The 57,671-nt window shown below is 71.4% G+C and carries 47 protein-coding genes and 1 tRNA gene (1 of these 48 cut by a window edge); 17 read left to right on the top strand and 31 right to left on the bottom strand.

Annotated elements, in window-relative coordinates:
- The 9 genes from polA to QSK31_RS03940 all read right to left on the bottom strand — a co-directional run.
- Window positions 1-228, bottom strand: the beginning of a protein-coding gene (gene polA, locus QSK31_RS03980; RefSeq protein ID WP_285680986.1) for a DNA polymerase I. 2,466 nt of this gene lie to the left of the window's left edge; only the first 228 of its 2,694 coding nucleotides appear in the window; it begins with the start codon at window positions 226-228; its stop codon lies off the left edge, out of view.
- 85 nt (window positions 229-313) lie between these two features.
- Entirely contained in the window at window positions 314-1,024 is a 711-nt protein-coding gene (locus tag QSK31_RS03975) for an ABC transporter ATP-binding protein (RefSeq protein ID WP_285680985.1), read from the bottom strand.
- Window positions 1,014-1,910 carry an ABC transporter ATP-binding protein gene (locus QSK31_RS03970; RefSeq protein WP_285680982.1) on the bottom strand — a complete coding sequence of 299 codons (897 nt, stop codon included), beginning with the start codon at window positions 1,908-1,910 and terminating at the stop codon, window positions 1,014-1,016. The genes QSK31_RS03975 and QSK31_RS03970 overlap by 11 nt, the downstream gene beginning before the upstream one ends.
- Entirely contained in the window at window positions 1,903-3,054 is a 1,152-nt protein-coding gene (locus QSK31_RS03965) for a branched-chain amino acid ABC transporter permease (protein ID WP_285680980.1), read from the bottom strand. The genes QSK31_RS03970 and QSK31_RS03965 overlap by 8 nt, the downstream gene beginning before the upstream one ends.
- Window positions 3,051-3,992, bottom strand: coding sequence for a branched-chain amino acid ABC transporter permease (locus QSK31_RS03960; protein ID WP_285680978.1), 942 nt, complete (start codon window positions 3,990-3,992; stop codon window positions 3,051-3,053). Before QSK31_RS03960 ends, QSK31_RS03965 begins: the two co-directional genes overlap by 4 nt.
- Window positions 3,993-4,062: 70 nt before the next feature.
- Entirely contained in the window at window positions 4,063-5,220 is a 1,158-nt protein-coding gene (locus QSK31_RS03955) for a branched-chain amino acid ABC transporter substrate-binding protein (RefSeq protein ID WP_285680976.1), read from the bottom strand.
- A 332-nt stretch (window positions 5,221-5,552) separates the two neighbouring features.
- Window positions 5,553-6,710, bottom strand: a complete 1,158-nt coding sequence (locus QSK31_RS03950) for a branched-chain amino acid ABC transporter substrate-binding protein (RefSeq protein WP_285680974.1) — start codon at window positions 6,708-6,710, stop codon at window positions 5,553-5,555.
- A gap of 139 nt (window positions 6,711-6,849) precedes the next feature.
- The gene (locus QSK31_RS03945) at window positions 6,850-8,007 is read right to left on the bottom strand and encodes a hypothetical protein (protein WP_285680972.1); all 1,158 of its coding nucleotides are present in this window, start codon (window positions 8,005-8,007) and stop codon (window positions 6,850-6,852) included.
- A complete protein-coding gene (locus QSK31_RS03940; RefSeq protein WP_285680970.1) occupies window positions 8,004-8,618 on the bottom strand; it encodes an ANTAR domain-containing response regulator in 615 nt (204 codons plus the stop codon). The genes QSK31_RS03945 and QSK31_RS03940 overlap by 4 nt, the downstream gene beginning before the upstream one ends.
- A gap of 126 nt (window positions 8,619-8,744) precedes the next feature.
- Here QSK31_RS03940 and QSK31_RS03935 point away from each other — a divergent pair.
- Window positions 8,745-8,818, top strand: a tRNA-Leu gene (locus QSK31_RS03935).
- Between the two features lie 67 nt (window positions 8,819-8,885).
- Window positions 8,886-10,061, top strand: a complete 1,176-nt coding sequence (locus QSK31_RS03930; protein WP_285680968.1) for an HdeD family acid-resistance protein — start codon at window positions 8,886-8,888, stop codon at window positions 10,059-10,061.
- 732 nt (window positions 10,062-10,793) lie between these two features.
- On the opposite strand, the gene QSK31_RS03925 is transcribed toward QSK31_RS03930, so the two are convergent.
- The 5 genes from QSK31_RS03925 to gltB all read right to left on the bottom strand — a co-directional run bounded on the left by QSK31_RS03925 (window position 10,794) and on the right by gltB (window position 23,285).
- Window positions 10,794-11,669 carry an acyl-CoA thioesterase gene (locus tag QSK31_RS03925; RefSeq protein ID WP_285680967.1) on the bottom strand — a complete coding sequence of 292 codons (876 nt, stop codon included), beginning with the start codon at window positions 11,667-11,669 and terminating at the stop codon, window positions 10,794-10,796.
- A gap of 2 nt (window positions 11,670-11,671) precedes the next feature.
- Window positions 11,672-13,108, bottom strand: coding sequence for a pyruvate kinase (gene pyk / locus QSK31_RS03920; RefSeq protein ID WP_285680966.1), 1,437 nt, complete (start codon window positions 13,106-13,108; stop codon window positions 11,672-11,674).
- A 97-nt stretch (window positions 13,109-13,205) separates the two neighbouring features.
- Window positions 13,206-17,204, bottom strand: coding sequence for a WD40 repeat domain-containing protein (locus tag QSK31_RS03915; RefSeq protein ID WP_285680964.1), 3,999 nt, complete (start codon window positions 17,202-17,204; stop codon window positions 13,206-13,208).
- A 41-nt stretch (window positions 17,205-17,245) separates the two neighbouring features.
- Window positions 17,246-18,736 carry a glutamate synthase subunit beta gene (locus tag QSK31_RS03910; RefSeq protein ID WP_285680962.1) on the bottom strand — a complete coding sequence of 497 codons (1,491 nt, stop codon included), beginning with the start codon at window positions 18,734-18,736 and terminating at the stop codon, window positions 17,246-17,248.
- Window positions 18,729-23,285 carry a glutamate synthase large subunit gene (gltB, locus tag QSK31_RS03905; protein WP_502872893.1) on the bottom strand — a complete coding sequence of 1,519 codons (4,557 nt, stop codon included), beginning with the start codon at window positions 23,283-23,285 and terminating at the stop codon, window positions 18,729-18,731. The genes QSK31_RS03910 and gltB overlap by 8 nt, the downstream gene beginning before the upstream one ends.
- 171 nt (window positions 23,286-23,456) lie before the next feature.
- On the opposite strand from gltB, the gene QSK31_RS03900 reads away from it, so the two are divergent.
- Window positions 23,457-24,335, top strand: coding sequence for a GNAT family N-acetyltransferase (locus QSK31_RS03900; RefSeq protein WP_285680958.1), 879 nt, complete (start codon window positions 23,457-23,459; stop codon window positions 24,333-24,335).
- A 77-nt stretch (window positions 24,336-24,412) separates the two neighbouring features.
- On the opposite strand, the gene QSK31_RS03895 is transcribed toward QSK31_RS03900, so the two are convergent.
- Genes QSK31_RS03895 through trpC form a run of 5 tightly spaced genes read right to left on the bottom strand, consistent with a single transcriptional unit; the run spans window position 24,413 to window position 29,671 of the window.
- Window positions 24,413-25,600: an FAD-dependent oxidoreductase gene (locus QSK31_RS03895; RefSeq protein WP_285680957.1), complete on the bottom strand. Its 1,188-nt coding sequence runs from the start codon at window positions 25,598-25,600 to the stop codon at window positions 24,413-24,415.
- Between the two features lie 42 nt (window positions 25,601-25,642).
- A complete protein-coding gene (lgt, locus tag QSK31_RS03890; protein ID WP_285680955.1) occupies window positions 25,643-26,800 on the bottom strand; it encodes a prolipoprotein diacylglyceryl transferase in 1,158 nt (385 codons plus the stop codon).
- A 38-nt stretch (window positions 26,801-26,838) separates the two neighbouring features.
- Window positions 26,839-27,639: a tryptophan synthase subunit alpha gene (trpA, locus tag QSK31_RS03885; RefSeq protein ID WP_285680953.1), complete on the bottom strand. Its 801-nt coding sequence runs from the start codon at window positions 27,637-27,639 to the stop codon at window positions 26,839-26,841.
- A complete protein-coding gene (trpB, locus tag QSK31_RS03880; RefSeq protein ID WP_285680952.1) occupies window positions 27,636-28,871 on the bottom strand; it encodes a tryptophan synthase subunit beta in 1,236 nt (411 codons plus the stop codon). Before trpB ends, trpA begins: the two co-directional genes overlap by 4 nt.
- Entirely contained in the window at window positions 28,868-29,671 is an 804-nt protein-coding gene (gene trpC, locus QSK31_RS03875; protein ID WP_285681413.1) for an indole-3-glycerol phosphate synthase TrpC, read from the bottom strand. Before trpC ends, trpB begins: the two co-directional genes overlap by 4 nt.
- Before the next feature lie 417 nt (window positions 29,672-30,088).
- Between trpC and QSK31_RS03870 the strand changes: the two genes are divergently transcribed.
- Entirely contained in the window at window positions 30,089-30,478 is a 390-nt protein-coding gene (locus QSK31_RS03870) for a hypothetical protein (protein ID WP_285680951.1), read from the top strand.
- A 144-nt stretch (window positions 30,479-30,622) separates the two neighbouring features.
- Here QSK31_RS03870 and QSK31_RS03865 read toward each other — a convergent pair whose 3' ends face one another.
- From QSK31_RS03865 to hisI, 3 genes are all read right to left on the bottom strand, one after another.
- Entirely contained in the window at window positions 30,623-31,246 is a 624-nt protein-coding gene (locus tag QSK31_RS03865) for a Trp biosynthesis-associated membrane protein (protein ID WP_285681411.1), read from the bottom strand.
- A 239-nt stretch (window positions 31,247-31,485) separates the two neighbouring features.
- A complete protein-coding gene (locus QSK31_RS03860) occupies window positions 31,486-33,009 on the bottom strand; it encodes an anthranilate synthase component I (RefSeq protein WP_285680949.1) in 1,524 nt (507 codons plus the stop codon).
- Between the two features lie 85 nt (window positions 33,010-33,094).
- The gene (gene hisI, locus QSK31_RS03855; RefSeq protein WP_285680947.1) at window positions 33,095-33,472 is read right to left on the bottom strand and encodes a phosphoribosyl-AMP cyclohydrolase; all 378 of its coding nucleotides are present in this window, start codon (window positions 33,470-33,472) and stop codon (window positions 33,095-33,097) included.
- A 171-nt stretch (window positions 33,473-33,643) separates the two neighbouring features.
- Here hisI and QSK31_RS03850 point away from each other — a divergent pair, with 171 nt between their 5' ends.
- From QSK31_RS03850 to QSK31_RS03835, 4 genes are all read left to right on the top strand, one after another.
- Window positions 33,644-35,248, top strand: a complete 1,605-nt coding sequence (locus tag QSK31_RS03850) for a hypothetical protein (RefSeq protein WP_285680945.1) — start codon at window positions 33,644-33,646, stop codon at window positions 35,246-35,248.
- A gap of 63 nt (window positions 35,249-35,311) precedes the next feature.
- Window positions 35,312-36,013, top strand: a complete 702-nt coding sequence (locus tag QSK31_RS03845) for an ABC transporter ATP-binding protein (protein ID WP_285680943.1) — start codon at window positions 35,312-35,314, stop codon at window positions 36,011-36,013.
- On the top strand, window positions 36,010-36,720 hold the full coding sequence (locus QSK31_RS03840) for an ABC transporter permease (RefSeq protein ID WP_285680942.1): 711 nt from the start codon (window positions 36,010-36,012) through the stop codon (window positions 36,718-36,720). The genes QSK31_RS03845 and QSK31_RS03840 overlap by 4 nt, the downstream gene beginning before the upstream one ends.
- Window positions 36,721-37,311, top strand: coding sequence for a TetR/AcrR family transcriptional regulator (locus tag QSK31_RS03835; protein WP_285680940.1), 591 nt, complete (start codon window positions 36,721-36,723; stop codon window positions 37,309-37,311).
- Here QSK31_RS03835 and QSK31_RS03830 read toward each other — a convergent pair.
- Window positions 37,287-38,033: a DUF2470 domain-containing protein gene (locus tag QSK31_RS03830; protein ID WP_285680939.1), complete on the bottom strand. Its 747-nt coding sequence runs from the start codon at window positions 38,031-38,033 to the stop codon at window positions 37,287-37,289. The two genes, QSK31_RS03835 and QSK31_RS03830, sit on opposite strands and share 25 nt — an antisense overlap.
- 106 nt (window positions 38,034-38,139) lie before the next feature.
- Here QSK31_RS03830 and rpsD point away from each other — a divergent pair, with 106 nt between their 5' ends.
- Complete coding sequence (gene rpsD / locus QSK31_RS03825) at window positions 38,140-38,748, top strand: 30S ribosomal protein S4 (protein WP_285680938.1); 609 nt, start codon at window positions 38,140-38,142, stop codon at window positions 38,746-38,748.
- 46 nt (window positions 38,749-38,794) lie between these two features.
- Here rpsD and QSK31_RS03820 read toward each other — a convergent pair whose 3' ends face one another.
- Complete coding sequence (locus QSK31_RS03820; RefSeq protein WP_285680936.1) at window positions 38,795-40,576, bottom strand: ABC transporter ATP-binding protein; 1,782 nt, start codon at window positions 40,574-40,576, stop codon at window positions 38,795-38,797.
- Complete coding sequence (locus QSK31_RS03815) at window positions 40,573-42,378, bottom strand: ABC transporter ATP-binding protein (protein ID WP_285680934.1); 1,806 nt, start codon at window positions 42,376-42,378, stop codon at window positions 40,573-40,575. Before QSK31_RS03815 ends, QSK31_RS03820 begins: the two co-directional genes overlap by 4 nt.
- 155 nt (window positions 42,379-42,533) lie before the next feature.
- Here QSK31_RS03815 and QSK31_RS03810 point away from each other — a divergent pair, with 155 nt between their 5' ends.
- Both QSK31_RS03810 and QSK31_RS03805 read left to right on the top strand, forming a co-directional pair.
- Entirely contained in the window at window positions 42,534-43,166 is a 633-nt protein-coding gene (locus QSK31_RS03810) for a TIGR03085 family metal-binding protein (protein ID WP_285680933.1), read from the top strand.
- Window positions 43,167-43,233: 67 nt separating this feature from the next.
- Complete coding sequence (locus QSK31_RS03805) at window positions 43,234-44,586, top strand: APC family permease (RefSeq protein WP_285680931.1); 1,353 nt, start codon at window positions 43,234-43,236, stop codon at window positions 44,584-44,586.
- Here QSK31_RS03805 and pdxR read toward each other — a convergent pair.
- Both pdxR and QSK31_RS03795 read right to left on the bottom strand, forming a co-directional pair.
- Window positions 44,472-45,875, bottom strand: a complete 1,404-nt coding sequence (gene pdxR, locus QSK31_RS03800) for a MocR-like pyridoxine biosynthesis transcription factor PdxR (RefSeq protein WP_285680930.1) — start codon at window positions 45,873-45,875, stop codon at window positions 44,472-44,474. The genes QSK31_RS03805 and pdxR overlap by 115 nt on opposite strands.
- Window positions 45,876-45,886: 11 nt before the next feature.
- A complete protein-coding gene (locus tag QSK31_RS03795) occupies window positions 45,887-46,354 on the bottom strand; it encodes a hypothetical protein (protein WP_285680929.1) in 468 nt (155 codons plus the stop codon).
- 102 nt (window positions 46,355-46,456) lie between these two features.
- Here QSK31_RS03795 and QSK31_RS03790 point away from each other — a divergent pair, with 102 nt between their 5' ends.
- Window positions 46,457-47,143, top strand: coding sequence for a response regulator transcription factor (locus QSK31_RS03790; RefSeq protein WP_285680927.1), 687 nt, complete (start codon window positions 46,457-46,459; stop codon window positions 47,141-47,143).
- Complete coding sequence (locus QSK31_RS03785; RefSeq protein WP_285680926.1) at window positions 47,140-48,408, top strand: sensor histidine kinase; 1,269 nt, start codon at window positions 47,140-47,142, stop codon at window positions 48,406-48,408. The genes QSK31_RS03790 and QSK31_RS03785 overlap by 4 nt, the downstream gene beginning before the upstream one ends.
- A gap of 472 nt (window positions 48,409-48,880) precedes the next feature.
- Here the strand turns inward: QSK31_RS03785 and QSK31_RS03780 are convergent, their stop codons facing one another.
- Window positions 48,881-49,549: a PepSY domain-containing protein gene (locus QSK31_RS03780; protein WP_285680924.1), complete on the bottom strand. Its 669-nt coding sequence runs from the start codon at window positions 49,547-49,549 to the stop codon at window positions 48,881-48,883.
- Window positions 49,550-49,843: 294 nt separating this feature from the next.
- On the opposite strand from QSK31_RS03780, the gene QSK31_RS03775 reads away from it, so the two are divergent.
- The gene (locus QSK31_RS03775; RefSeq protein WP_285680922.1) at window positions 49,844-51,667 is read left to right on the top strand and encodes an AMP-dependent synthetase/ligase; all 1,824 of its coding nucleotides are present in this window, start codon (window positions 49,844-49,846) and stop codon (window positions 51,665-51,667) included.
- A gap of 450 nt (window positions 51,668-52,117) precedes the next feature.
- Here the strand turns inward: QSK31_RS03775 and yczR are convergent, their stop codons facing one another.
- Window positions 52,118-53,572, bottom strand: coding sequence for a MocR-like transcription factor YczR (gene yczR / locus QSK31_RS03770; RefSeq protein WP_285680920.1), 1,455 nt, complete (start codon window positions 53,570-53,572; stop codon window positions 52,118-52,120).
- Window positions 53,573-53,631: 59 nt separating this feature from the next.
- On the opposite strand from yczR, the gene yczE reads away from it, so the two are divergent.
- The 3 genes from yczE (at window position 53,632) to QSK31_RS03755 (ending at window position 56,140) form a co-directional block, all read left to right on the top strand.
- Window positions 53,632-54,267 carry a membrane protein YczE gene (yczE, locus tag QSK31_RS03765; protein WP_285680918.1) on the top strand — a complete coding sequence of 212 codons (636 nt, stop codon included), beginning with the start codon at window positions 53,632-53,634 and terminating at the stop codon, window positions 54,265-54,267.
- A 103-nt stretch (window positions 54,268-54,370) separates the two neighbouring features.
- Window positions 54,371-54,805: a hypothetical protein gene (locus QSK31_RS03760; RefSeq protein ID WP_285680917.1), complete on the top strand. Its 435-nt coding sequence runs from the start codon at window positions 54,371-54,373 to the stop codon at window positions 54,803-54,805.
- A 465-nt stretch (window positions 54,806-55,270) separates the two neighbouring features.
- Window positions 55,271-56,140 (top strand): hypothetical protein, encoded by an 870-nt coding sequence (locus QSK31_RS03755; protein ID WP_285680916.1) that lies wholly within the window; start codon window positions 55,271-55,273, stop codon window positions 56,138-56,140.
- A gap of 204 nt (window positions 56,141-56,344) precedes the next feature.
- Here QSK31_RS03755 and hisF read toward each other — a convergent pair whose 3' ends face one another.
- Both hisF and QSK31_RS03745 read right to left on the bottom strand, forming a co-directional pair.
- Complete coding sequence (gene hisF, locus QSK31_RS03750; RefSeq protein WP_285680914.1) at window positions 56,345-57,100, bottom strand: imidazole glycerol phosphate synthase subunit HisF; 756 nt, start codon at window positions 57,098-57,100, stop codon at window positions 56,345-56,347.
- Entirely contained in the window at window positions 57,097-57,420 is a 324-nt protein-coding gene (locus tag QSK31_RS03745; RefSeq protein ID WP_285680912.1) for a Rid family hydrolase, read from the bottom strand. The genes hisF and QSK31_RS03745 overlap by 4 nt, the downstream gene beginning before the upstream one ends.
- Window positions 57,421-57,671 lie beyond the last annotated feature (251 nt).

The following is a 57,671-nucleotide window of genomic DNA, read 5'->3' as shown; positions in this document are numbered from 1 at the left end:
GTATTTCTCGGTGCGGAACGACACCCGGGACACGTCGAAGGCGACCACGATGTGCGTCGGCTGCTCGTCGCGCAGCATGTTGATCAGCATCGACGTGAAGCCGAAGACCGCGTTGGTCGGCTGCCCGGTCTGGGTGGAGAAGTTTTCCACCGGAAGCGCGAAGAACGCGCGGTAGGCCAGGGAATGGCCATCCAGCAGGAGCAGGCGGTCTTTGGCTTCAGCACTCACGGGTGACGACTCTAGTCCGGGGGTGTGACAGAAAAGCCGGGGGCGGCCGCGCGAAACGCGGCCGCCCCCTTTCAGGTACCAACGATCAGGCGACCCCGAGGTACGCCTCCTTGACCGACGGGTCGTGGAGGAGCTCCTGACCAGTGCCCTCCTTGACGATCCGCCCGGTCTCCAGCACGTACCCGCGGTGCGCCCGGGAGAGCGCCTGCTGGGCGTTCTGCTCCACCAGCAGCACCGTGGTGCCCTGCTGGTTGATCTCCGTGATGATGTCGAAGATCTGCTGGATGATCATCGGGGCGAGGCCCATCGACGGTTCGTCCAGCAGGAGCAGACGTGGCCGGCTCATCAGCGCCCGGCCGACCGCGAGCATCTGCTGCTCGCCGCCGGACAGGGTGCCACCGGCCTGCTTACGCCGCTCGGCCAGCCGCGGGAAGAGAGTGAGCACGCGGTCCAGATCCTTGGCCACCTCGGACGTGTCGCGCCGGGTGAAGGCGCCCATGTCGAGGTTTTCCAGGACCGACATGCCCGGGAAGATGCCCCGGCCCTCGGGTGACTGGCAGATGCCCAGAGGCACCCGCAGGTCGGCCCGCAGGTTGCTGATGTCCTTGCCGTCGAACCGGATCTTGCCGGAGGCCAACGGGTTCAGACCCGAGATCGCCCGCATCGTGGTGGTCTTCCCGGCGCCGTTCGCACCGATCAGAGCCACCACCTCGCCCTCGGCGACCTGGATCGTCATCCCGTGCAGAGCCTCGATGCGACCGTACTTGACGACGATCTCGTCCAGTTCAAGAAGCATCTGCGGTCTCCCCCAGGTAAGCGGCGATGACCTTGGGGTTGTCCCGGACCTCTGCCGGGCTGCCCTCCGCGATCTTCTTACCGAACTCCAGCACCACGATCCGGTCGGTCACACCCATGACCAGCCGCATGTCGTGCTCGATCAGCAACACGGTGTACCCCAGGTCGCGGATCCTGCGGATGAGCTGGAGGAGATCCTCCTTCTCCGCCGGGTTGAAGCCGGCGGCCGGCTCGTCCAGGCAGAGCAGCTTCGGCTCGGTGGCCAGCGCCCGGGCGATCTCGAGGCGGCGCTGGTCGCCGTACGGCAGGTTGCGCGCCTCCTCGTTCGCCCGGTGCTCGATCCCGACGAAGCGGAGCAGATCGAGCGACTTCCGCTCGCCGGCCCGTTCCTCGAGGGTGTGCCGGGACAGCCCGAACGTCTTGGCGCCCCAGCGGCGGACCTGCTGGGTGAACCGGATGAAGCCGTTGTCCGAGTCGACGGCCGGCAGTTCCTCCGGCTTGACCCGCACGCGGTAGAGCCGGAACAGCGCGCCCACCACGCTCGTCTTGTGCCGGGAGTCGGTCCCGACCATGACGTTCTCGAGCGCCGTCATCTCCGGGAACAACCGGATGTTCTGGAACGTGCGTGCCACGCCCATGTGGTTGATCTCGTGCGGACGGCGACCGGTGATCTTGTCGCCGTCGAACGTCACCTTGCCCGAGGTCGGCTTGTAGACGCCGGTCATGACGTTGAAGCACGTCGTCTTGCCGGCGCCGTTCGGGCCGATCAGGCCGAGGATCTCGCCCCGGTAGATGTTGAAGCTCACGTCGTTGAGAGCCACGACGCCGCCGAACTTCAGCGTCACGTGGTCCACATCGAGCAGCACCGTACGCGTCAGGTCAGACACCGGCCGGCACCTCCTCCCGTCGGTCCTGCAACTCGCGAGCTCGCCGCCGGCTCGGGAACAGACCCTGCGGCCGGATGAGCATGACGATGACCAGAGCCAGACCGAACACCAGGAACCGCCACTCGGCGAAGTCCCGGAACCGCTCCGGCAGGTACGCCAGCAGGAACGCGCCCACCGCGACACCGGCCATGTTGCCCGCACCGCCGACCACGACCATGGCGACGAACAGGATGGACAGCTGCGCGTTGAACTGGTTCGGCTCGATGAACCCGGCTCGGCTGGCGAACAGCAGGCCGGACAGACCACCGAGCGCCGCGCCGATGGCGAACGCCCACAGCTTGAACTTGAACGGGTACACGCCCATCACCGCGGCCGCGTCCTCGTCCTCCCGCACCGCCAGCCACGCCCGGCCGACCCGGCTGTTCTCCAGCCGGCGGACCAGGAACACGATCAGCAGCACGACCGACAACGCCAGCCAGTACCACGGCTTGGCGTCGAGCAGGCCGAAGACCTTGTTGTCCGCGGACGGCGCGCCCTCGGGACCGGGGATGGCCGCGATACCGGCCGGACCACCGGACCAGCTCACCGAGTTGCGCACCACGCGCTGGATGATCTCGCCGAAGCCCAGCGTCACGATGGCCAGGTAGTCACCGCGCAACCGCAGCGTCGGCCAGCCCAGCAGCACGCCGGAGATCATCGCCAGGACCAGCGCGATGATGATGCACACCGCCCAGAGCATGGCCCATTCCTGGCTCAGCCCGAACTTGTCCTGGATCGCCTGCACCACCGGCGACTGCCGGGATCCGAACAGCGCGACGCTGTACGCGCCGACCGCGTAGAACCCGACGTAGCCGAGGTCGAGCAGGCCGGCCAGGCCGATGACCACGTTCAGACCCAAGGCGATCAGCACGTAGACCGCGCAGGTGAAGAGCACACCCGCCCAGTTGTTGCCGTTCGCGATGTAGTCGGTCCGCAGCCAGGTCAGGCCGGGGATGCCGAGCAGCGGCAGGTAGTAGAGGAACGCGACGAAGGCCGCGAAGCCCAGCCACCGCTGCCACTTCGGCAGCGCCCGCCAGCGGTCGCCGATGGAGACGCGCTTGCGTTCGACCTTGGGGTCTCGTTCGACCTTGGAGTCTGTCGTCATGCCCGGGCCCTCCCCAGCGACTCGCCCAGCAGACCGGTCGGGCGGAACAGCAGCACCACGACCAGGACCACGAACGCGGCGACGTCCTCCCAGTTGGAGGAGGTCAGCGTAGCGGCGTACACCTCGATGACGCCCAGGACGAGACCGCCGACCAGCGCGCCGCGCAGGTTGCCGATGCCGCCGAGGACCGCGGCGGTGAACGCCTTGAGGCCCAGGATGAAGCCGACGTTGAACCGTGTGTTGCCGTACCGCACCGAGTAGAGCAGCGCGGCGGCCCCCGCCAGAAGACCACCGAGCAGGAAGATCAGCATGATCACCCGGTCCTTGTTGACGCCCATCAGCGCCGCGGTGTCCGGGTTCTGTGCCACCGCCCGCACGCCCCGGCCGTACCGGGTGCGGTTGATGAAGACGTCCAGCCCGATCATCATCAGGATCGCTGCCACGACCGTGATCAGCTGGGTGTTCGTGATGGCCGTGTTGCCGATCTGGAACACGACCTCCTGCGGCACGATCGTGGGCATGCCCTTGACCAGGCGGCCCTGCCACACACCGAAGGCCTCGGAAAGAACCAGGGAGAGGCCGATCGCGGTGATCAGGAACGCCAGGGGTGGGGCGTTCATGGTCCGCAACCGTTTGTACGCGATGCGCTCGACCGCCACGGCGGTCGCGCCGGAGGCCACTGCTCCGGCCACCAGACCAGCCGCCAGGAAGACCAGCATCATGCCGATCCCCGGGTTGTTGGTCGCGCCCATGACCGTCCAGGTGCCCAGGACGGCGAAGGTGCCGACCATGAAGACCTCGGAATGGGCGAAGTTAATCAGCTTCAGAACGCCGTAGACCAGCGTGTAGCCGAGCGCGACGAGGGCATAGATGGAGCCCTTCGCCAAGCCGTCCACCGTGTGCTGACCCAGGTGCCCGAAGAGTTCGTCGAAATTCACGGAAACTCCTTATGCACCAGACGCGGCCGAGGGTGAAGGACACCCCCGGCCGCAATCACGTACCAATGGATCAGCTGGTGAGCTTGATCTCCTGCTCGGGCTCGAACTTGCCACCCGTGATCTTGTACGACCAGATGGCGACCTTGGACTTGTCCACGTCACCACTGGGGTCGAACTTGATGTACTTCGAGACGCCCTGCTTGTCGTAGGCGTCGACCCAGGCGAGCAGGTCGGCACGGGTCTTCTTGCCGGCCTTGAAACCGTCCAGCAGAACGGTCGCGCCGTCGTAGCCCTCAGCACCGTACGAACCCGGGGCCTGGCCGTACTCGGCCTGGTAGTCCTTCGAGAACGTGCCGCCGGCCTTGTCCGCCGGGAGGCAGGGGCAGGTCACGATGGCGTCGTTGGCGGCGTCGCCGGCGCCCGACGGGAAGCCGGGGTCGTAGAGGCCGTCGAAACCGATGAACTTCGCCTTGACGCCGGCCGCGCGGGCCTGCTTCAGCAGCGGAGCCGCCTCGTTGGTGTAACCGCCGTACGCGATGGTGTCGGCACCCGACGACTTGATCTTGGAGATCGTGGCGTCGAAGTTGGTCTGGTCGGTCTGCACCTTGTCGGAGGCGACCGCCGTGGCGCCGAGGCCCTTCTTCACGCCGTCGATGATGCCGACGCCGTAGGTCTGGCCGTCGTCGATCAGGAAGACCTTCTGGCCCTTCTGGACGTTCTTGATGTACTCCACGGCGGCGGCGGCCTGCGTGCCGTCGTTGCCCACGACGCGGTGGAACGACTTGTTGCCGGCCGCGGTGAGCTCGGTGGCGGTCGCCGACGGGCTGACCATGACGAGACCGGCGGCCTCGTAGATCGGCATCGTCGCCTTCGACTCGCCGGAGAAGTGACCACCGATGACGGCGAGGAACGACTGGTCCTGCGCGACCTGGTTGGCGATCGGCGTCGCCTGGTCCGCATTACCCTGCGTGTCGAACTCCTGCATGGTGACCTTGCAGTTGGCGTTCGCGGCGTTGAACTGCTTCACCGCCATCTTGGCTCCGTTGAGCGACGGGATGACGAGGCCCGCGTTCGGGCCGGTGAAGGCACCGAAGATCGCGATCTTGCCACCGCAGTCAGCCGCGGCGGCGTCGCCGTCGCTGTTGCCCGAGTCCTGACATCCGGCCGCCGCGAGCATGGCGGCCGCGAGCCCCACGGCACCCAGGGCCCGTACATAGTTACGCCTCAAGGCTTATGACCTTTCATCTATGCAGGGTGCGGTGGCCCCGTCCCTGTCCTTGGTCCAAAACCGCTAACCTGCGCACTGCTCGTGATGGCGCAGCGTACTTGGCTGTTAATTGCCTAAGTAGGCTCTGGCGAGCACGCTTGCCAAACCGTTACAGAGTGCTGCTCGAACATCCCTCCCTGGAAGGGCCGAGCGGTCAGGATTTGGGGGCCCCGCCCCGTTACCCAGGCGTTTCCGCAAGGTAAATAAGGTCATTTCACCCATCGGAGACCGGTTCCTCTGCGTGATCGCGGGCGGCCGGTGCGACCGGCCGCCCGCGACTCGTCATCGGTACGTCAGCCGGCGAGCTTGATCTCCTGCTCGGGCTCGATCTTGCCGCCCTTGATCTGGTACGACCACACGGCGACCTTGGACTTGTCGACGTCACCGTTCTGGTCGAACTTGATGTACTTCGAGACGCCCTGCTTGTCGTAGGCGTCGACCCAGGCGAGCAGGTCGGCACGGGTCTTCTTGCCGGCCTTGAAGCCCTCCAGCAGGATCGTCGCCGAGTCGTAGCCCTCCGCGCCGTACGAGCCGGCCGGCTCGCCGTACTCGGTCTGGAAGTCCTTGGCGAACGTGCCGCCCGCCTCGGCCGCCGGCAGGCACGGGCAAGTCACGACGGCGTCCTCGGCGGCCTCGCCGGCGCCCTTCGGGAAGCCCGGGTCGTACAGGCCGTCGAAGCCGATGAACTTCGCCTTGACGCCGGCCGCGCGGGCCTGCTTCAGCAGCGGAGCCGCCTCGTTGGTGTAACCGCCGTACGCGATGAAGTCCGCGTCCGCCGCCTTGATCTTGGAGATCGTGGCGTCGAAGTTGGTCTGGTCGGTCTGCACCTTGTCGGTGCCGGCGACCAGGCCGCCGAGGCCCTGCTTGACCACGTCGATGATGCCGGTGCCGTAGGTCGAGCCGTCGTCGATCGCGAAGACCTTCTTGGCCTTGCCGACGTTCTTGATGTACTCCACCGCCGCCGCGCCCTGCGTCTTGTCGTTGCCGACCACGCGGTGGAACGACTTGTTGCCACCCGCGGTGAGCTCCGGGGCGGTCGCCTCCGGGCTCACCATCACCAGACCCGCGGCCTCGTAGATCGGCATCGTCGCCTTCGACTCGCCGGAGAAGTGACCACCGATCACCGCGAGGAACGACTGGTCCTGCGCGACCTGGTTGGCGATCGGCGTCGCCTGGTCGGCGGTACCCTGCGTGTCGAACTCCTGCATGGTGACCTTGCAGTCCGGGTTCGCCGCGTTGAACTGCTTCACGGCCATCTTCGACCCGTTCAGCGACGGCAGCACCGCGCCCGCGTTCGCACCCGTGAAGGCGCCGAAGACCGCGATCTTGCCACCGCAGGCGGCCGCGGGAGTGTCGCCGTCGCCGTTGCCCGAGTCCTGACATCCGGCCGCGGCGAGCAGGGCCGTGGCGAGACCGACGGCACCGAGAACCCGTACGTATTTGCGCCTCAAGGCTTGTTCCTTCCCCTTTTGAGTCCGTGCGGGCGCAGCGTACGACCGGCAAAAGCCGCAGCGCGCGCCGGTGGCAACAACATGCGCGACCCGTTACGGACGATGAGGAAAAGTGCCTTCAGACGATGTCCGCTCGTCCCTATGCGGGTGTCTCCGCCAGGTAGACGCGGGCGTTCTGTCCGTCATCGGTGACCAGGAGTAACCGGCCGTCGGAAGCCGCGGTCAGGGACACCGCATGGTCGGCGCCCGGCGGAACGATGGGCAGACTGACCTGTCGCCAAGTGCCACCCCGATCGGCGGACACCCAACCGGCGTAACCCTGAGCGGTGGCGGTCACGGCGAGCAGTCGCCCGTTCGACACGACCAGTGACCGCACCGACGTGCCGGCGCCCGGCGGAACAGCCCCGAACGCACCGGCCGGTCGCCAGGTGTCGCCGTCCAGTTGCCACGCGCCGAAGGTCGCACCCCGCAGACCCACGGCCACGGGTACGCCGTCCAGCACGGCCACGCGCTGCAACTCGTCGTAGTCCTCCGTGGCGCCGGTGGCCTGCAGCCGGGTCCAGGCACGGCCGTCCGGCGACCGCCAGCCCATCGGGTCACGGTCGATCCGGCCCTCGGGAATGATCCCGCCGACCATGATCCAACCCGGCGGCAGTGCGGCGGCGTCGAACGCGTACGTCTCCCCCACCTGGTCCGAAGCCAGCTGCCGGGCCCGCTCGACGATGCTGAACGACGTGCCGTCGGGCGACACCCAGGCCGCCGCGCCGGACATCCGGTTGCCGGAGATCAGGAAGCCGCTCGGCCCCGCGGTCAGCCGGCTCACATTGAGCGCCTGCGGCCCGCCGAACAACTCGAACGGGGCGGTCACCTCACGCAGCACGCCGTCCGGCGACTGCTGCCACGAACTCGTCCGCGGGTTGCTGTGCGCCCCGCCGATCTTGGCGCCGAGCGCGGCGAGCCGGCCGTTCGCGCAGGCCACGGCGTACATGATGTGCTGTTTGCCGTAGAAGGTCTTGGGCGCGAACGTCATCGGGGACCACGTCGCCCCATCCCGGCTCATCCACGCCGCCGGCCGCGTACCCCCGGCCTTGTCCCGAAGCGCGCCCACCACGAAGAAGGCGCCGCCGCACGAGGTCGACTCCCGCAGCATGATCGCGTCGCTCGCACTCAGCGTGGCCGGCTGCCAAGCGATGGACACCGACGGTGCCGACGCGGGCGGCTCCGGATCGTCACAGCCGCCGGCCATCATCGCGGCCAGCACCACCGCGGCCAGCGTGCGGGCGGCCGCAGACCTCACTGGGGTGGTTCCGCCTCGGCCTGCTGCTCGGCCAAGATCCGGTCGGCCACCTCACGCATGGTCATCCGGTGATCCATCGCCGTCCGCTGGATCCACTTGAACGCCTGCGGCTCGGTCATCTGATATTTGGTCATCAGCTCGCCCTTGGCGCGCTCCACCGACTTGCGCGTCTCCAGCCGGTCGGTCAGCCCCGCGACCTCGGACTCCAGGGCGGAGATCTCGGACCAGCGGGAGAGCGCGATCTCTATGGCCGGCACCAGGTCGGATTTCTGGAACGGCTTCACCAGGTACGCCATGGCGCCCGCCGCCCGCGCCCGCTCAACCAGATCACGCTGCGAGAACGCGGTCAGAATCACCACCGGGGCGATCCGGCCGCCGGCGATCCGCTCGGCCGCCGCCAGCCCATCCATGATGGGCATCTTGATGTCGAGGATGACCAGGTCAGGCGACAGGTCCTCGGCCAGGCGCACCGCGGTCTCGCCGTCGCCTGCCTCACCGACGACGTCGTAGCCCTCCTCGACGAGCATCTCGGCCAGATCCAGCCGGATCAGCGCCTCGTCCTCAGCGATGAGAACCCGCCTGCGCACAGCGCCCGCCTGCGTGTCGGCCACGAACCCCTACCCCTCAACCGTCCCTCGAACGCGACACCCGGGTATCTGGGTGTCACGCCCCTCAGCGTAGTGGGTAGTGTGTGTCAGGCTCGTGACGGCTTCGGCATCCCGAGGCGGGCCCTCTGCGTCCCCGTATCCCAACCGGCAGAGGAAATGGTCTCAAACACCATCCAGTGTGGGTTCGAATCCCACCGGGGACACTCAATCAGCCCGCCCGCTTTCGGCGAAAAGTCCGCTTAACGCGTCGCTTCCTGGTGTCATGGGTGCATGTTCGCAACCGGGCCCCTCGCGGCCGTACGGCACGGCATGTGGGGCTGGCTGATGCTCGCCGGCGTGGCCTGGCTGGCCGTCGCCTGGACCGTGCTGCGGCTCGAACCGGCCGACATCGTGCACGTCGCCGGGCCGGTCATCCTGTTCGGGGCGCTCACCGAGGCGCTGCGGGCCTTCGCCGGCGCGCGCACCTGGTGGATGAACGCGGCCATGAGCCTGCTGTTCACCGCGACCGGCGTCATCCTGCTCACCGCACAGACCTCCTCGTACACCACGCCCGCCGCCCTGATCGGCTGGTACCTGATGGTCCGCGGCGCGGTCGACGTGGCAGTGGCCATGATGACCCGCGAGACCGACAAGGTGTGGGGCCTGATCATGGTGGTCGGCGTGCTGGAAGCCGGCCTCGGCTTCTTCGCGGCCAGCCCGCTGTCCCGCACGGCCGACCTGGTGGTCACCATCGTGGGCGGGCTCGGCCTGCTCCGCGGCGTGGCCGACCTGGTCACCGGGCTCCGCCTCCGAGAGGTACGCGCGGCGCGGGCCGACGTCCTCGACTTGCCACCCGAGCGGGCCGCCGGGCTGGCCGGATACTCCGCCGGGATGGCCGACTTCGACGTCACGCCCGGACCGACGGCGCCGCGCCACCGGGCCGTGCCGCGCACCACCGTCTCCGGCGGAACCGACCCGATGTGGCCGGGCGGTCCGACCGAACACGCCCTCGGGGCCGCCGGTGGAGCGCCCGCCGAAGTCGCCGAGCCGGGCATCGCGGCCGCGGGTGGCATGGCGGCGGCGGGGTATGTGGCCACGGGCGGGAGTGCGGCCGAGCAGGCTGGGCCGATCATCGCGCCGGGCACGCCGGAGGCCGCCTCGATCTATGCCACGGGGCATCCGCCGCATGAGGCCGGTGAGGAGCGGGCTTCGACCGGCTCCGGTCTCGGCGGAGCGGATGCCGGTCCGGCCGATGGTTCTGACTCTCGTGCCGGCTCCGGGGACGACTTCCACCAGGAGGTCCTGCGCACCACCGCTGACCTGGACGCGATGCTGGCCCTGGCCGGAGTAACCGGGGCCGCGGTCGGCCACCGCCGCGACGACGACGACATTCCCGAGGTGCCGGACACCCCCGAGGGCGTCGACTCGCCGGCCGAGTCGTCCAGCAAGTCCAACCCCGCCGGCTGAGCACCGCCGCGCGCTGTTGATCTTGAGTCTCGCGCGCGCCGCCACCTCCCCCACCCCGGCACTGGGTGGGCGTCAAGTTAGGCCTCGGGTACGACATTTTCCGTTCGTTGTCCCCACCCTCCCGACCAGACTGGTCCTGGGCCACCACGCCGCGCTGACAGTGGTAGAGCTGGACGCTATCCGGGACGGCTGAAGCGCGCTCGGCTACCACTCGCGCGGATCGTGGTAGCTGGACGCGGCATCCGAGGCCCGGATACCGCCCGGTCCCGCCACTCGCACCGTTTCCTACCACTCGCACCAGTTCCTACCACTCACGCCAGTTCCTACCACTCGCGCCAGTTCCTACCACTCGCGCCACTTCCTACCACTCACGCCAGTTCCTACCGCTGTCCGGCCGGGCCACCGCCGCTCGGGCACCACCGCCCGCGCAGAACCGCCCGGGCAGAACCGCGAGCGGCCGCAGCCACGGTGAGCACGCACCCCGGCCGCCTGGCAACCCGGCCCGGCCACATACCAGCGGGAGCGGCCGCAGCAAGAGCAACGACCAGCACGGCCGGCTCGGGCGATGCCAGAGAGCGGCACGAGGGTCGGTGGCGACAACAGGTGGGGACGCAGCAGGTGGGGACGCAGCAGGTGGGGACGCCCTGGAAGATCAGCGCGGGCCGACGCCGCAACGTCAGCGCCGCAACGTCAGCACTGCAACGTCAGCACCGCAACGTCAGCACCGCAACGTCAGCGCTGCCCGACGCGGCGCAGCAGGCCCTCCTGGACGGCGCTGGCGATGTGCCGCCCGGACTCCGTGAACAGGCGTCCGCTGGCCAGCCCACGGGCCCCGCTGGCGGACGGGCTGGTGCAGTCGTACAGGAACCACTCGTCGGCCCGGAACGGCCGGTGGAACCACAGGGCGTGGTCCAGGCTGGCGCCGATCACACCGCCCGGGCCCCACACCTCGCCGTGGGTGGACAGGACCGCGTCGAGCAGGGACAGGTCCGAGGCGTACGTCAGGGCGCACGCGTGGATCAGCGGGTCGTCGGGCAGTTTGCCGGCGATGCGCATCCAGACGCGCTGCTCGGCGTTGCGCTCGCGGTCGCCGGGTGGCACCCAGCCGGGCACGCCGACGTAGCGCAGGTCGATCGCCTGCGGTGCGGCGTTGAAGGCGGCCGCCCGCTCCGGGTAGCGCTTCACCCAGTCGTGCATCGTCGGCGTCTCGCCGGGGCCGGGAATGCCCTCGGGCGGGGTGGACGGGTGGTCCAGGCCTTCCTCGCTGACCTGGAACGACGCCGACATGAAGAAGATCGTGCGACCGTGCTGCTGTGCCGTGGACCGCCGGACCGAGAAGGACCGGCCGTCGCGGATCGTCTCGACGTGGAACTCGATCGGCTCGGTCGGGTCGCCGGGGCGCACGAAGTAGCCGTGCAGGCTGTGCACGAACCTGTCCGGCGCCACCGTGCGGCCGGCGGCGACCAGGGCCTGACCGGCGACCTGGCCGCCGAAGACGCGCTGCGCTCCGACCTGCGGGCTCTCCCCGCTGAAGGTGGCCGCGTCGATCTGCTTCAGGTCGAGCAACTGCAGGAGCTGATCGACGGCGGCCTGGCCTTGGAGGGGCATGCTCACACGGTACCGGGATCGGTCAGGGAGCCGAGCTGGTGCACGCGGAGGGTGTTGGTGGAGCCGGGGGCGTTCGGCGGGCTGCCGGCCACGACGACCACGTAGTCGCCGGGCTTGGCCAGGCCGAGGCCGAGCATCTTGCCGTCGACCTGCGCGAACATGTCGTCGGTGTGCTGCACGAAGTCGGTCAGGAACGTCTCCACGCCCCAGGTGTAGGCGAGCTGGTCGCGGACCTCGGGGATCGGGGTGAACGCGTACAGCGGGAGCTCGCAGTGCAGGCGGGAGAGCCGGCGCACGGTGTCGCCGGTCTGCGAGAAGGCGACCAGCGCCTTCGCCCCGATGTTGCGGGCGATCTGCGAGGCGGCGACGGTCAGGGCGCCACCGTGCGTACGCGGGTCGTGCTGCAGCCTCGGCACGCCGATCGGGCCCTGCTCGGTCGTGGTGACGATCCGGGCCATCGTGCTGACCGTGAGCACCGGGTACTTGCCGACGCTCGTCTCGCCGGACAGCATCACCGCGTCGGTGCCGTCGAGCACCGCGTTGGCGACGTCGGAGGCCTCGGCGCGGGTCGGGCGGCTGTTCTCGATCATCGAGTCGAGCATCTGGGTGGCGACGATGACCGGCTTCGCATTTTCCCGGCACAGCTGCACCGCGCGCTTCTGCACCAGCGGGACCTGGTCGAGCGGCAGCTCCACACCGAGGTCGCCGCGGGCCACCATGACGCCGTCGAAGGCCAGCACGATCGCCTCGAGGTGGTCGACCGCCTCCGGCTTCTCCACCTTGGCGATGACCGGGCGGAGGACGCCCTCCTCGGCCATGATCTGGTGGACCAGCTTGATGTCGTCGGGCGAGCGGACGAAGGACAGCGCGATCACGTCCACGCCCATGCGCAGCGCGAAGCGCAGGTCCTCCTCGTCCTTGTCGCTCATCGCCGGGACGCTGACCGCCACGTTGGGCAGCGAGACGCCCTTGTTGTTGGAGACCGGGCCACCCTCGACGACCAGGCAGTTGATGTCGGGACCCTCGACGCTGGAGACCTCGACGGCGACCTTGCCGTCGTCGATCAGCAGGCGGTCGCCGACCTTGACCTCCTCCGGAAGCTTCCGGTAGGTGCAGGCCACGCGGTCGGGCGTGCCCACGATGTCGTCGCTGGTGATGGTGACGGTGTCGCCGGTGCTCCACACGTGCGGGCCGTTGGCGAACTTGCCGAGGCGGATCTTGGGGCCCTGCAGGTCACCGAGCACCGCGACGGCGCGGCCCGACTCGGCGGCGGCCTCGCGGACGAGGTCGTACACCGCCTTGTGGTCCTCGTGACTGCCGTGGCTGAAGTTCAGCCGGGCCACGTCCATGCCGGCCTCGACGAGCCCACGGATGCGCTCGGCGGACGCGGTGGCCGGACCCATGGTGCAGACGATCTTTACGCGGCGTGTGACAGCCATCTGGCTCGTTCTCCTCCGGGTCGGCCTCGCGCCGACCCCCGGTCCCAAGGGGTGCTGGTGCTCAAACGGTTAGGAGCTTAGCTCCCCGGCGGGGTTGTCATCGGCACAGCCGGGGGAGCTCCCTCGCTTCCGCCTGGGCGGTGGGCCGGATGACGGCACACAGACGCCGTACGGCGTCGTCCGGGTCGAGGTGGAAGAGTGCCACGGTCCAGTCGCCGGAGGCGGCCGCCAGGGTCCGGCCGTCCGGCGAGAATTCGAGCTGCTGGATGATGTTGCCCTGGGCGCGGGCCTCGGCGATCCGCCGGCCGGTGGCGGCGTCCCAGAGCCGGATCGGGTCGCCCTCGTCGTTGCTGGAGGTGGCGACGATCCGGCCGTCGGGCGACCAGGCGACCCGGTCGACCTCGTAGTCGTGCTGTCCGATCGTCCCGGCCGGCACCAGGCCGGCGGTGCGGAAGAGGGCCGCGTGCCCGGCCCGGGTGGCGACCGCGAAGGTGCCGCCGTCGGGGCTGAGCTGCCCGTCGCTCGCGGCTTCGGCGACCGGCAGCGACCGGCTCCCGGTCAGCCGCCAGCCGGCCACCTGCCACTGCCACACGGCACCGGTCTGGACCGCGTCCTGGGGCTCGCCCGTCGCGCTGCTGTTCGCGGTCGCCATCAGGTACCGGCCGTCGGGGGTGAAGGCGAGGTCCATCGTCAGGTGGTCGGTCGCGTCGAGGCCGGCGACGCGGGAGCCGGTCCGCAGGTCCCAGACGAGCACCTTGGGCTCGCGGCGGCGTTCCCGGTCGAAGGCGCTGGTCTCGAGGACGTCGCGGTCGTAGCTGTCGCCCTCGACGGTGACCGCGAGCAGGGTGCCGTCCGGGGAGAAGGCGGGGTTGTTGGCGACCCGGTGGGTTCCGGCGCGGAAGGTGTGCCGAAGCCGGCCGTCGGGCCCGTACACGAGCACACGCCCGTCGCTGAGGGTCGCGCCGATGCTGCGGTCCGGGCCGTACGCCAGCCCGATCGGCCCCTCGGTGGCGCCGGGCAGCTCGATGGTCGACGTGACGTCGCTGGTCTCGGTGTCCCAGATCCGGATGCGCGGGTCGGAGGAGCCGGTGGCCAGGTGGCGGCCGCCGGGCTCGTACGCGAGGTAGCCCACCACCTGCGGGTGGTGCAGCCGGTCGACGCCGAGCCGGAACAGCGTGGTCGGGGACCCGGTCCCGGCGGCGGCGAGCAGATTTCCGTCCGCGGAGAGCGCCAGTGACGGGGCCACGCCTCGGAACTCGCTCATGTCCGGCCGCGGCCCGCCACCGTCGGCCTTGATCCGCTGGATCTCGCTCTCTTCGCGGCCCTGGGCCAGCACGGTCCCGTCCGGGGTGATCGCGAGCAGCCCGGCGCCGAGCGGGTTGTCCGGCTCGCTGAGCACGCCGAGCTTTCGCCCGGCGGCGACGTCCCACGAGGCCAGCTCGAAGGTGTCGAGGTCGTAGCTGACCAGGGTGCCGTCCGGGGCGAACTTCAGGTCGATGTACTTGCCGGGCATACGCAGCACCTGGCGACCGTCCCGGCGGCGGAGGACTTCCGCGCCGTCCGGGCTGGCCAGCGCGAGGTGGCTGCCGTCCGGGCTGACCGCCAGGGCCTGCACACCGGTGACGCTCACGACCGTGCTGCCGAGCAGCCGGCCGGTCGCCGGATCCCAGGTGCCCAGCAGCCGCCCGGCCGGCGTCCCGTCGGTGCGGACGGCCAGCAGTCCCCCGGCGCCGGGCAGCCAGGCCGTCGCGCCGAAGGCCTTCAGCGTGCGCAGCAGGCGGCCGGTGGCGACGTCCCACAGCGCCACCCCGTCGGTCAGGGCGAGCATCGACGAGGCGAGGTAGCGCCCGTCCGGCGAGAAGCCCAGCCCGATCAGGAACGGCTTCTCGCCCGGGTGCCGCAGCTCGGGGCCGAGCTGACGGAAGGTGCGGGCGTCCCAGAGCTGGATCCGCCCGTCGAGGTATCCGACGGCCACCCGGCTGCCGTCGGGGCTGACCGCCACCCGGTGGGCACCCTCCTGGGTGCCGAGCCGGCCCAGCGTGAGCGTCTGCTGGGTGGAGATCAGCGCGCTGTGTGCCTCGCTGGTGTGCGACGCGTCCCAGGCGTCGACCGCCTTCGTCATCGCCTCGTAGTCGTTGAGCGAGATGGCGGTGCGCGCCTCGGCGGCGAGTTGCCGGGATCGCGCCTCGAGCCGGTTGTCCTCGGCGTCGTTGCGGGCGACCAGCGCCGCCACGCCTCCCGCGACCGCGAGCAGCAGGAGCACGGCCAGGCCGGCGACCGTACGGCGGAGACGGCTGGTGGTCCGCCGGGCGACCGACGTGCCCGCCGCCAGGAACCGCCGCTGCGCCTCGGGCAGTTCCGCCCGGCCGGCCGCCCACTCGCGGGCCGCGTCCAGCCGCGCGCCGCGGTAGACCGCGTCCGGGTCCTCCCCGGCGGCCAGCCAGTCCTCGGTGGCCAGGGCGAGGCGCTGGCGCAGCAGGATGGCCTGGCGCTCCTCGACGAGCCAGCCGGCCAGCCGGGGCCAGCCGGTGAGCAACGCCTCGTGGCTGACCTCGACGGTGTCCTCTCCCACCGTCACCAGGCGCGCCTCGACCATCGGACGGAGCACGTCCAGGTCGGTCTCGGCGAGCGTGGCGCGGTGGCGCACCGGAAGGTCGTCCACAATGGTCACCAGGCTCAGCACGGCCCGGCGCAGCGCGGTCCGGCCGGCGTCGTCCAGGTCGAGGTAGATGCGCTCGGCGGACTCCGCGACGGCGCGCCGGATGCCACCGGTCGAGCGGTACGCGGCGACGGTCATCGTGTCGCCCTCGCGCCGGTCCCAGGTGGCCCGCAACGCGTGTGCCAGCAACGGGAGCGCGCCCCCGCTGTCCACAGTGCCCAGGTCGGCGAGCAGCAGGTCCTCGAGGCCGGGCTCCAGCCGGTAGCCGGCGATCGCGGCCGGTTCGCGGATGGCGCGGCGCAGGTCCTCCTCGCCCAGCGGCCCGACCACGACCTGCCCTTCACCGAGCATCCCGGCGAGCGGCGGAATTTCCGTGCACTGTGGATAGAAGTCGGCCCGGACCGCGATGATCAGCAGATCGGGTGCGCAGTCGGCGAGGGCGGCGGCGAAGGCCAGCCGCTCGGCCGGGTCGGCGCACTGGGTGAAGAGCTCCTCGAACTGGTCGACCAGGATGATCTTGCGAGCGTCGCCGAGGGACGCCAGGCGGCCGGCCAGCTCGGCCAGCGGCGACGCGCCCGGTGTCATGATCACCCAGGGCAGGTCCATCGCCATCGCGGGAAGCACACCGGCCTTGAGCAGCGACGACTTGCCCGCGCCGGACACACCGACGACGACCAGCGGCGGCCCGCCGACGGCCTGCTCGCTCAGCCGCCCGAGCAGTTCGGCGACCAGGGCCTCCCGGCCCCGGAAGTAGCGGGCGTCCAGCGCGTCGAAACTCGCCATGCCCGGATAGGGAGCGGGACCTCCCGGGTCCTCTCCCGTCGCCACACTCTTGGTGAAAACCGGGCGGCGCCCGCGCACCTCCTGCATGATCTGGTGAGCCGCGACCAGATTCTGCCGTAACAGCTCGGTCTGCTGGCGCTGCTCGACGCCGATCCGGGCCAGTGCCCGCGCGGCGTCCTCGGCCAGCAGGTGCAGGCGGCCGACGTCCTCGCCGAGCGAGCCGAACGCGCTGATCAGCTCGCTGCGCATGCCGTCGTCGGCGGCCCGCAACGCCACCTCGACCGCGTCGATCGCGCGCAGCACCGACGCGATCTCGTCGCGCAGCCCGGTGTCCCCCGCCTCCAGCCGGGTGATCAGCTCGGACGCGAGGGCGTCGCGCAGCTCCTCGGTGGACGCGTCGCCGCGCAGCCGCTCGGCCGTGGTGGACAGCGCGTCGGACAGGTAGTTGCTGCCCATCCCGCCGAGCTGGCCCAGGGCGGCGCTCATCTCGTTGGAAACGCCGAACGCGGCACCGGCGACCGGCGCCACCGCCGCGGCGGCGAGGAAGGCCACGATGCCGTACGGCGACGCCCGGCGCAGCCCGGCGCCCGCCGATCTGACCCACGCACGAACCCCGTCGCGGGCACGCCGCACGGGAACCGTGTAATCGATCAAGGGCCACCCCACAGGCATCGCATCGGGTGACGCCTATGGTGTCACCGCGCGGCGGTGAGCGGCAATGATCCAGGATGGACGGGCGCCGGCAGCTCGCCGAACGCGCCCAGGTGACGGTGGATCGCGGCGGCGGCCGCCCGGCCCTCGGCGATCGCCCAGACGATCAGCGAGGCGCCGCGGTGCATGTCGCCGGCCACGAAAACGTCGTCCACATCGGTCTGCCAGTCCGGGCGGGCGTCCACGATGCCGCGGGCGGTGCGGGTCACGCCGAACTGCGCCAGGAGCGGCTGCTGCTCCGTACCCTCGAACCCGATCGCGAGAAGGACCAGGTCGGCGCGCAACTCGCGCTCCGAACCCGGAACGACGGTGACCGTGCGCCTGCCGTCGATGCGCTCCACGACCACGTCAGCCAGCCGGATCGCCCGGACGTTGCCCTGACCGTCCCCCTCACCGTCGCCGACGAACTCCTGCACGGCGACGCCGAACACCCGGTCGCCGCCCTCCTCGTGCGCGGGGTAGTTGCGCAGGATGGTCGGCCAGGTCGGCCACGGGTGCAGCTCACCGGCGCGGACCTCCGGCGGCAGAGGGTACTGGTCCAGCTGCGTCACCGACGCCGCGCCCTGCCGGTGGGCCACACCCAGGCAGTCCGCGCCGGTGTCGCCGCCGCCGATGATCACCACATGCTTGCCCGCGGCGTCGATCGGGGCGCTCTCCTGCAGGCCCGCGACGACCCGATTGGCCGGCACCAGGTGCTCCATCGCCAGGTGTACGCCGTTGAGCGAGCGCCCCGGAGTGTCGGTGGCGTCCCGGCCGGCCAGCGCGCCGCAGGCCAGCAGCACGGCGTCGTAACGGTCCCGGAGGTCGTCCGCCGTCACGTCCACCCCGACGTTGATCGAGGTACGGAACTCGACGCCCTCGGCCACCATCTGGGCCATCCGGCGTTCGATGTGCACCTTCTCGATCTTGAAGTCCGGGATGCCGTAGCGGAGCAGGCCGCCGATCCGGTCGTCCCGCTCGTAGACGGTGACCGCGTGCCCGGCCCGGGCCAGCTGCTGTGCGGCGGCCAGCCCGGCGGGACCGGAGCCGACCACGGCGACCCGCTTGCCGGACTGCGCCGGGGCGGGCTGCGGGCGTACGTACCCGAGATCGAAGGCGTGGTTGGCGATCTCCACCTCGACCTGCTTGATGGTCACCGGGTCGTCGCCGATGCCCAGGACGCAGGCCTCCTCGCACGGCGCCGGGCACAGCCGCCCGGTGAACTCCGGGAAGTTGTTGGTGGCGTGCAACGACTCGGACGCCGCCTGCCACGCCCCGGTACGCACCAGGTCGTTCCAGTCCGGGATCCGGTTGCCGAGCGGGCAGCCGTCGTGACAGAACGGGATGCCGCAGTCCATGCACCGGGTGGCCTGGTCGCGGATCAGCTCCTCGCCCGCGGGCGGGTAGACCTCACGGAAGTCCTGGATTCGCACCGATACGGGCCGGCGCTTCGGGAGCTGCCGCTCGTACCGCAGAAACCCCATCGGATCAGGCACTCTTGACCCCCATGACAGCCTCGTCGACGTTGCGACCGGCAGCCTCGGCGGTCCTGATCAGTTCCATCACGCGCTTGTAGTCGCGCGGCACCACCGCGGTGAACTCGCGCACCGCGGCCGGCCAGTCGGCGAGCAGCCGCTCGGCCACCAGTGACTGGGTCTCCTCGTGGTGCTTGCGCACCAGCGTGTGCACCGTCTCCTGCTCCTCGTCGGTGAGCGGGGTCAGGTCGACCAGTTCCGGGTTCACCCGGTTCGGGTCCAGGCCGAGCACGAACGCGGTGCCGCCGCTCATCCCGGCCGCGAAGTTGCGCCCGGTCGGGCCGAGCACCACCACCGTGCCGCCGGTCATGTACTCGCAGCAGTGGTCGCCGACACCCTCGACGACCGCGGCGGCGCCGGAGTTGCGCACCGCGAAACGCTCGCCCGCCCGGCCACGGAGGAACAGCTCACCGCTGGTCGCGCCGTACAGGATGGTGTTGCCCGCGATGATGTGTTTCTCCGCCTCGGCCAGGAACGGCGCCTGCTCGTCCGGCCGCACGATCACCCGGCCGCCGGACAGACCCTTGGCGACGTAGTCGTTGGTGTCGCCGATCAGCCGCAGCGTCACGCCGCGCGGCAGGAACGCGCCGAACGACTGGCCGCCGGTGCCGCGCAGGGTGAAGTGGACGGTGTCGTCGGGCAGGCCGGTGCCGCCGTACCGCCGGGTGACCTCGCCGCCGAGCATCGCGCCGACGCTGCGCTGGTCGTTGCGCACGTCGAGCTCGGCGCGCACCTCGGTGCCCTCGGTCAGGGCCGGCGTGGCCAGCTCGATCAGCTTGTTGTCCAGCGCCTTCTCCAGGCCGTGGTCCTGCGGGACGATCCCCCGCCGGGCCGCGCCCTCGGGCAGTTCCGGCACGAACAGGATCGGCGACAGGTCCAGGCCCTTCGCCTTCCAGTGGTTCAGCGCCGGCACCACGTCGAGTGTCTCGGCGTGCCCGATCGCCTCGTCGATGGTGCGGAAGCCCAACTCGGCGAGGTATTCCCGGACCTCCTCGGCGATGAACATGAAGAAGTTCTCGACGAACTCCGGCTTGCCGGTGAACCGCTCGCGCAACACCGGATTCTGCGTGGCGATGCCGACCGGGCAGGTGTCCAGGTGGCAGACCCGCATCATGATGCAGCCGCTGACGATCAGCGGTGCGGTGGCGAAGCCGAACTCCTCCGCGCCGAGCAGCGCGGCGATCACCACGTCGCGGCCGGTCTTGAGCTGACCGTCGACCTGCACGGTGACCCGGTCGCGCAGCTTGTTGAGCAGCAGCGTCTGCTGCGCCTCGGCCAGGCCCAGTTCCCACGGCGAGCCGGCGTGCTTGAGCGAGTTGAGCGGCGACGCGCCGGTGCCGCCGTCGTGCCCGGAGATCAGGATGACGTCGGCCTTGAGCTTGGCCACGCCGGCGGCGACGGTGCCGACCCCGATCTCACTGACGAGCTTCACGTGTACGCGCGCCGCGGGGTTGACCATTTTCAGGTCGTGGACCAGCTGTGCCAGGTCCTCGATGGAGTAGATGTCGTGGTGCGGCGGAGGCGAGATCAGGCCGACGCCCGGCGTGGCGTGCCGGGTCTTCGCGATCCACGGCCACACCTTGTTGCCCGGCAGCTGACCGCCCTCGCCCGGCTTCGCGCCCTGCGCCATCTTGATCTGCAGGTCGTCGGCGTTCACCAGGTACTCGCTGGTGACGCCGAAGCGGCCGGACGCGATCTGCTTGACGCTGGAGCGCCGCGCCGGGTCGTACAGCCGGTCGACGTCCTCGCCGCCCTCGCCGGTGTTGGACTTGCCGCCCAGCCGGTTCATCGCGATGGCCAAGGTCTCGTGCGACTCGGCGGAGATCGAGCCGTAGCTCATCGCGCCGGTGGCGAACCGTTTGACGATCTCGGTGGCCGGCTCGACCTCGTCCAGAGGGATGGACGTCCTCTTCTTGAAGGCGAAAAGTCCTCTCAGGGAACCCGCCTCAGCCGCCAGTCCGTCCACTTTTTCGGTATATCTGCGGAAGACGTCGTACTGCTTGCTCCGCGTTGCGTGCTGCAGCAGGAACACCGTCTCCGGGTTGAAGAGGTGCAGCTCGCCCTCGCGACGCCATTGATATTCGCCGCCGACCTCGAGACGGCGGTGGGTGCGCTCGGCCTGGTTCTTCGGGTACGCCTTGTCGTGCCGCGCCTTGACCTCGGCGTGGATCTCGGCCAGCCCCGAGCCGCCGATCCGCCCCGACGTGCCGGCGAAGTAGCGCTGCAGCACCTTGTTGTCCAGCCCGACGGCCTCGAAGACCTGAGCACCGCAGTACGAGGACACGGTCGAGATGCCCATCTTGGACATGATCTTGAGGACGCCCTTGCCGAGCGCCTTCACGTAGTTGCGAACCGCGTTCCGCGAATCCATCCCGGCCAGCGGCCCGGTGGCGATCAGATCGTCCACCGTCTCGAACGCCAGGTACGGGTTCACCGCGGCGGCGCCGTAGCCGATCAGCACCGCCGCGTGATGCACCTCGCGGCAGTCGCCGGACTCGACGACCAGCGCCACCTGGGTGCGGGTCTGCTCGCGGACCAGATGCTGGTGCACGGCCGCGGTGAGCAACAGCGACGGGATCGGGGCCAGGTCGGCGTTTGCGTCGCGGTCGGAGAGCACGAGGATGCGTACGCCGTCCTCGATCGCCTCCGAGACGTGCCGGCAGATCTGGGTCAGCCGCGCCTTGATGCCGGCCGCCCCCTCGCGCAGCGGGTAGAGCCCGGACACCCGGACCGCCTTGAACCCGGGCAGGTCGCCGTCCTCGTCGATGGACAGCAGCTTGGCCAGCTCGTCGTTGTCGATGATCGGGTACGACATGACGATCTGCCGGCAGTTCGCCGGTCCCGGGGCCAGCAGGTTGCCCTCCGGCCCGATCGTCGAACCCAGGCTGGTCACCAGCTCCTCCCGGATCGCGTCCAGCGGCGGGTTGGTGACCTGGGCGAACAGCTGGTGGAAGTAGTCGAACAGCAACCGCGGGCGCTGGGACAGCGGCGAGATCGGGGTGTCCGTACCCATCGAACCGAGCGGCTCCGCGCCCAGCCGGGCCATCGGCGCCACCAGGATCTTCAGCTCCTCCTCGGTGTAGCCGAACACCTGCTGGCGCCGGGTGACCGAGTCGTGCGTGTAGATCACGTGCTCGCGGCGCGGCAGATCCTCCAGCTTGATCAGACCCGCGTGCAGCCAGTCCTCGTACGGCTCCGCCGCGGCCAGCTCCGCCTTGATCTCGTCGTCGTGCACGATCCGACCGGCGGCGGTGTCGACCAGGAACATCTTGCCCGGCTGCAGCCGGCCCTTGGCCACCACCGCGGCCGGGTCGATGTCCAGCACACCGGCCTCCGAGCCGAGCACGACCAGCCCGTCGGTGGTGTGCCACCAGCGGCCCGGGCGCAGGCCGTTGCGGTCCAGCACGGCGCCGATGATCGTGCCGTCGGTGAACGCCACGCTGGCCGGGCCGTCCCACGGCTCCATCATGCTGGCGTGGAAGCGGTAGAACGCGCGCCGTTTCGGCTCCATGCCCGGGTCGTTCTCCCAGGCCTCCGGGATCATCATCAGGACCGCGTGCGGCAGGCTGCGCCCCGCCAGGTGCAGCAGTTCCAGCACCTCGTCGAAGCCGGCCGAGTCGGACGCCTCCGGTGTGACGATCGGGAACAGCCGCTTGATGTTGCCGGGCAGCACGTCCGACCGGAGCAGCGCCTCCCGGGCCTGCATCCAGTTCCGGTTGCCGCGGATCGTGTTGATCTCGCCGTTGTGCGCGATGAACCGGTACGGGTGGGCCAGCGGCCAGGACGGGAACGTGTTCGTCGAGAACCGCGAGTGGACCAGCGCGATCGCGCTCTGCGCCCGCGGGTCGGTCAGGTCGGCGAAGAACTCCGGCAGCTGGTCCGGCGTCAACATGCCCTTGTACGTGATGGTCCGCGACGACAGCGACGGGAAGTACGCGGCGATCCGGCGCTGCGAGGTCTCCCGCTCGGCCTGCTTGCGGATGGTGTACGCCACCCGGTCCAGGTCCAGTCCGCTCAGCCGGTCGCCGGAGCGCCCCTCGGGCGTGTCGGTCAGCCGGTGCGCGGCGAGGAAGACCTGCATGATGTACGGCCGCGCGTCCTCGGCCGTGGCGCCCAGGCCGTCCGGTCGTACCGGGAGGTCACGCCAGCCGAGCACGTCGCCGCCCTCGACCAGGGCGTACTTCTCGAAGATCTTGACGGCGCGTTTCCGCTCGCCCGGGTCGTTCGGCAGGAAGGCCAGACCCGTGGCATACGACCCGGCCGGCGGCAGCTCCACGTCGACGATGTCGCGGTAGAGCGCGTCCGGAACCTGGATCATGATGCCGGCGCCGTCGCCGGTGTTGTACTCGGCGCCGCGAGCGCCACGGTGGTCGAGGCGGATCAACGCCGACAAGCCCTGGGCAACCACCTCGTGGGAACGGCGTCCATGCAGGTCAGCCACGAAGGCCACACCACACGAGTCGCGTTCCTGCTGCGGGTCGTAAAGCCCCTGGGGGTGCGGAAGAGCCACCGGGCCTCCTGTCGTCACTCATTTCAATTCAAGGTCGGGACGACGTCGGCCCTGCAAAGTCTCTCGATACTACGTTAGGTCCCCGCGATCTCCGCCAGGTGCTGATGGATCACACTCACGACCTGGTTGCGGGTAGTCTCGCGACACCTGGTGATTGGATAGTCTCGCGCAGTGGCGCAACCTGACTCTGACGTCTTCGTCCGGCTCGAACGTTTCTACGACGCCGTGCCCCGTGACGCCGCGGTGGCGGAGGACATCGGGGGTTTCGTGCTTTTCGTCCGTCAGGGCGTCGGGTGGCCCTACTACGCCCGGCCCCGGTTGGGGACGGACACGCCGTCTGCCGCTGATGTTACTGCGGTACGCCGCCGGCAACGAGAGCTGGGCGCGCCGGAGAGCTTCGAGTGGGTCCACGAGACCACGCCCGACCTCCTCGCCGTCGCCCGCTCGGCCGGACTGGACGTGCTGCTCGCGCCGCTCATGGTGCTGGAACGGGCGGCCCTGGTGCCGGACCTGCCGCTGCCCGGCGGGGCGGAGATCCGCTTCCTCGACCCCGGCGGACCGGACTTCCCGGCCGACCTCAACGCCACCCGCGCGGTCGGTCAGCTCGGCTTCGGCGCGGCGTCGCCGACCGGCGCCGAGGCTCTCGCGACGACGCTGACCACCACCATCGAGCCGGCCGGTCCACGCGAACGCGACGCGATGCCGGCGCTCAGCGACGAGGCGGTGGAGGAGCAGCGGGCGCGCTACAGCAGCGGGCGCTTCACCGGCGGGGTGGTCGAGTCGCCCGCCGAGGGCATCCTGGCCAGCGGCATCGCCCAGCGGGTCGGCGACGTGGCGGAGATCGCCGGCGTGGTGACGCTGCCGGCCGCCCGCCGCCGCGGATACGCCTCCCAGCTCACCGCGAGCCTGGCCCGGCACGCCCTGCAGAACGGCGCGGAACTGGTCTTCCTGTCGGCGGGCGACGACGACATCGCCCGCCTGTACTCCAAGGTCGGCTTTCGCCGCATCGGCACGGCCTGCATCGCCGAGCCCGCCGCCGCGACGCTCTGAATCCTGCCGCGTCAGCTTTCTCAGGCGGCCTTCGGGTCCTCTGGAGCGCGGGCAGGACGGGCCTTGGGCGTGGGCGCTTACTCCGGTGGGGACCAGTCGGAGGCCAGGCCGTGGGCGTGGCCGAGCATGCGCGGGCGCAACTGGTTGAGCGCGGCATCCCGCGCCCGCAGCGCCAGACGCCCGCGCGCCTGAACCACCGCGGACATCCGCCGGGTCTGCCGGACCACGCTGTTGGTGCGAGGCCGGCGCGCCCGGCTGTACGCCTCCACCGCCGCGGTCAGCTCCGGGCCGGGCTTCGCGCCCGCCACCAGCGAGCGCAACGTGGCCGCGTCCTCGAACGCCAGGCACGCGCCCTGACCCAGGTGGTGCGGCATGGCGTGGGCGGCGTCCCCCAGCAGCACCACACCCCCGGGACCGGACGTGAACCCGTACGCCCGGGGAAGCGGACGCAGCTCCCGCACCTCTTGCGGCACCAGATCCTCGGGGTTGGTCGCCGCCAGCAGCTCGCCCACCGGGGCGTGCCAGCCGGCGAACCAGCGCCGCAGCAACGCCAGCTGGGTGGCCGGCGACTCCGGACGCGCCGCGCCCGCCGCCGTCGCCACCCAGTAGACCCCGCCGCGCCCGGCCGCCCGCTCGCCCAGCGGGATCGCCACGAAGCGGTAACCGGCGCCGAGCGTCTCGCCGCCGAAACCACGGTCGCCGGTCAGCACCGGCGCCCGGAAGCCGGGAATCACCGCCTGCCACGCGGCGAAGCCGGAACCGACCGACGTCGCCTCCGGCGCCAGCGCGCGGCGGACCGGGCTGTCGATGCCGTCCGCGGCGACCACCAGGTCGGCCTCGTACTCGGTGCGGCCGTCACCCACCGCGGGCCGGCGGCCGGGGCCGCAGCGCACCGCCGACACCGTGACGCCGGTCCGGATCTGCACATCGCCCAGGCCGGCGACCAGCGCGTCGTACAGATCCTCCAGGTGCGCCACCGCGGGCGAGTTACCGGCGGCGGCCCGGGAGCGCGGCGGCACCAGCCATTGTCCGTCGGGGCGCCGGACACCGCCGTCGGGCACCGGCGTGGCGATCGCCGGCCAGCCGCCGTCCGGGTCGATCGAGGTCAGCGCGCGCATGCCGTTCGGCCAGAGCACCAGGGCCGTGGGCGGGGCGGCCACCCGCTCGCCGCGTTCCAGGAGCGTGACCTGCCAGCCGTCCCGGGCCAGGGCGCCGGACGTGGCGAGACCGGCCATACCGGCACCCACCACGACGGCCGTGCGCACCTGTCGCCTCCTGTGGTCGGCCTCCGTCAGCGGGAAGCCGGATCAGCTTTCTTTGGCCTGCCCGGACGAAGCCTGCCCGGACGAAGCCTGCCCGGACGAAGCCTGCCCGGCAGAAGGCTGCCCCGCGGTTTCCTCCACGGGCTCCTCCGCCGGCTCGTCCACGGGCTCCTCCGCGGGGGTGGAAACCTCGGGGCCGGCCGGCGGGAGCACTCCGGTGCGTTGATACTCGTCGAATCGGGGCTCGCTGACAACCTGGTAGGCCCGCGGCGTGGCCGGCCGCGCGTCGGCCGGGTCGGAGACGTCCACCTGGGAGACGCCGCTCGGCTCGACAGCCTCCGGCGCGGTCTCCGGCGCGTCGACCGGCACCAGGTACTCCCTCGGGCCCTTGACCATCAGGAAGTAGGCCAGCCCGGCGAGGAAGACGATGATCGAGGTGAAGACGTTCAGGCGTACGCCGAAGAAGTGCGTCGCCTCGTCGGTGCGCATCATCTCGATCCAGAGGCGCCCCACCGTGTACGCCATCACGTAGATCGCGAACGCCCGGCCGCGGCCGAACCTGAACCGCTTGTCCAGGAACCACACCAGGGCCGCCACACCCAGGCACCACAGCGCCTCGTAGAGGAATGTCGGGTGGTACAGCTCGGGCAGCGTGACCGCCTTGCCGTCGATCACCGTGGCGTGGCCGGGGTTGGCGCGGTCCATGTCGTGCACGCGCAGGCCCCACGGGAGCGTGGTGACCCCGCCGTACAGCTCGTTGTTGAACCAGTTGCCCACCCGGCCGATCGCCTGCGACACCGGCAGGCCCGGCGCCGCGGCGTCGAGCAGGACGGTCAGCGGCAGGCCCAGCTGCCGGGCCGCGAGCCAGGCGCCGAACGCGCCACCGGCGACGGCACCCCAGACGCCCAGGCCACCCTCCCAGATGTAGAGCGCGCGGACCGGGCCACCACCGGCGCCGAAGTAGTCGCCCGGCGACGTGATCACGTGGTAGATGCGGGCCCCGATGATGCCGGCGGGCACCGCCCAGACCGCCATGTCCAGCGAAGCCCACGGCGCCACACCTCGCTTACGCAGGCGGAACTCCATGATCAGGACACCGGCGACGATACCGAGCACGATGCAGAGCGCGTACGCCCGGATCGGCAGCCCGAGGACGTGCCAGACGGACGTTTCAGGGCTGGGGATCGCGGCGTAGTACCTCACGGCGGACACGGTACCGTCGCGCGGCCATGGATCAACCGTCAGGGGCGGTTTCGGACACCTTCCGCGAGTTCCGCGCTCAGCGCACGCAACTTGCGTTCCCCCTCGGCCTGGTCCGGAGCCTCCAGCACGCACCTGATCAAGGCGCTGCCCACGATCACGCCGTCCGCGAAAGCGGCCACCTCGGCGGCCTGCGCGCCGTTGCCGACACCCAGCCCCACGCCGACCGGCATGTCCGGGTCGGCCCGGCGGATCCGGGCGACCAGATCGGGCGCCTGCCGCGACACCGCCGTCCGGGCGCCGGTGACGCCCATCAGCGCGGTGGCGTAGACGAAACCGCGGCACTGCCCGACGGTCATCGCCAGCCGCTCGTCGGTGGACGAGGGCGAGACCAGGAAAGTCTTGTCGATGCGGTGCTTGTCGGCCGCCGCGATCCACTCGCCGGCCTCGTCCGGGATCAGGTCCGGGGTGATCATCCCGGTGGCGCCCGCCGCCGCCAAGTCACGTGCGAACGCGTCCACGCCGTACTTCTCGATCGGGTTCCAATAGGTCATCAGCACCACCGGCACCCCGCGGGACGCGACCGCCTCGATGATCCGCAACGTGTCGCGGGTGCGCACACCGGCGGCCAGGGCGATGTCGCTCGCCCGCTGGATGACCGGACCGTCCATCACCGGGTCGGAGTAGGGCAGCTCGACCTCGATCACGTCGCAGCCGGCGTCGGCCATGGCGAGCATCGACGCGATGCTGCCCTCGACGGTCGGGAAGCCGGCCGGCATGCAGCCGACGAGCACCGAGCGGTTCTCCGCCTTCGCCTTGCCGAAGACGTCCGCGATGCTCACTCCTGCTCCCCCATCACGATTTCCTCGCGCTCGTCCAGGACCCCGAAGTACGCGCCGGCCGTATGCACGTCCTTGTCGCCGCGGCCGGACAGGTTCACCACGATCACCGGCTCGCGGCCCAGTTCGGCCCTCAGGCGAGGGGCGATGCGGGCGGCCCCGGCGAGCGCGTGCGCGCTCTCGATCGCCGGGATGATTCCTTCGGTACGGCAGAGCAGCTGGAACGCGGCCATCGCCTCGGCGTCGGTGACCGGCTCGTAGGTCGCGCGGCCGGTGTCGTGCAGCCACGCGTGCTCCGGCCCGACACCCGGGTAGTCCAGGCCGGCCGAGATCGAGTGCGAATCCACCGTCTGACCGTCGTCGTCCTGCAGGACGTACGTGCGGGCACCGTGCAGAACCCCCGACGAGCCGCCGGTGATCGACGCCGCGTGCCGCCCGGTCTCCACCCCGTCGCCGCCGGCCTCGAAGCCGAACAGCCTCACACCCTCGTCAGGCACGAAGGCGTGGAAGATGCCGATCGCGTTGGAGCCGCCGCCGACACAGGCCGCGACCGCGTCCGGCAGCGCGCCGGTCCGCGCCAGGATCTGCTCCCTGGCCTCGATGCCGATGCCGCCGACGAAGTCCCGCACGATCTCCGGGAACGGGTGCGGACCGGCCGCGGTCCCCAGCAGGTAGTGGGTGGTGTCGACACTCGCGACCCAGTCGCGGAGGGCGTCGTTGAGCGCGTCCTTCAGGGTGCGGGATCCGGTGGTGACGGGTACGACCGTCGCGCCCAGCATCCGCATCCGCGCCACGTTCAGCGCCTGCCGCTCGGTGTCCACCTCGCCCATGTAGACCACGCACTCGAGGTCGAGCAGCGCGGCCGCGGTCGCGCTGGCCACACCGTGCTGCCCCGCGCCCGTCTCGGCGATCACCCGCCGCTTGCCCATCCGCTGGGCGAGCAGCGCCTGGCCGAGCACGTTGCGGACCTTGTGCGCGCCGGTGTGGTTCAGGTCCTCGCGCTTGAGCAGGATCTTCGCGCCCACCGCCGCGGACAGCCGCTCGGCGTCGTAAAGCAGCGACGGCGTGCCGGCGTAGTTGGTCAGCAGGTCGGCGAAGCGGGCCTGGAACGCCGGGTCCTGCTTCGCCTCCCGGTAGGCGGCCTCGAGCTCGTCGAGCGCACCCACCAGCGCCTCCGGGACGAATCGGCCGCCGAACCTGCCGAAATGTCCCTTCTGCTGCGGCGGGGCTGTCATCGCACCGGCCGCGGCGTCGCCGGATGGTTCCCGGCGTTGACGAGCTCGGCCACGGCGTCACGCGGGCTCTTCTTGGTCACCAGACCCTCACCCACGAGTACGGCGTCCGCTCCCGCCGAGGCGTAGCGGATCAGGTCGTGCGGCCCGCGTACCCCCGACTCGGCGATCTTGACCACGTTGCCGGGCAGACCCGGGGCGATCCGCTCGAACACCGACCGGTCCACCTCCAGCGTACGCAGATCGCGGGCGTTGACCCCGATCACCTGCGCGCCCGCCTCCAGTGCCCGGTCCGCCTCGTCCTCGTTGTGCACCTCGACGAGCGCGGTCATGCCCAGCGACTCGATCCGCTCCAGCAGACCGGTCAGCACGTTCTGCTCGAGCGCCGCCACGATGAGCAGCACGAGGTCGGCGCCGTGCGCACGGGCCTCATGAATCTGGTAGCTGGAGACCACGAAGTCCTTGCGAAGCACCGGCACACCGACCGCGGCCCGCACCGCGGCCAGGTCTTCGAGCGACCCGCCGAACCAGCGGCCCTCGGTCAGCACGCTGATGCAGCGCGCGCCGCCCGCCGCGTACTCCCCGGCCAGCTCGGCCGGGTCCGGGATGTCGGCCAGGGCGCCCTTCGACGGCGACGCCCGCTTCACCTCGGCGATCACGGCGACGCCGGGCTTACGCAGGGCCGCGTACGCGTCGATGGCCGGCGGCGCCTTCGCCGCCAGCTCCCGGATCTGCTCCAGCGGGATCTGCTCCTGCCGGATCGCCACGTCCTCGCGGACGCCCGCCAGGATCTCCTCGAGCACGTTCGCCGGTCCCGTCTCACGCTCGGCGGGTCCGCCCCCCGCTCCGGCCTGATCGGATGTCACGTAATGACTCCCCTCTCCGGGTGTCCTCGGCCCGATGCTAGGCGTCCGGGCACATCGGCGACCCCCCGGGGTATGGCGTGCCTTACATCCTGGCCTGCGGCATAATGCGCCCGCCGATCGTGTGTCACTTCTGTCACAGAGGTTTCGGCGTGACCAGGGCGCTGTGCAGGCCTCCTTCGGATGATCGGGTGATCCCCCATCCCGTTGACGGCGACGTCACGCTTCGGAAATACGACTCGGCCATGATTTCCTTCGTGCAGACTTGCCGAGGACATCGTCCCAGGTGAGCCGAGGACATCGTCCCAGGTGACAAGCACTGTCCGGCCAGCCGAGATCGAATTTGTGGAGTTGACCATGGCAATCGCCGTCGCGACCCCGCCCACCGGGATCGCCGCCCTCTCCCGAGCCGTCGTCTCCACCGCCGCCGACTTCGTCCAGACCATCGAGAAGGCAATGCTGGGCGAGGAGAAGATCCGCACCGCTCAGCGCAACGCGTGGGACGCCCTGTGCGAGGACCGGGCCCGAGCCCAGGCCCGAGCCGAGATGGACGCCATGGTCCGCGCCATCCTCGCCGCCGACCTCCACCGGCCCGGCCTCCACCAGCCCGACCTCAATCAGCCCGGCCTCCACCAGCCCGGCCTCCACCAGCCCGAACAGGTCCGCACGCCCGCCGACGTGCCCGCTCGGGCGGCCGCTCGCCGCTCGCACGCCCGCCGCCTGGCCACCAACGCCGCCGGCCGCTGACCCTCAGTCCCGCGCCCCACGTCACCCACCGAGCGTCACCCACCGCGATGAATCCCGCGGCCCACCCGTCCCTGATCCGCGCCGGCGCGACCTGGCGGTGGCGGGGTGGCGGTCAGGCGGGGTGGCGGTCAGGCCGGATGGCGGTCAGGTGGTGGGGTCGTCGCCCCGGTCGAGGGCGTCCCAGGCGGCTCTGGTGTCTACGCGGGAGCCGGGGGCGGTGACGTCGGACTCCGGCCCGGCGGCGTGGGACGGCCCGGTGGGCTCGCCCGGCCGGGCGTGTGGGGACGGTGATTTGGTGCGCTCGTACCGGGAACCCATGGCCGGCCAGTGATGACCGCGCCGCGCCGCGCTCAGGCCGCCCAGCACGATGAGCGCGGATCCCGCGACGCAGGCCGCGGGCCAGACGATCGAGCCGGTGCCCGCCTCGCCGGGGTCCAGGCCGGCCCGGCCGGTGACCGCGGCGACCGCCAGCCCCACGCCGACCAGAACGAGCAGCCCGCCGAGCCCACGCCGCACCCCACCGCGCGTAGCCAGCAGCGCACCCGCCCCGGCCAGCGCCACCAGCGCCAGAGCGACGATCCATCCCTGGGCGGCCGCACCGGTCGTGGTCTCGCGCAGGTCCGTCAGTCCGGGCCGCTCGGTGACGGCCACCGCCCACACCCGTGTGGCCGCGAAGGTCGCCAGCCCAGCCCCCGCGACGCAGCCCAGAACCGCAGAGGCGAGCCCGCGCCCTCCGGCGCTCGGTCGCGCCGACGTGACCTCCGCAATGGGCTCCGCGGTCCGCGCCGGTGAAGAAGCGGGTCCGGAAGAAGAGAGGCTGCCCGGCAAGGAAGCAGCCGGCGAGGAAGCGGCCGGCCCGAGAGGACCAACCGGCGAATCAGCCGGCGCGGGCACGGGCTCGGCCTCATCAGAAGGACCAGCCCCGCCGGAAGGCTCGGTGGGAGGGACAGACGGGGTTGGCGTGGGAGGGACAGACGCGGGCGACGACGAGGGGGTCGCGGGGCCGGTCATCGGGCGGCGCGGAGGGTCTCAGCGGCGGCTATCGCGGCCAGGACCGCGGCTGCCTTGTTGCGGGTCTCCTGTTCCTCGGCCGCCGGGTCGGAGTCGGCGACGATGCCGGCGCCGGCGCCGACGTAGGCGATGCCGGCTCGCATCAACGCGGTGCGGATGGCGATGGCCATGTCCATGTCGCCGCCGAAGCCGAAGTAGCCGACCGTGCCGCCGTAGAGGCCTCGGCGGACCGGCTCCAGCTCGTCGATGATCTCCATCGCGCGGACCTTGGGCGCACCGGACAGCGTCCCGGCCGGGAACGTGGCGGCCAGGGCGTCGAAGGCCGTGCGGTCGTCGCGGAGCTCGCCGACGACCGTCGAGACGATGTGCATGACGTGGCTGTAACGCTCGATCCGGGCGAAGTCGGGGACCTCGACCGTGCCGGAGCGGCAGACCCGGCCGAGGTCGTTGCGGCCCAGGTCGACCAGCATGACGTGCTCGGCGCGTTCCTTCGGGTCGGCCAGCAGCTCGGCGGCCAGCGCGTTGTCCTGCTCGGGGGTGGCGCCGCGCCAGCGGGTGCCGGCGATCGGGTGCAGCAGGGCCCGGCGGACGCCGCCGGACTCGGCGCTGACCTTGAGGTGGGCCTCCGGCGAGGAGCCGACGATGTCGAAGTCGTCGAAGCGCAGCAGGTACATGTACGGGCTGGGGTTGGTGGCCCGCAGCACGCGGTAGACGTCCAGTGGGTCGGCGTCGGTGGCCCGCTCGAAGCGCTGCCCGACAACGATCTGGAAGCACTCGCCGGCCCGGATCGCCTCCTTGGCCTGCTCCACCGCTTTCTGGTAGTCGCCGGGCGCGGTGCGGCTGTGCACCTCGCCGGGCTGTCGCCGCTCCACCGTGGAGATCATCGGCGGGGTGGGCCGGGACAGCGCCGTGGTCATCGCGTCCAGCCGGCCGACCGCCTGGTGGTAGGCCGCCCGCCGGGCCCGGTCGTCGGCGTCGGCGGGAAGCACCGCGTTGGCGACCAGGACCGCCGAGCCGTCGAAGTGGTCGAGCACCACCAGGTCGGTGGCGAGCATCATGCCCAGCTCGGGCACCGGCACGTCGTCGACCGCGTTCGAGGGCAGCCGCTCGAACCGGCGGACCAGGTCGTAGCTCAGATAACCCACCATGCCGCCGGTCAGCGGGGGGAGACCGGTCACGGCCGGTTCGGCCGGTCCGGCCAGGGCCGCGACGGTCTCGCGCAGGGCGGTCACCGGGTCACCCGTCAGGGGTACGCCGTCCGGTGGAGCGCCGAGCCACTGCGCCTGCCCGACCTTCTCGGTCAGGGTCGCCGCGCTGCGCACCCCGACGAACGAGTACCGCGACCATGCGACGCCCTGCTCGGCCGACTCGAGCAGGAAGGTGCCGGGGCCACCGGCGAGCTTGATGTAGACGCCGATCGGCGTCTCGCCGTCCGCCAGCAGCCGCCGCGTGACCGGCACCACACGCCGGCGGGTGGCGACGAACTCGTCCTCGGTGGGCCGCACCGCCCCGCTGGTCATGCTGAGCCCACCTTTCGCATGATCTTCTGACCCTCGCCTGCGAGGGCGTCCGCAGCCGCCGGGCGGTGCCGCTCGGTGCAGGCGGTCATGCGCCCTCCCCGGGCACGGTCGCCGGCAGCTCGGTGAAGAAGCAGGTGTGCGACCCGGTGTGACAGGCCGCGCCGTCCTGCTCGACGGTGACCAGCAGCGCGTCGCCGTCGCAGTCCAGTGCGACCGCCTTGACGTGCTGGTAGTGCCCGGACGTGGCGCCCTTCACCCAGTACTCCTTACGGCTGCGGGACCAGTAGGTCGCCAGGCCGGTCGTCAGCGTGCGATGCAGCGCCTCGTCGTCCATCCAGGCCAGCATCAGCACGTCGCCGGTGCCGTGCTCGCGCACGATGGCGGCGACCAGCCCGTCGGCGTCGCGCCGGAGCCGGGCCGCGATGGAGGGATCGAGGTCTGTCGGAGAGTCGGGTGCTGCCACCCGCACATTGTTGCTCAGTCCACGAGGCTGCTCGCAGGGGCTGTGGACAACCCACGATCCGGTCACGGACGACGCGCCAGGGGTGTGCCGCGGGGACGGGGGCGGTACGGTCGTCCGGTGCGCCGCCCCTGTTGGGGTGCATTCTGCCTTCTCGACGGGAGTCTTTGACCGATGGAGCCGACGTCCAGCCCCGACCCCAACCGGCAGTCCCGTGGCCTGTCCCGCTTCTGGCCGGGGTCGCACGGGTCGGCGGCGCCGGGGCAGCGCGAGTCCGATGAGGACGGCGTGGACGATACGGTGATCGAGAACCCGCCGGGCTCGTTCCCGTCGCACTCGGGTTCGGCGCAGGCGGCCGCGGCGGCGCAACTGGCCGGCAACTCCGCGAAGGTTCAGCACGGCGAGCCGCAGATGGTGGCGCTGGGCTCACGCCGGGGCGACTTCGAGCAGGGCCCTCGGCAGTGGAACGGCAATCAGGGAGGATTTCCCCCGGTGGACGCGGACAGGGCACAGCAGAACGGTGAGACGCCCCGGCACGGTGGCGCTCCGGTCCCCAACGGGACCTCGTCGGGCGGGCAGGTGCCGATGCCTCAGCCGCCGCGGCCGGCGTTCGGCAGCCCGCCGCCGCCGTTCGGGCAGGTCAACGGCAATGGCGGCACGCCGTCGACGCCGTTCACCCCGGCGACCCCGTTCGCGCCGCAGCCGCCGGCTCCGCAGCCCCCAGCTTCCCAGCCTCCGGCCTCCCAGCCCGCGGCCTCCCAGCCCCTGGCCTCCCAGCCGCCGGGCTCCCAGCTGCCGGGCTCCCCGTCCTCGGCTCCCCCGGTCCAGCCTCCGGTGCAGCCCTCGACGCAGGCGCAGACGCCCCTGGCTCCGCAGCCTCCGACGCAGGTGCCACAGTCCCTGGCCCCGCAGCCGCCGATCCAGCCTCCGGCGCAACCGCCGATGACTCCCCCGGTGCAGTCGCCGATCCAGCCCTCGACCCAGCAGCGAGCGCCCCAGCAGCCTTCGACGGCCGCCCAGCCCCCGTCTGCCGTCCAGCCCCCGGCTCCTCCGGCGCGGCCGGCTCCCCTGCCGCCGCTGCCGCCCGTGGCAGGGCCCACGCCCTCGCCCACCACCGAGAACAAGACCGAAAAGCGTGAGAAGTCCGAATCGGACGAGGGTCATCTGGCGATCCCGCTCGGCTCGTCCCTGACCGGCGGCCGCCGACGGGCCGCCGACGAGGACGAGGACTTCGACGGGGAAATCGACGGGGACGATCAGCCGATGCACGAGATCGCGCACCAGAACGGCAGCAACGGCCGCCCGGCGACCGGCTGGGCGACCGTGCCCACGTCCGGCATCCCGTCCCTGGCGAAGCAGCCGGTCGCACCGGTCGCACCGCCCGCGCCGACGCCGGCCCAGCGCCGCTCGGCGAGCCTGGAGGACGCCGACTCACTGCCCCGCGCCGGTCGTCCGGCCGACGCCACGCCGACCTCGGGCGGTCCACTGCGCCCCGGCGACGTCACGCTGGGCCAGATCTCGTTCTGGGACGAGGAGGCGATCACCCACTTCCGCCAGCAGTGGCACGAGGTCAAGGGCGACTTCGTCGACGACCCGGTCAGCGCGCTGACCCGGGCGCACGACCTGCTCACCGAGGCGGTCAACGAGCTGACCGAGGCGCTGCTCGCCGAGCGCGACGAGCTCGACCCACTGGACGGCAAGACGACGCCGGACACCGAGAGCATGCGCATGGCGATGCGCGGCTACCGCGAGTTCCTGGACCGCATCCTGGCCCTCTAGCCAGCACCGCCTTAATTCATCTACCGTTGAGTTCAACGGCTGATGAATTCTGGAGGCGTGCCCATGGACACCGCCATCGAGGTCGAGGGGCTGGTGGTCGAGCGTGGCCGCCGGACCGTCCTGCACGGCATCGACTGCGCCATCCCGGCCGGCCGCGTCACCGGCCTGCTCGGCCCCAGCGGTAGCGGCAAGACCACGCTGATCAGGGCCATCGTCGGCGTACAAGTGGTCAAGGCCGGTACGGTCACCGTGCTGGGCCTGCCGGCCGGCGCCCCCGGGCTGCGCCGCCGGGTCGGCTACGTCACGCAGGCGCCCAGCGTCTACGCCGACCTCTCGGTGCGGGAGAACGCCCGCTACTTCGCCACCCTCTACGGACTGGGCGCCGCCGCGGCCGACCAGGCGATCCGCGACGTGGGGCTGGCCGGCGCCACGAACCAGCTGGTCGGCGACCTCTCCGGCGGTCAGCGCAGCCGCGCCTCGCTGGCCTGCGCGATGATCGGCGACCCGGGGCTGCTCGTACTGGACGAGCCGACCGTCGGCCAGGACCCGGTGCTGCGCGCCGAGCTGTGGGCCACATTCCACGACCTGGCCGCCCGCGGCACCACGCTGGTCGTCTCCAGCCACGTCATGGACGAGGCGAACCGCTGCGACCGGCTGATCCTGATCCGCGAGGGCCGCATCATCGCCGACGACACGCCCGACGCGATCAGACAGGGGTCCGACGACCTCGAAGAGGCGTTCCTGAAGCTGGTGCGGACATCATGATCATGCTTGCCACCGCCGCCCGCGTCCTCCGGCAGCTGCGGCACGACCGCCGGACCGTCGCGCTCCTGCTCGTAGTGCCGTCGCTGCTGCTCACGCTGCTCTACTTCATGTACGACGGGAGCCCGGCCTTCGACCGGATCGCACTGACCATGCTGGGCGTCTTCCCGTTCGTGATCATGTTCCTGGTGACCAGCATCGCGATGCTGCGCGAACGCACCACCGGCACCCTGGAACGACTGCTCACCACGCCACTGGGCAAACTCGACCTGCTCTTCGGGTACGGGCTGGCATTCGGCCTGGCCGCCGCCGCGCAGGCCGCGGTCACGGTCGGCACGGCGTACGCAATCCTGGGTCTGGAGACCGCGGGAAACGCCGGGCTGGTCGTCCTGATCGCCGTGATCAACGCCGTGCTGGGTGTGGCCCTGGGCCTGTTCTGCAGCGCCTTCGCGCGCACCGAGTTCCAGGCCGTACAGTTCCTTCCCGTGGTGGTCGTGCCGCAGCTGCTGCTGTGCGGGCTGTTCGTGCCGCGCGGGCAGATGTCCGGCTGGCTCCAGGCGATCAGCGACGTGCTGCCGTTGACCTACGCGGTGGACGCGCTGCTCCATGCGGGCACCACGACGATGTGGCGCGACCTCACGGTCGTGTCGGGTGCCGTGGTGCTGGCGCTGATCCTGGCGGCGGCGACCTTGAGGAGAAGGACACCGTAGGTGAGACGCAGCGGGCGGCGGCCGGGCAACCAGGACACCCGCGAGGCGATCCTGGCGGCGGCCCGCACGATCTTCGCCGAGCGCGGCTTCGACAAGACCTCGATCCGCGCGATCGCCACCGCGGCCGAGGTCGACCCGGCCCTGGTGCACCACTACTTCGGCACCAAGGACAAGCTCTTCCTGGCGAGCATGGACATGCCGCTGGACCCGGGCGAGCTGGTGCCCGAGGCGCTGGACGGCCCGCGCGAGGAGGCCGGCGAGCGGCTGGTCCGGCTGGTGCTCACGGTCTGGGACTCGCCGGCCGGCAAGGCGGCGGTCGCTCTGCTGCGCTCGGCCATGAGCAACGAGTGGACCGCGCGGCTGCTGCGCGAGTTCATCATCACGCAGGTGCTGCGCAAGGCGATCGCCGAGCTCGGCATGGAGGGCGACGACGCGCCGTTGCGGGCCGCGCTGGTCGCGACCCAGATCGGAGGCCTGGCGATGGTCCGCTACGTCCTCAAGGTCGAGCCGATCGCGTCCCAGGATCCAGAGACTCTGGTACGCGCCATCGCGCCGACCGTGCAGCGTTACCTCGTGGGCGAACTTTCATGACCGGCGCACCTGTGGCAGAGGACCGGATGGAGAAGGTGGGCCAGGTCGTGGCGGTCCTTGACGCGGCGCGGGAACGGTAGGCGGGCGAGGCGCTCGCCGACGCGGACGACGAAACCGTAGCGATCGAGGCGGACCAGCTCGGGATCGATGCCGGCCTTGGCGGCCTTGCCGAGGGACTGGCGGACGAAGTCGGCGATCTCGTCGACGTGGTGGTCGGCCAGGTCGGCGATCAGGTCGAACTCGATGGTGCGCAACGGGTCGGGGCTGGCCTCGGCGTACTCGTCGGGGTCGACGTCGACCAGCTTGCCGTTGCGTTCGTAGCGGACCTCGGCGACCTCCACCCGGTGCAGGACCTGGGAGTCGCCGACGTCGAGCAGGTCGGACGCCGGGTCGGCGTCGGCGTAGTCCAGCGTGGCCGCCCGGGCCTCGTCGCCGTCCAGCCGCCGCGCCCAGCCGGCCACCCAGACCCGGCCCAGGGACGGCGCGCCGGCCAGCGGCGGCACGTCGGCGATGTCCAGGACCAGCGCCGTGTCGTCGGTGCCCTGCTCGGGGCGCAGCGCGGCGGTGAGCACGCCGTCGGCCGGCGAGAGCAGCAGCAGGCGGCCCTGCGGGTCGGCGACGTGGCGCACCGGGAACGGTCCCTGACGGCGGGCGATGTGTGCGCTCGCGGGCAGGTGACCGGCCGCGAGTGTGCGTGCGACCTCGGCATGGGTGGGCTGCATGTGACGTTCCTCCGGGCACCGGTTAGGCTGACCTTAGTAAGGTGAGGCTAACCGTAGCAGCAGCGTTTTTCCAGCAGCCTCGAGCCGCGACACGAACGAGGAGACCGTGAACAATTCCCGACCCAAGGCCCGCATCTCGCGGGCACTCGGCATCCCACTGACCCGCAAGTGCGTGAAGTACTTCGAGCGGCGGCCGTTCCCGCCGGGGGTGCACGGGCGTGGTCGGCGTAAGACGTCGGACTACCAGGTCCGGCTGCTCGAGAAGCAGCGTCTGCGCCACCAGTACAACATCAGCGAGGCGCAGATGCGGCGGGCGTTCGACGACGCCCACCGGAGCGAGGGCAAGACCGGCGAGAACATGGTCGTGCTGCTGGAGCGCCGGCTGGACGCGACCGTCCTCCGCGCCGGCCTGGCGCGCAGCATCTACCAGGCGCGGCAGCAGGTGGCGCACGGCCACTTCACGGTCGACGGCAAGAAGGTCGACCGTCCGTCGTACCGGCTCAAGCCCGGCCAGATCGTCGAGGTGCGCGAGAGCAGCCGCGACAAGACGCCGTTCCAGGTCGCCGCGGCCGGCGCGCACGTCGACGGCCCGACCCCGCCCTACCTCTCCACGGTGCTGGAGGAGCTGCGCACCACCGTCATCCGCGAGCCGCTGCGCCCCGAGATCCCGGTGATCTGCGACGAGCAGCTGGTCGTGGAGTTCTACGCCCGGTGATCGCCTTGTAACCGGTGAGATAGGCCGCGGAGCGAAGCGAAGCCATTCAGCTCCGCGTCTGTTCAAGCCAGGACGCGTAGAGCTTGGCGTAGATCGATTCCGGGTCCTGGACGAGTTTCGCGTGCGGGCCGCGTTGCACGACGCGGCCCGCATCCACCACGATCACCTCGTCGGCCGCTTGCGCGGTGGAGAGCCGGTGCGCGATCGCCACGGTCGTCCGGCCCCGCGTCACCGCGTCCAGGGCACGCTGCAGCCGGACCTCCGTGGCCGGGTCGACCGCACTGGTGGCCTCGTCAAGAACCAGAAGATCAGGATCCGCCACGTACGCCCGGACGAGCGCGACCAGCTGACGCTCCCCCACGCTCAGCGCCTCGCCCCGCTCCCCGACCGGGGTGTCCACCCCGTGCGGCAGCCCCGCCACCCAGTCGGCCAGCCCCAGCTCGGTGAACGCCAGGTCCAGTTGATCGTCGCCGAGGTCCGGCCGGGCGAAGCGCACGTTTTCCGCCACCGTGGCATCGAAGAGGAACCCGTCCTGCGGGACCATCACCACCCGCGAGCGCAGCGAGTCGAACCGGACCGTGGTCAGCGGCACCCCGCCCAGCAGCACCGCGCCGGTCGTCGGGTCCATCAGCCGGGTGAGCAGTTTCGCGAACGTGGTCTTGCCGCTGCCGGTCTCGCCGACCACGGCCACCTTGGTGCGCGCCGGGATCTCCTGGTCCACATCGGCCAGCACGATCGGGCCACCGGGGTAGCGGTACGACACGTCGTCGAACCGCACCGACAGCGGACCCTCCGGCAGGGCCACGCCCCGCTCGGCGGGGTCGGCCACGTCCGGGTCGATGTCCAGCACGTCCAGTACCCGGCGCCAGCCGGCCACCGCGTTCTGCGCCTCGTTGAGGACCTCGGTGGCGATCTGCACCGGCTGGATGAAGAGCGTGACCAGGAACAGGAACGCGGTCAGCTGCCCCACCGTGATGTTGCCGCCGATGCCCAGCCAGACACCGACCGCCACCACCGCGGCCAGCGCCAGGCCGGCCGCCAGTTCGCCGGTGGAGAAGCTGGTGACGCTCGTCCGCAACGCCCGCTGCTGGGCACTTCGCAGGTCGCCGACGGCCGTGTCCAGCCGGCGCTCGGTACGGCCGGCCACCCCGTACGCGCGAATGACCGTGGCGCCGACGACGGCCTCGCCCACCGCGCCGAGCAGAACGCCGGTGCGCTCGCGCACCGTGCGGTAGACCGACGCGAGGCGCTTCTGGAAGAGCCGGATCACCACCGCGGCGGGCAGGAAGGCGGCGAACACCACCAGGGTGAGCTGCCAGGAGTAGACCAGCATGACGATCGTGGTGACCACCAGCTGGCCCGAGGTGACCAGCAGCATCACGCCGCCGGTCTGCAGGAACTGGGTGATCTGGTCGATGTCGCCGGTGACCCGGGAGGTCAGCGAGCCGCGTCGCTCGGACTGCTGGTGCAGCATCGACAGGTCGTGGATGTGCCGGAAGGTCCGTGAGCGCAGCGCGCCCAGGGCCGTCTCGGAGACCGTGAAGAGCCGGCGGGTCATCAGGTAGCCGCACGTCGTGGACAGCACCAGGGTGGCCAGCGTGATCAGCACGACGATCAGGATCACCCCGAGGTCGGGGCCGCCGGGGGCGCGGATGCCCCGGTCGATGCCCTGCTGCACGGCGATCGGCACGGCCACCCGGCCGGCCATCGACACGATGGCCAGGGCGAGCGTGCCGGCCAGGCCGGGACGCAGCTCGGGCGAGAGTCTCAGCCCCCGCTTGACGGTGGCGAGGGTGCCTTCCTCGGGGGTCAGGGTCGCGGTGGTCATGCGTTGACCTCGCGTTCTGCTTCGGCCCTCTCGTACGCGGTCACCAGGTCTCGGTAGGCGGGCACCGACGCCATCAGCTCGACGTGCGTGCCGGTCGCCACCACCCGGCCGTGTTCCAGGAAGACCACCTCGTCGGCCAGCGCGATCGTTGCCCTGCGGTAGGCGACGACCAGGATCGAGGCGCCGTCCTCAGCCCCGCCACCGCCCCTGACCGGACTGAAGTCAGAGCCCGACTTGTCGCGCAACGCTCCGAGGATCGCCGACTCGACGCGGGGGTCGACCGCGCTCGTGGCGTCGTCGAGGACCAGGAGCCGGGGATGACCGGCCAGCGCCCGGGCCAGCGTGAGCCGCTGCCGCTGGCCGCCGGAGAGCGAGGTGCCACGCTCGCCGACCGCGGTGTCCAGCCCGTCGGGCAGCTTGGCCACGAAGCCGTCGGCCTGGGCGAGCCGCAGCGCCCCCCACGCGTCCGCGTCGGTGAGAGTCTCGCGGTCCAGCGTGATGTTGCCGCGGACCGTGTCGTCGAAGACGAACGGGATCTGCGGCACCAGCGCGGTGGTCTCGGCCAGGGCCGCGGCGGAGAGATCGGGCAGCGCGATGCCCTCGACCGTGATGCGGCCGGCGGCCGGGTCGACCAGCCGGACCGCGAGCGACGCGATCGTGGACTTGCCGGAACCGGTCGCCCCGACCAGAGCGACCGTGCGCCCGGCCGGGACGGTGAAGCTGACCTCGTGCAACACGCGCGGGCCCTCGGCGTACGCGAAATCGACGTGATCGAAGACCACCCCCGCCGGACCCCTGCCGGGTGTCGAGGCCGAGCCGTAGGCGAGGTCGCCCTCCGCGTCGAGCACCGCCTGCACTCGTTCCCACCCGGCGACGCTGCGCGGCAGCTCGGCGATCACCCAGCCGATCGCCCGCACCGGGAAGGCCAGCACGGTGAACAGGAACGCGACGCTGACCAGCTCCGCCACGGACAGGTCGCCGGTTTTCAGGCGCCAGGCGCCGAGCAGCAGCACGGCCAGCGTGCCGACGCTGGGCAGCGCGTCCATGATCGGGTCGAAGAGTCCGCGCAACCGGCCCACCGCGATCAGCGCGTCGCGCAGGTCGGACACGTGCACGCCGAACCGCTGCGCCTCGGTCGCCTCGCGGCCCATCGTCTTGACCACCAGCGCGCCGTCGAAGCTCTCGTGCGCGACCGCGCTGACCCTGCCGCGCAGCTGCTGCGCCCGGATCTGCCGCGGCGACATCCGGCGGGAGTAGACGACGTTGAGCCCGAACAGCGCCGGGAAGAGCGTGACGCCGACCAGCGCGAGCACCCAGTCGGTCCAGAACAGCGAGGCCACGGCCGCGATGATCATCACGATCGTGCCGACCGCGAAGGGCAGCGGCGCGATCGGCACGAAGGCCGCCTCGACGTCGGAGTTGGCGTTGGAGAGCAGCGTGCCGGTGGCGTGCCGCTGGTGCCAGGACGGCGGCAGCGCCAGGTAACGCCGGGTCACCGCTCGGCGGTAGCGGGCCTGGAGCCGGAACTGCATGAACCCGGCGCCCAGGCGCCGCGCGAAGATCGTGCCGACCCGCAGGAGGCTGATCCCGATGAACACGGCGGCGATCAGGCCCAGCGTGGCGGCGGTCGCCCGGCGCTCGGCGAAGGCGGGAACCACGACGTGGCCGATCACGGCGCCCACCACGTACGAGTTGACGATCACCAGGAGCCCGAAGAAGCTGCTCCCGATCGCGCCCACCAGGAAGAGCCGTGGCTCCGTGCGGATCGCGCGGCCCAGCACCCGCAGTCCACGCCCCAGCACGTCACGACTAGCTCTGCCTGACACTCGTCCGGTCACCCCCGTTGATCAGGACTGCTCCTTACCGTCTCCATCCTGCCCAACCGGGGACCTGTGTTCACACCTAATAACTTGTGGCCGCCGACACACTCGTCAATGAGTGGCCATACGATCACGGGGTGACCGCATACGCCCGCCTCGAGCGCGCCCGCCTGGCCGACCTGCTGCTGGAGACCGGGCCGGACGCGCCCACGCTCTGCACCGGCTGGTCAACTCGTGATCTCGCCGCTCACCTGGTCGTCCGCGACCGCCGTCCGGACGCGAGCCTGGGCCTGATCGTGGCGCCGCTGGCCGGGCACGGCGAACACGTGCGCAAGCAGAAGGCGGCCGAGTCGTACGACAAGGTGGTCGCCGAGGTGCGCCGCCCGCCGTGGTGGAGCCCGGTCAGCAACCGGCTGGTGAACGAGTTGGCCAACCACGGCGAGTTCTTCATCCACCTCGAGGACGTCCGCCGGGGCGGCGAGACCTGGGAGCCGCGCGACCTCGACGAGGGCGAGCGGACGGCGCTGTGGCGGCTGGCCAAGTTCGGCGCCCGGATGACCCTGCGCAAGCTGAAGATCCCGGTGGTGCTGCGGGCGCCCGGCCTGGGCGAGGCGGCCCTCGGCGGCGACGGGCCGGCACAGGCCACGCTGACCGCCGAACCGGGAGAATTCGTGCTGTTCTTCTCCGGCCGCCAGCGGGCCACCCGGGTCGAGATCGAGGCGGCGCCCGAGATCGAGGCGAGGCTGCGGACGGCGTCCTCCGGCATCTGACATTGGCCCAACGAGATCGGGCTTGATTGGCCCGATCATGAAGCCAATTCGCTCCTAGGGTCGATCCATGAGCAAACTGACCGTCCCGCAGGGCACCGCGCTGTCGGCCGGCGCCGTCCTCGGCACCGGCGTCATCTCGATGCCCGCGCTCGCCGCCGACGTCGCCGGACCGGCCTCGCTGCTCGCCTGGGTCGCGCTGATCCTGCTGTCCGCGCCGCTGGCCTGGACGTTCGCCGCGCTGGGCGCGCGGCACCCGGACGGCGGCGGGGTCTCCACGTACGTCCGGCTGGCCTTCGGCCCGCGCGCCTCGGCCGCGGTCGGGTGGATCTTCTACTTCGCGGTTCCGCTGGGCGCCCCGGCCGCGGCGGCGTTCGCCGGTGGGTACGTCGCGGACGTCATCGGCGGCGGCCGGACAACCGTCCTCGGCACGTTCTTCCTGATGATGGCCGTGGTGTTCGTGATGAACTGGTTCGGCCTGCGGGTCTCCGGGCGAGCCCAGCTGATCCTCGCCGGCGTGCTGGCCATCCTGCTGGTGATCACGGTGGCCACCGCGCTGCCGCACGCCACGCTGGCGAACCTGCGTCCGTTCGCCCCGCACGGCTGGGCCGGGGTGGGCGCGGCGGCGGCCGTGCTGATCTGGGGCTTCGCCGGGTGGGAGGCGGTGTCGTCGCTGTCCGCCGACTACCGGAACCCGCGGCGGGACGTGCCCCGGGCCACGATGATCGCGGTGGCCGTGGTGGGGCTGCTCTACCTGGCGATCGCGGTGACCAGCGTGCTGGTGCTCGGACCGGCGCTCGGCTCGAGCTCGGCGCCGCTGGCCGACCTGCTGGCGATCGGGGTCGGCGGGCCGGTGCGGGCGCTGACCGCGGTGGTGGCGGTGCTGCTCACGATCGGTGCGATCAACGCGTACATGGCCGGCGCGTCGCGGCTCGGGGTGGCGCTGGCCCGCGACCGCGCCCTGCCCGCTCCCCTGACGGGCACGGTCCGGCGGTCACTGGCCGTGGTGATGCTCGGCGGCTGTGTGTCGGTGTTCCTGCCGTTCCCCCTGCACACGATGATGTTGCTGGTCACCGGATGCTTCACCCTGGTGTACGTGCTGGGCACGGCCGCCGCGGTCAAGCTCCTGCCGCGCGGGTGGTCGCGGGTGGTGGCCGGGTTCGCGTTCGTCGCGGTGCTCGGGCTGCTCTGGCTGAACGGCCTGCCCGCCCTGCTGAGCCTGGTCATCGCCGCGGCCGCGATCCTCTACCAGGGGATGCGGTCCCGCAGCGTCGCGTCTCAGCGGATCCGGTCCCGCAGCGTCGCGTCTCAGCGGATCCGGTCCCGCAGCGTCGCCGCGAAGACCTCCAGCCCCTCGTCGATCAGCGCCGGATCCATCGCGCCGAACCCGAACACGAAACCGGCCATCGGGGTCGCCGAGTAGCCGCCCAGATCGTCCAGGGCCACCCCGGCCCGGGCCGCCGCCGCGACCACGCCGGCCGAGTCGCCCTCCCGCAGCAGGGCGGTGACGTGCAGGCCGGCGGCGGACGGCACCACGTCCAGGGCCGGGATCCCGGACAGCCGCGCGACGATCGCCGCGTGCCGTGCCGCGTACGCCCGGGTCGCCCGCCGCACGTGCTTGGCGAGCTCGCCGTCGTCGATGAACCGGGCCAGCGCCGCCTGGACCGCGGCCTGCCCGAAACCGTCGGTCACCTGGCGGGCCGCCACGAGCGCCTCGCGCAACGACGGCGGCATCAGCACGAACCCGGTCCGCACGGTCGGCAGCATCGACTTGGAGAAGGTGCCGGCGTAGAGGACGCGGCCCGGGCCCAGCCCGTACAGCGGCTCCAAAGGTCTTGAACTGAAACGGAACTCGGAGTCGTAGTCGTCCTCCACGATCGCCGCCGGCCGCCGCCGTGCCCAGTCGAGCAACGCGTGCCGGCGGGCCAGGCTCATCGGCCGGCCCAGCGGGAACTGGTGCGACGGCGTGGCGTAGACCAGGCGCGCGTTGCCCGGCAACTCGTCCACCACCAGGCCCTCGGCGTCCACCGGCACCCCGCAGACCCGCGCGCCCAGCGAGCCGAACAGCCGCCGCGCCGGCGGATAGCCCGGCTCCTCCACGGCCACCACATCACCGGGCCGGAGCAGCACCCGGGCGATCAGGTCGAGCGCCTGCTGGGTGCCGTTGGTGACCAGCACGTCGTCCGGCGTCACCCGGATCGACCGGGCCACACCCAGATAGCGGGCGATCGCGGCGCGCAGGGCGGGATGGCCGGCCGGGTCCGCGTACGTGCCGGGGCTGTTGGCCCGCAGCCGCACCTCCGCAGCGACCAACCGCCGCCACGTGTCGAACGGGAACAGCTCGGCGTCCGGGATGCCGGTACGGAAGTCGTAGCGGGGTTTGGAGTCGGACGAGCTCACCGGCAGCGGCCGCAGATCCCAGCCGGCCCGCGGGCGCAACGGGTCGTCGACCACCCGGCGGGGTTTCGACCCGGTGCGCACCGGCGCCACGAACGTGCCCCGGCCCACCCGGGCGGTCAGATAGCCCTCGGCGACCAGCCGCTCGTACGCCGCCGCCACACTCCCCCGCGCCACACCCAGCTCGGCGGCGTACACCCGGCTGGCCGGCAGCCGATGCCCCGCGGGCAGCCGCCCGTCCTCGATCGCCGCCCGCAACGCCCGGTACACCGCGACGGACTTCTCCGCGCCGTCCAAGCTGATGACCAGATCCACCCGGCCATTGTTCAGTCGTCGCGGTTCTCGTGCTCGACCTCGACGTCCGGTGTGTCGCCGCCGCAGCGGACGTGCACCTTGACCCGGTCGTGGTTGTTGCTCTGGCCGCGGAACTCGCCCTCCGCGCTGTCGCCCCGCTGCGGCCCGCGGTCCCACTCGTGCACGTTGAAGCCCTGCGCCGGCGACATCGACACGATCTCGGGCGCCCCGTCGACACAATCGGCCACGACGGTCCCGCCGGGAGTCCTCTTCGTCTCGGTGTCCCGCTGTGACCTAGGCGACGGCTCGGGGGGCGCCGGCGTCGTCGACTCCTCCGGGGCGGCGGCGAGCCTGCGGGCCACCTCCGACTCGGCGAGCGGCCGACCCGCCGACCCGGTCAGCCCGTCCCCGATGACACTGACCGCGATGACACCCACCAGCACGGCCAGCACGGCCGCGGCCAGCCAGCCCGCGGCGATGATCAGTCGCTGTGTCGTCATGGAACCGACTATGCCCGGCCGGACGATAAGACTGTGCCCCGCCCGCCCTAAGACAAGGTAAAGAAGCGCGTCGGCCGAGGCGGCAGCCGATAGCGTGCAGCCGTGGCCCACCTGCTGCTCATCGAGGACGACGCTGCCATCCGTACCAATCTGCTCCGCTCCCTGCGCGACCGAGGCCATGCCGTCGCCTCCTCGAGCACCGCGATGGACGGTCTGCAGGCCGCCCTGGCGGAACGCCCCGACCTGGTGGTCCTCGACCTGGGCCTGCCCGACCTGGACGGCAAGGAACTGCTGCGCATGCTCCGCGCGGTCAGCACCGTCCCGGTGATCGTGGCGACGGCCCGCGACGACGAGGCGGAGATCGTGAAGGTGCTCGACGCGGGCGCCGACGACTACGTGGTGAAACCGTTCACGGCGGCGCAACTGGACGCCCGGGTCCGCGCGGTGCTGCGGCGCGGCCCGGCCGGCGAGCGCACGGAACCGGCCGTGATCACGGTCGGCGGCCTGCGCATCGACCCCGGCGCCCGCACCGCGAACCTGGACGGCACGGACCTCGATCTGACGCCACGAGAGTTCGACCTGCTGCACCACCTGGCGGCACGCGCGGGTCAGGTGGTCACGAAGCGGGAACTGCTCAGCGAGGTGTGGCAGGTGCCCTACGGCGGCGCGGACAAAACGGTCGACGTGCACCTGTCCTGGTTGCGCCGCAAGCTCGGCGAAACCGCGCAGGAGCAGCGTTACCTGCACACGGTGCGCGGCGTCGGGATCCGGCTGAGCGAGCCGTCGTGAGGTGGCGGCTGACCCTGTTGGTCGCCGCGACCACAGTCATCGTGCTGATCGCGTTCCTCGTACCCGCGGCCCTTCTCGTCAGGCAGGTCGCCGAGGATCGCGCCCTGAACCGGGCCACCGACATCATCCAGACGATCGTCCCGCTGATCGGCGTCAGCGACGCCAACCAGATCCGCAACGCGGTCGACAACCAGGGCCTGCCGGTGAGCGTCTTCCCGCCCGGCAACGCACCGGCCATCGGCGAACAGGTCCGGCCGAGCCAAGCCGTGCGGCTGGCGCAACGCACCAACAGTTCCCTGACCGTGGACACGGCCGCCGGCATCGAGGTGGTCGTGCCGGTCCTCGGCACGGAAGGCACCTCGGTGGTCCGCGCGGTGGTGCCCCGCGCCGAGCTGACCCGCGGCGTGACCCGGTCCTGGCTGGCGCTGGCCGCCCTGGGCGCGGCGCTGGTCCTGCTCGGCCTGCTGGTGGCGGACCGTCTCGCGCGTACCCTCGTCGCCCCCATCTCGGACCTCTCGGAGGTCTCCCACCGCCTGGCCCGCGCCGAACTGACGGCCCGCGCCGCCCCCGCCGGCCCACCGGAGGTCCGCGAGGTGGCCGGCGCCCTCAACCACCTGGCCGGCCGCATCCAGGACCTGCTTCGCGAGGAACGCGAGCAGGTCGCCGACCTCTCACACCGCCTGCGCACCCCCCTGACCGCGCTGCGCCTGGAGGCCGAGGCCCTGCGCGACCCCGACGAGTCGGCCCGCCTGTCCACCGCGGCCGACGACATCGAACGGGCGGTCACGGCGGTCATCCAGCAGGCCCGCCGCCGAGGAGCGGAACGCCCGCGCGAGGGCTGCGACGCGACCACGGTGGTCACCGAGCGCGTCGCCTTCTGGGCGGTGCTCGCGGAGGACACCGACCGCGAGGTCCACCGCGACCTGCCCGCCACCCCGCTCCTGGTATCGGTCCCCGCCGACGACCTGGCCGCGGCCCTCGACGCGCTGCTGGGCAACGTCTTCGCGCACACCCCCGACGGCACGGCGTTCGAGGTCTCCCTGCGGCCCCGACCCCACGGAGGCGCGATCCTGACGGTCACGGACGAGGGCCCCGGCTTTCCCGCGTCGCACACCGGGGTGATGCGGCGCGGCTCGTCGGGAGGCGGCTCGACCGGCCTCGGCATGGACATCGCCCGCCGCGCCGCCGAAGAGAGCGGCGGATCCCTGTCCCTCTCCACGGGCCCCTCCGGCGGAGCGGTGGTCCGCCTTGAACTGGCGGTATAGCTGTTCTGGTATGACGGGTTGACGCTGCGTGATGCTTACGCTCTCTGCATGGTTTCTCTCCTTTAGAAGTACGCGCACACCACAGTCCCGCCATCTCACGGATCCAGGCGTTCCGTCCAGGCCGATGCCGCGTTCCGGCCCGGCCGGTCCCCCCGGCCGGGCATCCGCCGCACTCCCCCATCCGCCTGCGCCCTCCGCCACCCCGCGCTCCGCCGCCCGGCACTCCCCCACCCGCCTGCACCCTCCGCCACCCCGCGCTCCGCCGCCCGGCACTCCCCCACCCGCCTGCACCCTCCGCCACCCCGCGCTCCGCCGCCCGGCACTCCACCGCACCGCACCGCCCCGCGGCCCCGCCCTCCGCTGACTCGCCGCGCCTTCCGCCGCCCGCGCGCCCGGCTGGTTCGGCACGCACGAAGGCGGCCCGGCCGACTGCCGTAGGCAGCCGGCCGAGCCGGAAAGGAATGGCACCGGGTCAGTCGTCGGAGCCGTGCCCACCGTGCCGGCCACCGTGGTCGTCGCCGCCCTTGTCGTCGCCGCCGTGGCGGCCGCTGTCGTCCGAACCACGACCGCGCCCGCTGTCTTCGCTCTTGTCCACGCGGTGCCGGATGACCGCGCCGGTAGCCTGGTCCACGTCGACGTCGTGCTCGACCCCGCCGACGATGACGTCGACGTCCCAGGCCGCCCTGCCGTGCTCGGTCTCCCGCTCGATGCTCTCCACCCAGCCGCCACCGGCCGCACGGAGGGCGATCGCCTTGGCCCGGTCGACGCTGATGCCGACGACCGACGTCGCGCGCCGGGAGGGGCCCGCGCCCGGCGAAGCCGAGGACGACGGACTCGCCGAGTCGTCCACGCCGCCGTTGCGGCTCGACGAGTCGTCCACCGTCGCGCTCGCGCCCGGGCTCGAACTCGTGCTAGCGCCCGGGCTCGAACTCGTGCTCGCGCTCGGGCTCGGGCTCGCCGAGGCGCTCGCGCTCTCCGTGGGCGACGGCTCCACGACGTCCCCGTTCGGCAGCATCGTCACCTCCCCCGAGGTGGCCTCCGGCGACGGGTCGTCGGCGCCTGCGGCGAGGGCGGCACCGCCCACGGCCAGAGCAGCGATGGCGCCGGCCGCGATCGCGGTGACCTTACGGACCTTGTTCATGTCAGTACCTCCGGTGCGATGCGTTGTTGATGGCACCACCGTCGCCGGAACGGCCCTATGGCCGCGCTGCGTGATCGCTAAGGCCGGGTTAAGCGCCGGATCGCCCTCGCGAACCGCCCGCTTCCCGGCACGTCTGTCTAGGCGGACGGCTCTCGGCCGACGCCTCTGGCTATGGATAGGATTGTCAGGCAGGTCACGTTGGGTGCGGTCGCTCTCTGGCTCTCGGACCGCCCCGCCCGTACCCTTCGGAAACACCGAATTCACGTTTGCGCTGCAACAGAAGGCGGAGCCCCGATGGCTATAGAAGTCCCCTACCGGTCGATCTCCGACATGTTCCTGCAGCGGGTCAGTGCGACACCGAATGCGAAGGCTTTTGCCACGCCCTCGGCCGACGACAGCGCGGTGAACTGGCTGACCTGGGCCCAGATCGGAGCACGGGTCAAGGCGATCGCGGCCGGCCTGCGGGAGCTCGGGGTCGGGCTGGAGGATCGGGTGGCCATCCTGTCCAGCACCCGGCTGGAGTGGGTTCTGGTCGACTTCGGCATCAACTGCGCCGGTGCGGCCGCCACCACGGTCTACCCCACCACCGAGCCGGAGGACGCGTCGTACATCGTGTCCGACTCGGGGTCGAAGGTCCTGGTGGCGGAGAACCCGCAGCAGGCGATGAAGATCTCCGGCGCCGACACGTCGGTCACCCACGTCGTGCTGATCGACGGTCTCGCGGACGCCGGCGCTCAGCCGCCGCAGATCACGCTGGCCGAGCTCGAGGAGCGTGGCAACGCCGCGCTGGCCCAGCAGCCGACGCTGATCCAGGACATCTGCGACACGATCGGCCCGGACAACGTCGCCACGCTCATCTACACCTCCGGCACGACCGGCCGGCCGAAGGGCGTCGAGCTGCTGCACGGCGGCTGGACCTGGGAGGGTGTCGCGCAGCAGGACCTGGGCCTGTTCGAGTCGACCGATCTCCAGTATCTCTGGCTCCCCCTGTCCCACTCGTTCGGCAAGACGCTGCTCTGCGGCATCGTGCACGTGGGCGTTCCGACCTACGTGGACGGCCGGGTCGACAAGCTCGTCGAGATGCTCGCGGTGGTACGCCCGACGCTGATGTGCGCGGCGCCGCGGATCTTCGAGAAGGTGTACAACCGCACGGTCACCACGGCGCTCGATGGCGGCGGCGCCAAGGCCAAGATCTTCGGCTGGGCGGTGGCCACCGGCAAGCAGAAGGTGGCGCTGGAGCAGGCCGGCAAGCCGGTGCCCGGTTTCCTCAAGGCCAAGTACTCGATCGCCGAGAAACTGGTCTTCTCCAAGATCCAGGAGCGGCTGGGCGGCCGGTTGCGGGTGCTGGTGTCCGGTTCCGCACCGCTGAGCCGGGACATCGCCGAGTTCTTCGCCGCCGCCAACCTGCCGATCATGGAGGGATACGGCCTCACCGAGAGCAGCGCGGCCAACTTCGTCAACCGGCTGGACAAGCTCAAGATCGGCACGGTCGGCCAGCCCCTCGGCGACCTCGAGTGCAAGATCGACGCCGACGGCGAGGTGCTGCTGCGCGGCGCTCCGGTGATGCGCGGCTATCACAACCTGCCCGCGGAGACCGCCGAGGCGTTCACCGAGGACGGCTTCTTCCGTACCGGTGACATCGGCGAGCTCGACGCCGACGGGTTCCTGACCATCACCGACCGCAAGAAGGACCTGGTCAAGACCTCCGGCGGCAAGTACATCGCCCCCAGCCACATCGAGGGCATGTTCAAGGCGGTCTGCCCGTACACCTCGCAGGCCGTGGTGGTGGGCCAGGCCCGCAACTTCGTGACCATGCTGATCAGCCTGGACGAGGACGCGCTCCAGGGCTGGACGGCGGGCGGTCCGCTGGAGGGTAAGCCGTACGCCGAGATCGTCGCGTCGGCCGAGGCCGAGAAGATGGTCGCCGGCTACATCGAGGAGCTCAACGGCAAGCTCAACCGCTGGGAGACGATCAAGAAGTTCGCCATCCTCCCCCGCGACCTGACCATCGAGGACGGCGAGATCACCCCGTCCATGAAGATCAAGCGCCGCGGCGTCGAGGCCAACTTCGCCGAGCAGATCGACAAGATGTACGCCGGTTCGCTCGCCCAGATCTGACCGGTCCTCGCGGCGCCCGCCCTGCCCAAGGCGGGCGCCGCGCTGTGTCACCGGCCGCGACGTCACAACCCGCGACGTCACAACCCGCGACGTCACGACCCGCTGTGTCATGCGCCAGCGCGACGGCGGTATCACCGCTGCGGTGCCCGCCGCCGCAGTGTCACCAGCCGCTGGAACCCGGCTGGAGCAGGCCGATGACGTTGCCGCGGTGGTCCACGACGCCGCTCTCGACCTGGAGCTCATCGAGTGACACATGCGAAGGAACCTCCCGGGTCGCCGAACTTCGTCGAGTCCGAAACCTAGGAGCTGCGGCACCCGCGCCGGTAGTGACAGGAAGTCATCGAGATCGCTGACATTTGTCACTACCGGCCGGCACCGCGAACGCGGCACCATGGGCGGCCTCGGAAGGGAGGCCGGATGGTCACGGGGATGCGGGAACGGGTCAGGGTGTCAGGCGATGACCGCCGGCGTGCGCCACGTCGGGCCGGTGACCTGGTCCAGGTCGTGGCGGACGGCGGCGATGCGGCGGACGGCCTCGACCAGGTCGTCGGCCGGGAGGGCGTAGGGCAGGCGCAGGAATCGCTCCAGGGTGCCGTCCATGCCGAAACGCGGTCCGGGCGCCAGCCGGACGCCGACGTCCTCGGCCGCGCGGGCCAGGGCGCTGGAGATCGGGCCGTCCAGCTCCGCCCACAGGCTCATGCCTCCGCGTGGCACTGTGAAACGCCACTCCGGCAACTGCTCGCGGAGCGCGGCGACCAGGGCGTCGCGGCGCTCGACGACCTGCCGCCGGCGGTCCGCCACGATCGTCTCGGCGTCGGCCAGCAGACGCACCGCCACCAGCTGTTCCAGTACGGGGCTGCCCATGTCCACGCCGACTCGGAGCGCGGCCAGCCGCTGCACCATCGGCGCGGCGGCGCGCACCCAGCCGATCCGCAGGCCACCCCAGTACGCCTTGCTCATCCCGCCGATCGACACCACCCGCGAGTGCCGGTCGAACACCGCCACCGGCGGTGGCATCTCATCACCGTCCAGCGCAAGGTCCACGAAGGACTCGTCCGCGACCAGCTCGACGCCGCCCGAGTGCGCCGCGGCGACGAGGCGTTCGCGCAGCTCGGCGGGCATCAGGTGACCGGTCGGGTTCTGGAACTCCGGGATCACATAGGCCAGGCGGGGGCGCGTCTGCCGCATCGCCTCCAGCAGCAGTTCTCCGTCCCACCCGGTGCCGGCGTCGAGCCCGTGCGTGCTGACCCGGGCTCGGCGAGCCGCGAGTGCGGCGAGCGCGTTGGGGTAGGTGGGCGACTCGACCAGCACATTTGCGCCGACCGGCAGCGAGAGCCGCAGCACCAGGTCGAGGGCTTGCTGGGTGCCGCTGGTGATCAGGATCTGTTCGGCCGTGGTGGGCACCCCTCGCCGGGTGTAACCGGCCGCGACGACATCCCGCAGGTCCAGCAGCCCGGTGGGGCGGTAACCGGCGCTGCCGAGATATCGGGGCAGGTCGTCGGCGGCGGCGCGCGCCGCGGTGATCAGTTCGACCGGGGCGGCACAGGCGGCCACGCCGAGGTCGATCATGTCCGGGTCGTCGGTGGCGGTCCACAGGCCGGAGGTGGCGATGCGGTGACCGGTGGGAAGGGTGGTCCAACTGCCCGCGCCGCGACGGCTGGTCAGGTGGCCGGTCTCGCGGAGCATCCGGTACGCGGCGGTGACCGTGGTGCGGCTGATGGCGAGTGCCTCGGCCAGTTCGCGCTCGGCGGGGAGCCGGACGCCCAGCGCCAGCCGGCCGTCGGAGAGCAACCCTCGGACGGCGCCGGCGAGGGCGGAGTAGTCGGGGCTCCGGTGGCGGCCCGGCAATGAGTGCCATTGCCCGAGCAGACGTGCCAATTGGCCACCCCGTACCACGCTGGTCACAGCCACCTCCGAGAAATTGGCACTTGGGAGCGAGCCAATTGGCATCCAGAGTTGCACTCATGAGCGTCCTGAGCAACCGACGAATGACCCGGCGGACCGTGCAGCTCCTCGTGGGTCTGATCCTCTACGGCGCCAGCATGGCGCTGATGGTGGAGTCGGGGCTCGGGCTGAATCCCTGGGACGTCCTGCATCAGGGCCTGTCGCGGACCTTCGGATTGAGCATCGGCACGGTGGTGATCATCATCGGCGCGGTGGTGCTGCTGCTGTGGATCCCGCTCCGGCAGAGGCCAGGCTTCGGAACGATCGCCAACATCTTCGTCATCGGGTTCGCCATCGACGCCGCTCTGTACGTGCTTCCGGCCGCGACCGGGCTGCCACTACGCATCGCGTTCCTCGCGGCCGGGGTGCTTCTCAATGGCGTGGCGACCGGGATGTACATCGGCAGCCGGCTCGGGCCGGGGCCACGGGACGGGCTGATGACCGGGCTGCACGATCGCCTCCCGCGGATCTCGCTTCGAGTGATCCGCACCTCGATCGAGTTGCTGGTGCTGGGGACGGGCTTCCTGCTCGGCGGCACGGTCGGCGTCGGCACGGTGGTGTACGCGCTGGCCATCGGGCCGCTGGCGCAGTTCTTCATCCCGCGGCTGACGGTGCGGGCGGCGGCCGGCGAGCAGGTTGGCGCGAGTCCTCAATAGACCGGGTGAAATGTCCGGAGCGGTACGAGACCCGGGACACAGGTTGGTGATCATCCAGACACATTCGCTTCCGGGCGAGGCGGACGCACGGCATCATGGCGACATGGGGGCAGGGGCAGCGGGCTGGCATTGGAACGACGCGTGGATCTTCGTGTCCGCGGTGATCGCCGAGCGGCTGGAACGCGACCGGGCTATGCACGCCGCCCTGCCGGTGGTGGGGGCCACGCTCGCCGATCTGCTCGCCGCGGCTGACTTCCTGCACCACAGCGTCCCGAGCCGCGCCGAGTTACAGGACGCGGTCCGCCGTCTGGCCGGTGCGGGCCTCATCAAGATTGACGATGATCTGGTCGAGGTCGCGCCCGCCGGCGAGCAGCTGTGGCGGACCCGGCCGTTCAGTGGCCTGTCATCGGCGGTGCTGACTCTTCAAGCCCAGCTGAATCGATCCAGCACGCCCGGCGAGCACGACTGGTCGCTCGATGAGTCGACCTACGCGGCAGCCGTCCGGGAGTATTCGCTCCGCCTCGCAGACGGCCGCTAGCCCGACCACCCACCCCCGCGCCGGTCGGCTCGAGTTTCGGGCCAGGATCGCAAGGCCGCCTTCACCGTGATCCGCGACATGACCACAGCCCAGCCGCGAGCATCGGGCGCCGGGGCCAGCGGGCATCGAGCGGCGAGCAGCAGGCAGCGAGCAGCAGGCGTCAGGCGGCGAGCAGCGAGCGGCGGGCGGCAGGCGGCGAGCAGCAGGCGTCAGGTGTCAGGCGGCGAGCAGCAGGCGTCAGGTGTCAGGCGGCGAGCAGCGAGCGGCGGGCGTCAGGCGGAGGGCGGCAGGCGGAGGGCGGCAGGCAGCAGGCGGCGGACGGAGGGCGGCGTCGCTGTGTCGGATTGTCGTGGGGCGGTGCCGCCTCGGGAGGAAATCGTCGGCTCTGTCGGATCGGCGACGCTATGGGTGGGCGGACGCTTCTAGGCTCTCTTGTGGACGCGTATGCGCCAGGGGAGGAAACGGATGTCGTTGCGTTCGCGGGTGCCTGCTGCTCTGACCGCCGCGGCTGCGGCTGTGCTGGTGGGGACGCCGGCGGCTGGGGCTGACAGTCGGGCCATCGAGATCACTGCGGTGGGGTTCAGCGTCGTGCACGTCGACGTCACTCAAGGGGACGCCGATGTGGTGCTGACCTGGACTGTCACCGATGTTGATCCGGCGGCTCTCGAGGTCAGCGGGTCCGTTGAGCTTCGGCAGTTCGCGGGGGCAACGGCGGTGGGGGCGACCACCTTCATCCCCTATGACGCGGTGCTGCTGGGGACGGCGCCGGGTGAGACGCCGCGGGCCACGTCCCGGGTGCTCCTTCCGGTGCCTCGGTACGGCGCCGTTCCGGAAGCAGTCTGGCGGGTCACGAAACTCACCGCGCATGACGGGAACGGGAACTTCCGGGCGCTCCGGGGCGCGGGGGTCGCCGAGTTCGGGGTGACGCAGCTGGTCGAGGCGGACGGGCCGGTCCTCGATCGGATCGCGCTGGCCCCGGGGCAGGACGCGCACGTCGTGGACGCCGGCGGCGGGGTGACGCTCGGCTACCGGGTCACGGCGACCGATCTGCAGGCGGGACTGTGGAAGGGGCGTCTGACCCTGGCCGGGCCGGACGGGCAGCGGATCGGTGCGGACTTCGCGATGGCCTCCGACGGTCGTCATCTGACCTGCGGCTTCGGGAGTCTGGCCAACAACATCTACGACCGGGTCGAGTGCGCCGCCCAGGTCGACATTCCGGCCGGTACCCCGACGGGCACCTGGGAACCCGTCCGGCTGACCCTCACCGACCAGGCCGGCAACACCCGCGTCGTGAACCACCCGTCCGGCCCGGCGATCACGGTAAGCCGCGACTGACCCCGGCCGACAGGGCACCAACAGAGCCGAGAAGCCGGAGCAGGCCGAGAAGGCAGAGCAGGCCGAGAAAGACGGTGGGTTGGTCGCCGGATAGGTGGACGCGCTGCTGGCTGCGGCGGAGCGGGGACGGGGTGCGGTCGCGGGCGGTGCTGACGGAACCGGGTCTGCGGGATCAAAACGACAGTTGCGAGAACAGCCGGAGCCTCAGCGGACCGGGCTCCCCGCCTCCCGCAGCGCGTCCTTGACCTCGCCGATCGACAGGTCTCCGAAGTGGAAGACGCTGGCCGCCAGCACCGCGTCCGCCCCGGCCTCCACGGCCGGCGGGAAATGGGCGACCTCGCCGGCGCCGCCGCTGGCGATCACCGGGATGTCGACCACCTCGCGCACCGCCCGGATCAGGGGCAGGTCGAAGCCGGCCTTGGTGCCGTCCGCGTCCATCGAGTTGAGCAGGATCTCGCCGGCGCCCAGGTCGGCGACCCGGCGGGCCCACTCGATGGCGTCGAGGCCGGCGCTCTTCCGGCCGCCGTGCGTGGTGACCTCCCACGTCCCGCCGGGGGTGCGGCGGACGTCGAGCGAGAGGACCAGCACCTGGTTGCCGAAGCGGGACGCGATCTCGCTGATCAGTTCGGGCCGGTGGATGGCCGCGGTGTTCACGCCCACCTTGTCCGCGCCCGCCCGCAGCAGCACGTCGACGTCCCGGACCGTGCGGACTCCCCCGCCGACCGTGAGCGGGATGAACACCGACTCGGCCGTGCGGCGCACCACGTCCAGCATGGTGCCGCGGTCGTCCGACGAGGCGGTCACATCCAGGAACGTGAGCTCGTCGGCGCCCGCGGCGTCGTACGCATAGGCAAGCTCGACCGGATCGCCCGCGTCTCGCAGGTCGACGAAGTTGACGCCCTTGACCACCCGGCCGGCGTCCACGTCCAGGCAGGGAATGACCCGCACCGCGACCGTCATGGGGTGACCACCGCTTCGACCTCCACCTCGACACGCATCGCCGGGTCGAGGAGCCCGACGACAATGACCATCGTGGCGACCGGCCGGACCTCGGCGAACAGCTCGCCGTGCACCCGTCCGACCTCGTCCGCGTCGTCCCGATCGACGATGTACATCCGCGTCCGCACCACGTCGGCCGGGGAACCGCCTGCCGACCGGACCGCGTCGACGGCGATTCCGAAGGCGAGCCGGGCCTGCTCGGCCGCGCTGGCGCCGGTGACCACGCCGTCGACCGTCGACGTGCAGCCCGCGGTGATGATGCGGTCGCCGGCGCGGATCACCCGGCGGTAACCGTAGACGTCCTCCCACGGCCCGGGAGCAGGACCGGAGGCCGACGCAGGGCCGGGGGTCGACGCAGGGCCGGGGGTCGACGCAGGGCCGGGGGTCGACGCAGGACCGGAGGCCGACGCAGGACCGGAGGCCGACGCAGGACCGGAGGCCGACGCAGGACCGGAGGCCGACGCAGGACCGGAGGCCGACGCAGGACCGGAGGCCGACGCAGGACCGGAGGCCGACGCAGGACCGGAGGCCG

The sequence above is a fragment of the Actinoplanes sp. NBRC 103695 genome (assembly GCF_030269485.1).
Classification (GTDB): domain Bacteria; phylum Actinomycetota; class Actinomycetes; order Mycobacteriales; family Micromonosporaceae; genus Actinoplanes.
The sequence above is the reverse complement of the archived record's forward strand: the minus strand, read 5'-3'. Positions and strand labels throughout refer to the sequence as shown.

Excerpts from the sequence above, each read along its gene's own strand:
- QSK31_RS03975 (WP_285680985.1), bottom strand. The coding sequence starts at position 1,024 with ATGCTTCTTGAACTGGACGAGATCGTCGTCAAGTACGGTCGCATCGAG.
- QSK31_RS03965 (WP_285680980.1), bottom strand. The coding sequence starts at position 3,054 with ATGACGACAGACTCCAAGGTCGAACGAGACCCCAAGGTCGAACGCAAG.
- QSK31_RS03930 (WP_285680968.1), top strand. The coding sequence starts at position 8,886 with ATGTTCGCAACCGGGCCCCTCGCGGCCGTACGGCACGGCATGTGGGGC.
- QSK31_RS03925 (WP_285680967.1), bottom strand. The coding sequence starts at position 11,669 with ATGCCCCTCCAAGGCCAGGCCGCCGTCGATCAGCTCCTGCAGTTGCTC.
- pyk (WP_285680966.1), bottom strand. The coding sequence starts at position 13,108 with ATGGCTGTCACACGCCGCGTAAAGATCGTCTGCACCATGGGTCCGGCC.
- trpB (WP_285680952.1), bottom strand. The coding sequence starts at position 28,871 with ATGACAGCCCCGCCGCAGCAGAAGGGACATTTCGGCAGGTTCGGCGGC.
- QSK31_RS03870 (WP_285680951.1), top strand. The coding sequence starts at position 30,089 with ATGGCAATCGCCGTCGCGACCCCGCCCACCGGGATCGCCGCCCTCTCC.
- QSK31_RS03860 (WP_285680949.1), bottom strand. The coding sequence starts at position 33,009 with ATGACCAGCGGGGCGGTGCGGCCCACCGAGGACGAGTTCGTCGCCACC.
- QSK31_RS03850 (WP_285680945.1), top strand. The coding sequence starts at position 33,644 with ATGGAGCCGACGTCCAGCCCCGACCCCAACCGGCAGTCCCGTGGCCTG.
- QSK31_RS03845 (WP_285680943.1), top strand. The coding sequence starts at position 35,312 with ATGGACACCGCCATCGAGGTCGAGGGGCTGGTGGTCGAGCGTGGCCGC.
- QSK31_RS03840 (WP_285680942.1), top strand. The coding sequence starts at position 36,010 with ATGATCATGCTTGCCACCGCCGCCCGCGTCCTCCGGCAGCTGCGGCAC.
- QSK31_RS03830 (WP_285680939.1), bottom strand. The coding sequence starts at position 38,033 with ATGCAGCCCACCCATGCCGAGGTCGCACGCACACTCGCGGCCGGTCAC.
- QSK31_RS03820 (WP_285680936.1), bottom strand. The coding sequence starts at position 40,576 with ATGACCACCGCGACCCTGACCCCCGAGGAAGGCACCCTCGCCACCGTC.
- QSK31_RS03805 (WP_285680931.1), top strand. The coding sequence starts at position 43,234 with ATGAGCAAACTGACCGTCCCGCAGGGCACCGCGCTGTCGGCCGGCGCC.
- QSK31_RS03795 (WP_285680929.1), bottom strand. The coding sequence starts at position 46,354 with ATGACGACACAGCGACTGATCATCGCCGCGGGCTGGCTGGCCGCGGCC.
- QSK31_RS03780 (WP_285680924.1), bottom strand. The coding sequence starts at position 49,549 with ATGAACAAGGTCCGTAAGGTCACCGCGATCGCGGCCGGCGCCATCGCT.
- QSK31_RS03775 (WP_285680922.1), top strand. The coding sequence starts at position 49,844 with ATGGCTATAGAAGTCCCCTACCGGTCGATCTCCGACATGTTCCTGCAG.
- yczE (WP_285680918.1), top strand. The coding sequence starts at position 53,632 with ATGAGCGTCCTGAGCAACCGACGAATGACCCGGCGGACCGTGCAGCTC.
- QSK31_RS03760 (WP_285680917.1), top strand. The coding sequence starts at position 54,371 with ATGGGGGCAGGGGCAGCGGGCTGGCATTGGAACGACGCGTGGATCTTC.
- QSK31_RS03755 (WP_285680916.1), top strand. The coding sequence starts at position 55,271 with ATGTCGTTGCGTTCGCGGGTGCCTGCTGCTCTGACCGCCGCGGCTGCG.
- hisF (WP_285680914.1), bottom strand. The coding sequence starts at position 57,100 with ATGACGGTCGCGGTGCGGGTCATTCCCTGCCTGGACGTGGACGCCGGC.